Origin of the sequence: [Roseibacterium] beibuensis (assembly GCF_039542305.1) — a bacterium.
Classification (GTDB): domain Bacteria; phylum Pseudomonadota; class Alphaproteobacteria; order Rhodobacterales; family Rhodobacteraceae; genus Roseibacterium; species Roseibacterium beibuensis.
On the sequence record NZ_BAABHW010000005.1, the window covers coordinates 112,462 to 166,728 of the forward strand.

At 66.5% G+C, this 54,267-nt stretch carries 61 protein-coding genes (2 of these 61 cut by a window edge); 31 read left to right on the top strand and 30 right to left on the bottom strand.

Translation table 11 applies throughout. From position 1 onward, the window contains the following. From ABD923_RS15360 to ABD923_RS15370, 3 genes are all read right to left on the bottom strand, one after another. Positions 1-1,245, bottom strand: the 5' portion of a protein-coding gene (locus ABD923_RS15360) for a vWA domain-containing protein (RefSeq protein WP_259552683.1). 15 nt of this gene lie to the left of the window's left edge; only the first 1,245 of its 1,260 coding nucleotides appear in the window; its start codon is at positions 1,243-1,245; its stop codon lies off the left edge, out of view. 63 nt (positions 1,246-1,308) lie between these two features. Continuing rightward, positions 1,309-1,836: a peptidase S1 gene (locus ABD923_RS15365; protein WP_259552680.1), complete on the bottom strand. Its 528-nt coding sequence runs from the start codon at positions 1,834-1,836 to the stop codon at positions 1,309-1,311. 100 nt (positions 1,837-1,936) lie between these two features. Continuing rightward, positions 1,937-2,842, bottom strand: coding sequence for an AAA family ATPase (locus tag ABD923_RS15370; protein WP_259552678.1), 906 nt, complete (start codon positions 2,840-2,842; stop codon positions 1,937-1,939). A 238-nt stretch (positions 2,843-3,080) separates the two neighbouring features. Here ABD923_RS15370 and ABD923_RS15375 point away from each other — a divergent pair, with 238 nt between their 5' ends. Next, positions 3,081-3,995, top strand: coding sequence for a hypothetical protein (locus tag ABD923_RS15375; protein WP_259552676.1), 915 nt, complete (start codon positions 3,081-3,083; stop codon positions 3,993-3,995). On the opposite strand, the gene ureG is transcribed toward ABD923_RS15375, so the two are convergent. The 7 genes from ureG to ureC form a co-directional block, all read right to left on the bottom strand. Next, positions 3,992-4,606 (bottom strand): urease accessory protein UreG, encoded by a 615-nt coding sequence (gene ureG, locus ABD923_RS15380; protein ID WP_259552675.1) that lies wholly within the window; start codon positions 4,604-4,606, stop codon positions 3,992-3,994. The two genes, ABD923_RS15375 and ureG, sit on opposite strands and share 4 nt — an antisense overlap. 45 nt (positions 4,607-4,651) lie before the next feature. After that, positions 4,652-5,299, bottom strand: coding sequence for an urease accessory protein UreF (locus ABD923_RS15385; RefSeq protein ID WP_222187012.1), 648 nt, complete (start codon positions 5,297-5,299; stop codon positions 4,652-4,654). Continuing rightward, a complete protein-coding gene (locus ABD923_RS15390; protein ID WP_222187011.1) occupies positions 5,292-5,585 on the bottom strand; it encodes a YrhK family protein in 294 nt (97 codons plus the stop codon). Before ABD923_RS15390 ends, ABD923_RS15385 begins: the two co-directional genes overlap by 8 nt. A gap of 9 nt (positions 5,586-5,594) precedes the next feature. After that, entirely contained in the window at positions 5,595-6,116 is a 522-nt protein-coding gene (gene ureE, locus ABD923_RS15395) for an urease accessory protein UreE (protein ID WP_259552660.1), read from the bottom strand. Then, positions 6,113-6,703, bottom strand: coding sequence for a hypothetical protein (locus ABD923_RS15400; protein WP_259552658.1), 591 nt, complete (start codon positions 6,701-6,703; stop codon positions 6,113-6,115). The genes ureE and ABD923_RS15400 overlap by 4 nt, the downstream gene beginning before the upstream one ends. Positions 6,704-7,015: 312 nt before the next feature. After that, positions 7,016-7,228: a DUF1127 domain-containing protein gene (locus tag ABD923_RS15405; protein WP_259552657.1), complete on the bottom strand. Its 213-nt coding sequence runs from the start codon at positions 7,226-7,228 to the stop codon at positions 7,016-7,018. Positions 7,229-7,549: 321 nt separating this feature from the next. Beyond that, on the bottom strand, positions 7,550-9,259 hold the full coding sequence (ureC, locus tag ABD923_RS15410; RefSeq protein ID WP_259552655.1) for an urease subunit alpha: 1,710 nt from the start codon (positions 9,257-9,259) through the stop codon (positions 7,550-7,552). Between the two features lie 107 nt (positions 9,260-9,366). On the opposite strand from ureC, the gene ABD923_RS15415 reads away from it, so the two are divergent. Continuing rightward, positions 9,367-9,507, top strand: coding sequence for a hypothetical protein (locus tag ABD923_RS15415; protein WP_259552653.1), 141 nt, complete (start codon positions 9,367-9,369; stop codon positions 9,505-9,507). Between the two features lie 212 nt (positions 9,508-9,719). On the opposite strand, the gene ABD923_RS15420 is transcribed toward ABD923_RS15415, so the two are convergent. The 5 genes from ABD923_RS15420 to ABD923_RS15440 form a co-directional block, all read right to left on the bottom strand. Next, the gene (locus ABD923_RS15420) at positions 9,720-10,115 is read right to left on the bottom strand and encodes a carboxymuconolactone decarboxylase family protein (RefSeq protein WP_259552650.1); all 396 of its coding nucleotides are present in this window, start codon (positions 10,113-10,115) and stop codon (positions 9,720-9,722) included. Position 10,116: 1 nt separating this feature from the next. Beyond that, a complete protein-coding gene (locus tag ABD923_RS15425) occupies positions 10,117-10,947 on the bottom strand; it encodes a cyclase family protein (RefSeq protein ID WP_259552628.1) in 831 nt (276 codons plus the stop codon). Between the two features lie 79 nt (positions 10,948-11,026). Beyond that, positions 11,027-11,332 (bottom strand): urease subunit beta, encoded by a 306-nt coding sequence (locus tag ABD923_RS15430; protein WP_222187003.1) that lies wholly within the window; start codon positions 11,330-11,332, stop codon positions 11,027-11,029. 73 nt (positions 11,333-11,405) lie between these two features. Beyond that, a complete protein-coding gene (locus ABD923_RS15435) occupies positions 11,406-11,708 on the bottom strand; it encodes an urease subunit gamma (protein WP_222187002.1) in 303 nt (100 codons plus the stop codon). Between the two features lie 25 nt (positions 11,709-11,733). Then, positions 11,734-12,576 carry an urease accessory protein UreD gene (locus ABD923_RS15440; RefSeq protein ID WP_345229524.1) on the bottom strand — a complete coding sequence of 281 codons (843 nt, stop codon included), beginning with the start codon at positions 12,574-12,576 and terminating at the stop codon, positions 11,734-11,736. A gap of 169 nt (positions 12,577-12,745) precedes the next feature. Between ABD923_RS15440 and pyrC the strand changes: the two genes are divergently transcribed. The 12 genes from pyrC (at position 12,746) to ABD923_RS15500 (ending at position 22,795) form a co-directional block, all read left to right on the top strand. Next, complete coding sequence (gene pyrC / locus ABD923_RS15445; RefSeq protein WP_259552588.1) at positions 12,746-13,789, top strand: dihydroorotase; 1,044 nt, start codon at positions 12,746-12,748, stop codon at positions 13,787-13,789. 41 nt (positions 13,790-13,830) lie between these two features. Continuing rightward, positions 13,831-14,511 carry an orotate phosphoribosyltransferase gene (locus ABD923_RS15450; RefSeq protein ID WP_259552586.1) on the top strand — a complete coding sequence of 227 codons (681 nt, stop codon included), beginning with the start codon at positions 13,831-13,833 and terminating at the stop codon, positions 14,509-14,511. Between the two features lie 237 nt (positions 14,512-14,748). After that, positions 14,749-16,260 (top strand): replicative DNA helicase, encoded by a 1,512-nt coding sequence (locus ABD923_RS15455; RefSeq protein ID WP_259552578.1) that lies wholly within the window; start codon positions 14,749-14,751, stop codon positions 16,258-16,260. Between the two features lie 147 nt (positions 16,261-16,407). Continuing rightward, positions 16,408-17,451: an alanine racemase gene (gene alr, locus ABD923_RS15460; RefSeq protein WP_259552572.1), complete on the top strand. Its 1,044-nt coding sequence runs from the start codon at positions 16,408-16,410 to the stop codon at positions 17,449-17,451. Next, positions 17,451-18,245: an MlaE family ABC transporter permease gene (locus ABD923_RS15465; RefSeq protein ID WP_259552566.1), complete on the top strand. Its 795-nt coding sequence runs from the start codon at positions 17,451-17,453 to the stop codon at positions 18,243-18,245. Before alr ends, ABD923_RS15465 begins: the two co-directional genes overlap by 1 nt. Continuing rightward, a complete protein-coding gene (locus tag ABD923_RS15470; protein ID WP_259552565.1) occupies positions 18,242-18,988 on the top strand; it encodes an ABC transporter ATP-binding protein in 747 nt (248 codons plus the stop codon). Before ABD923_RS15465 ends, ABD923_RS15470 begins: the two co-directional genes overlap by 4 nt. A gap of 4 nt (positions 18,989-18,992) precedes the next feature. Next, on the top strand, positions 18,993-19,403 hold the full coding sequence (locus ABD923_RS15475) for a hypothetical protein (protein ID WP_259552562.1): 411 nt from the start codon (positions 18,993-18,995) through the stop codon (positions 19,401-19,403). A 25-nt stretch (positions 19,404-19,428) separates the two neighbouring features. Then, positions 19,429-19,863 (top strand): hypothetical protein, encoded by a 435-nt coding sequence (locus ABD923_RS15480; RefSeq protein ID WP_259552560.1) that lies wholly within the window; start codon positions 19,429-19,431, stop codon positions 19,861-19,863. 43 nt (positions 19,864-19,906) lie between these two features. Further along, positions 19,907-20,353 carry a paraquat-inducible protein A gene (locus tag ABD923_RS15485; RefSeq protein WP_259552558.1) on the top strand — a complete coding sequence of 149 codons (447 nt, stop codon included), beginning with the start codon at positions 19,907-19,909 and terminating at the stop codon, positions 20,351-20,353. A 58-nt stretch (positions 20,354-20,411) separates the two neighbouring features. Then, complete coding sequence (locus tag ABD923_RS15490; RefSeq protein WP_259552553.1) at positions 20,412-20,783, top strand: hypothetical protein; 372 nt, start codon at positions 20,412-20,414, stop codon at positions 20,781-20,783. A 42-nt stretch (positions 20,784-20,825) separates the two neighbouring features. Further along, positions 20,826-22,193, top strand: a complete 1,368-nt coding sequence (gene radA, locus ABD923_RS15495; RefSeq protein ID WP_259552551.1) for a DNA repair protein RadA — start codon at positions 20,826-20,828, stop codon at positions 22,191-22,193. A 38-nt stretch (positions 22,194-22,231) separates the two neighbouring features. Beyond that, positions 22,232-22,795, top strand: a complete 564-nt coding sequence (locus ABD923_RS15500) for a CvpA family protein (RefSeq protein ID WP_259552547.1) — start codon at positions 22,232-22,234, stop codon at positions 22,793-22,795. Between the two features lie 3 nt (positions 22,796-22,798). Here the strand turns inward: ABD923_RS15500 and ABD923_RS15505 are convergent, their stop codons facing one another. After that, positions 22,799-23,125, bottom strand: a complete 327-nt coding sequence (locus tag ABD923_RS15505) for a hypothetical protein (protein WP_259552545.1) — start codon at positions 23,123-23,125, stop codon at positions 22,799-22,801. A gap of 320 nt (positions 23,126-23,445) precedes the next feature. Here ABD923_RS15505 and purF point away from each other — a divergent pair, with 320 nt between their 5' ends. Next, a complete protein-coding gene (purF, locus tag ABD923_RS15510; RefSeq protein ID WP_259552543.1) occupies positions 23,446-24,927 on the top strand; it encodes an amidophosphoribosyltransferase in 1,482 nt (493 codons plus the stop codon). A 352-nt stretch (positions 24,928-25,279) separates the two neighbouring features. Here purF and ABD923_RS15515 read toward each other — a convergent pair whose 3' ends face one another. Then, positions 25,280-25,876 (bottom strand): biotin transporter BioY, encoded by a 597-nt coding sequence (locus ABD923_RS15515; RefSeq protein WP_259552542.1) that lies wholly within the window; start codon positions 25,874-25,876, stop codon positions 25,280-25,282. A 155-nt stretch (positions 25,877-26,031) separates the two neighbouring features. Between ABD923_RS15515 and ABD923_RS15520 the strand changes: the two genes are divergently transcribed. Next, entirely contained in the window at positions 26,032-26,694 is a 663-nt protein-coding gene (locus ABD923_RS15520; RefSeq protein ID WP_259552533.1) for an SDR family NAD(P)-dependent oxidoreductase, read from the top strand. 76 nt (positions 26,695-26,770) lie between these two features. Here the strand turns inward: ABD923_RS15520 and ABD923_RS15525 are convergent, their stop codons facing one another. Next, the gene (locus ABD923_RS15525) at positions 26,771-27,184 is read right to left on the bottom strand and encodes a cell division protein ZapA (RefSeq protein WP_222186984.1); all 414 of its coding nucleotides are present in this window, start codon (positions 27,182-27,184) and stop codon (positions 26,771-26,773) included. 1 nt (position 27,185) lies between these two features. Further along, positions 27,186-28,142 (bottom strand): coiled-coil domain-containing protein, encoded by a 957-nt coding sequence (locus ABD923_RS15530; protein WP_259552529.1) that lies wholly within the window; start codon positions 28,140-28,142, stop codon positions 27,186-27,188. A gap of 317 nt (positions 28,143-28,459) precedes the next feature. Between ABD923_RS15530 and tkt the strand changes: the two genes are divergently transcribed. Next, entirely contained in the window at positions 28,460-30,484 is a 2,025-nt protein-coding gene (tkt, locus tag ABD923_RS15535; RefSeq protein WP_259552527.1) for a transketolase, read from the top strand. Positions 30,485-30,617: 133 nt separating this feature from the next. Here tkt and ABD923_RS15540 read toward each other — a convergent pair whose 3' ends face one another. The 3 genes from ABD923_RS15540 to ABD923_RS15550 form a co-directional block, all read right to left on the bottom strand. Then, entirely contained in the window at positions 30,618-31,004 is a 387-nt protein-coding gene (locus ABD923_RS15540; RefSeq protein ID WP_259552525.1) for a type II toxin-antitoxin system death-on-curing family toxin, read from the bottom strand. Beyond that, a complete protein-coding gene (locus tag ABD923_RS15545) occupies positions 31,001-31,225 on the bottom strand; it encodes an AbrB/MazE/SpoVT family DNA-binding domain-containing protein (RefSeq protein ID WP_259552523.1) in 225 nt (74 codons plus the stop codon). Before ABD923_RS15545 ends, ABD923_RS15540 begins: the two co-directional genes overlap by 4 nt. A gap of 103 nt (positions 31,226-31,328) precedes the next feature. Next, the gene (locus tag ABD923_RS15550; RefSeq protein ID WP_259552521.1) at positions 31,329-32,300 is read right to left on the bottom strand and encodes a DUF808 domain-containing protein; all 972 of its coding nucleotides are present in this window, start codon (positions 32,298-32,300) and stop codon (positions 31,329-31,331) included. A 245-nt stretch (positions 32,301-32,545) separates the two neighbouring features. Between ABD923_RS15550 and gap (ABD923_RS15555) the strand changes: the two genes are divergently transcribed. From gap (ABD923_RS15555) to ABD923_RS15585, 7 genes are all read left to right on the top strand, one after another. After that, positions 32,546-33,550, top strand: a complete 1,005-nt coding sequence (gene gap / locus ABD923_RS15555; RefSeq protein WP_259552518.1) for a type I glyceraldehyde-3-phosphate dehydrogenase — start codon at positions 32,546-32,548, stop codon at positions 33,548-33,550. Between the two features lie 207 nt (positions 33,551-33,757). Next, on the top strand, positions 33,758-33,964 hold the full coding sequence (locus ABD923_RS15560; protein WP_259552502.1) for a hypothetical protein: 207 nt from the start codon (positions 33,758-33,760) through the stop codon (positions 33,962-33,964). A 23-nt stretch (positions 33,965-33,987) separates the two neighbouring features. Then, positions 33,988-34,131, top strand: a complete 144-nt coding sequence (locus ABD923_RS15565; RefSeq protein ID WP_222186978.1) for a hypothetical protein — start codon at positions 33,988-33,990, stop codon at positions 34,129-34,131. A 121-nt stretch (positions 34,132-34,252) separates the two neighbouring features. Continuing rightward, a complete protein-coding gene (gene gap, locus ABD923_RS15570; RefSeq protein ID WP_259552500.1) occupies positions 34,253-35,254 on the top strand; it encodes a type I glyceraldehyde-3-phosphate dehydrogenase in 1,002 nt (333 codons plus the stop codon). Positions 35,255-35,393: 139 nt separating this feature from the next. Further along, positions 35,394-36,575: a phosphoglycerate kinase gene (locus ABD923_RS15575; RefSeq protein ID WP_259552495.1), complete on the top strand. Its 1,182-nt coding sequence runs from the start codon at positions 35,394-35,396 to the stop codon at positions 36,573-36,575. 63 nt (positions 36,576-36,638) lie between these two features. After that, entirely contained in the window at positions 36,639-38,246 is a 1,608-nt protein-coding gene (locus ABD923_RS15580) for a hypothetical protein (protein ID WP_259552493.1), read from the top strand. A gap of 100 nt (positions 38,247-38,346) precedes the next feature. Continuing rightward, the gene (locus tag ABD923_RS15585; protein WP_259552491.1) at positions 38,347-39,237 is read left to right on the top strand and encodes a fructose bisphosphate aldolase; all 891 of its coding nucleotides are present in this window, start codon (positions 38,347-38,349) and stop codon (positions 39,235-39,237) included. A gap of 68 nt (positions 39,238-39,305) precedes the next feature. Here the strand turns inward: ABD923_RS15585 and ABD923_RS15590 are convergent, their stop codons facing one another. Together ABD923_RS15590 and ABD923_RS15595 are read right to left on the bottom strand one after the other, a co-directional pair. After that, positions 39,306-39,788: a bacterioferritin gene (locus ABD923_RS15590; protein WP_259552485.1), complete on the bottom strand. Its 483-nt coding sequence runs from the start codon at positions 39,786-39,788 to the stop codon at positions 39,306-39,308. A gap of 87 nt (positions 39,789-39,875) precedes the next feature. Further along, complete coding sequence (locus ABD923_RS15595; RefSeq protein ID WP_259552480.1) at positions 39,876-41,477, bottom strand: acyl-CoA dehydrogenase family protein; 1,602 nt, start codon at positions 41,475-41,477, stop codon at positions 39,876-39,878. A 138-nt stretch (positions 41,478-41,615) separates the two neighbouring features. Between ABD923_RS15595 and ABD923_RS15600 the strand changes: the two genes are divergently transcribed. The 5 genes from ABD923_RS15600 to ABD923_RS15620 all read left to right on the top strand — a co-directional run bounded on the left by ABD923_RS15600 (position 41,616) and on the right by ABD923_RS15620 (position 46,265). Next, on the top strand, positions 41,616-41,906 hold the full coding sequence (locus ABD923_RS15600) for an FtsB family cell division protein (protein WP_259552471.1): 291 nt from the start codon (positions 41,616-41,618) through the stop codon (positions 41,904-41,906). Positions 41,907-42,069: 163 nt separating this feature from the next. Further along, positions 42,070-43,092 carry a pyruvate dehydrogenase (acetyl-transferring) E1 component subunit alpha gene (gene pdhA, locus ABD923_RS15605; protein WP_222186971.1) on the top strand — a complete coding sequence of 341 codons (1,023 nt, stop codon included), beginning with the start codon at positions 42,070-42,072 and terminating at the stop codon, positions 43,090-43,092. Between the two features lie 18 nt (positions 43,093-43,110). Further along, the gene (locus ABD923_RS15610) at positions 43,111-44,496 is read left to right on the top strand and encodes a pyruvate dehydrogenase complex E1 component subunit beta (RefSeq protein WP_259552465.1); all 1,386 of its coding nucleotides are present in this window, start codon (positions 43,111-43,113) and stop codon (positions 44,494-44,496) included. Positions 44,497-44,508: 12 nt separating this feature from the next. Then, complete coding sequence (locus ABD923_RS15615; RefSeq protein WP_259552455.1) at positions 44,509-45,867, top strand: pyruvate dehydrogenase complex dihydrolipoamide acetyltransferase; 1,359 nt, start codon at positions 44,509-44,511, stop codon at positions 45,865-45,867. Positions 45,868-45,926: 59 nt separating this feature from the next. Beyond that, positions 45,927-46,265, top strand: coding sequence for a carboxymuconolactone decarboxylase family protein (locus tag ABD923_RS15620; protein ID WP_259552453.1), 339 nt, complete (start codon positions 45,927-45,929; stop codon positions 46,263-46,265). A 188-nt stretch (positions 46,266-46,453) separates the two neighbouring features. Here the strand turns inward: ABD923_RS15620 and ABD923_RS15625 are convergent, their stop codons facing one another. After that, positions 46,454-47,047, bottom strand: a complete 594-nt coding sequence (locus ABD923_RS15625) for a pseudouridine synthase (protein ID WP_259552452.1) — start codon at positions 47,045-47,047, stop codon at positions 46,454-46,456. 80 nt (positions 47,048-47,127) lie between these two features. On the opposite strand from ABD923_RS15625, the gene ABD923_RS15630 reads away from it, so the two are divergent. Further along, entirely contained in the window at positions 47,128-47,364 is a 237-nt protein-coding gene (locus tag ABD923_RS15630) for a DUF2798 domain-containing protein (RefSeq protein WP_259552445.1), read from the top strand. Between the two features lie 258 nt (positions 47,365-47,622). Here the strand turns inward: ABD923_RS15630 and ABD923_RS15635 are convergent, their stop codons facing one another. The 3 genes from ABD923_RS15635 to ABD923_RS15645 form a co-directional block, all read right to left on the bottom strand. Next, positions 47,623-48,108, bottom strand: a complete 486-nt coding sequence (locus ABD923_RS15635) for a hypothetical protein (protein WP_259552443.1) — start codon at positions 48,106-48,108, stop codon at positions 47,623-47,625. 26 nt (positions 48,109-48,134) lie between these two features. Continuing rightward, positions 48,135-50,948 (bottom strand): DNA polymerase I, encoded by a 2,814-nt coding sequence (gene polA, locus ABD923_RS15640; RefSeq protein ID WP_259552442.1) that lies wholly within the window; start codon positions 50,946-50,948, stop codon positions 48,135-48,137. An 85-nt stretch (positions 50,949-51,033) separates the two neighbouring features. Then, positions 51,034-51,237 carry a zinc-finger domain-containing protein gene (locus ABD923_RS15645; RefSeq protein WP_222186964.1) on the bottom strand — a complete coding sequence of 68 codons (204 nt, stop codon included), beginning with the start codon at positions 51,235-51,237 and terminating at the stop codon, positions 51,034-51,036. A 104-nt stretch (positions 51,238-51,341) separates the two neighbouring features. Here ABD923_RS15645 and ABD923_RS15650 point away from each other — a divergent pair, with 104 nt between their 5' ends. Further along, a complete protein-coding gene (locus tag ABD923_RS15650) occupies positions 51,342-52,289 on the top strand; it encodes an ABC transporter ATP-binding protein (RefSeq protein WP_259552440.1) in 948 nt (315 codons plus the stop codon). Positions 52,290-52,422: 133 nt separating this feature from the next. On the opposite strand, the gene ABD923_RS15655 is transcribed toward ABD923_RS15650, so the two are convergent. Together ABD923_RS15655 and ABD923_RS15660 are read right to left on the bottom strand one after the other, a co-directional pair. Beyond that, positions 52,423-52,806: a histidine triad nucleotide-binding protein gene (locus ABD923_RS15655; RefSeq protein WP_259552438.1), complete on the bottom strand. Its 384-nt coding sequence runs from the start codon at positions 52,804-52,806 to the stop codon at positions 52,423-52,425. Between the two features lie 13 nt (positions 52,807-52,819). Next, positions 52,820-54,267: the 3' portion of a beta-1,6-N-acetylglucosaminyltransferase gene (locus tag ABD923_RS15660; RefSeq protein ID WP_259552429.1), read on the bottom strand. It continues 127 nt past the right edge of the window; 1,448 of the gene's 1,575 nt are visible here — the last part of the coding sequence; its start codon lies off the right edge, out of view — the gene reads right to left on this strand; it ends in the stop codon at positions 52,820-52,822.

Consider the following 54,267-nt stretch of genomic DNA (forward strand, 5'->3'; position numbering starts at 1 on the left):
CTTCATCAACCGGGCCTTTTCGCCGGTGTCGTCGGGGCGGCAGACCGCCTCGGCCAGGCCGGACAGCGCCGCGATGTTGTGGCCGGCGCGGAAGCTGTCGACATGGGGCAGCATGGCGCGGATGCCGGCGGCCTTGGGCGCGAACCCGTCCCAGCGCAGCAGCGGATTCACCCAGATCAGGCGGCGCGAGGACAGGTGCAACCGCTCCATCGCGGCGGCCAGCCGTTCGGGCTCATCCCGGTCCAGCCCGTCGGTGATCAGCAGCACGACCGCGCCCTGCCCCAGAACCCGGCGCGACCAGTCGCGGTTGAACTCTTCGAGGCAGGACCCGATCCGCGTGCCGCCCTCCCAATCCTGCGCTTCGGCCCCGGCGGCGGCCAGCGCCGCATCGACATCGCGCTGCGCAAGGTGGCGGGTGATGTTCGTCAACCGCGTGCCGAAGGTGAAGGCGTGCACCTTGGCCCAGCCCGCGCCCTTCTGGTTGGCGACCGCGTGCAGGAAATGCAGCACCGCCCGCGAGTAGGACGACATGGAGCCGGAGATATCGCACAGGCAGACCAGCGCGGGCCAGCGGGTGCGCGGATGCTTGGTGTTGAAATCCACGACCTCGCCCCCCCGGCGCAGCGCCCCGCGCATGGTCGCGCGCCAATCGGGGCGGCGGCCGTGATGCGAGGCCTCGGTCCGGCGGCTCTTCAAGGGCTTCACGGCCAGCGTCATGCGGGCGAGCATGCGCTTCGCCTCGGCCATTTCCGACAGCGACATCTGCTCGAAATCGAGGGTTTTCAGCCGTTCCTCGCGGCTCATGGTCAGGGTGGCGTCCACCTCGATCTCGGTGCCCTGGTCCTCGGGCTGGTCGATCTCGGGGGCCTCCTGCGCCACGCCATGCAAAAGGGCCTCGGCGGCGCGTTTCTCGGCGGGTTTCGCGGTGCGTTCCTCGGCCACGCCGCGCACGGCGGGCAGCATCAGCGACATCATGTGTTCGAGGAACCGCGGGTCGCGCCAGTAGAGGCGAAAGAGCTGGTCGAAGGCGTGCCGATGCTCGGGGCGCGAGGTGAAACAGGCCTGAAGCGTGTAATAGAAATCGGCCCGGTCGGTGAAGCCCGCCGCCTCGACCGCGCGGATGGCGTCGGCCACCCGACCCGGCCCTGCGGGCAGGCCGGCGTTGCGCAGCGCCCGCGCGAAATGCGTGATGTTGCGCACCAGTTGCGGACGCTCAGGCAATTCGAGGGGGGCAAGTTCGACCATGGCTGAAAAAGAAAGCCCCCCGCCCTCTGCGTCAAGGGCGGGAGGCCATCTGAGCGTGCCGCATCAGTTGATGGCGTATTCCGTCACGAACAGCACGGCAGGGTTGTTCGACGAGCGCTGGTAGCTGCCGGTCCAGATGTCATACTGCCCGGTCAGCGGCTGGAAGAAGGTGATGGCCGAGTTGAAGCCACGCCCGGGGTAATCGTCATTGTAGTGCCACGACCCGTCGGGCGCGTTGATCAGCAGGACGGTATCGACATTCGACCGTGCCTCGAGCACGAAGGACAACTGCCCCGTCGGCGAGGACCCGCCAGTATTGGGATTTCTGTTGTAAAACAGCCGGAAATCGGGCCGCGTCACCACCCAGCCGGGCCATTGACCGCCCGAGCAGTTGGACAGGCTGACCCGCCCGCCAGCGGTCAGGTTGCGAGAATACGGATCGGGCAGGAAGCCCGCGTTCAGCGTATGCGACCCGAACACCGTGGGATTGTTGTAGCTGGGGCAGCCTTGCGCGCTGGCCGTGTTGGCCGAGACGCCGACGGCGCCAAGCGCCAGCACGAAGGCGGCGGCGATACGAATGAGAAAACGCATGGGGCAGACTCCCTGATCGGATTGATTACGTTAAGTTAACCAACCAGATCACGCCCCTGTCAAAGAAAACCCGCATGGGTTGAACGCCGCACGGTCCCGGTCAGGCCGGTCCGGCCTCGGCGGCGAGATCGTCGAGCAAGCGCTTGGCCTCGGAGCCTTGCAGTTTCTGGATATCGTCCTGGTATTTCAGGATCGCACCCAGCGTGTCGGCGATGACCTCGGGGCTGAGTTCGATCACGTCCAGCGCCAGCAGGCATTTCGCCCAGTCGATGGTCTCGGCGACCCCGGGGCGCTTGAACAGATCCTCGGTGCGCAGGCGCTGCACGAAGCCCACGACCTGCCGCGACAACGCCTCGGAGGCTTCGGGCACGCGCGCGGCAAGGATCGCCAGTTCGCGCTCGATATCGGGGTAATCCACCCAGTGATAGAGGCAGCGGCGCTTGAGCGCGTCATGCACTTCGCGCGTGCGGTTCGAGGTCAGGATGACGATGGGCGGCTCGGGCGCCTTGATCGTGCCCAGTTCGGGAATGGTCACCTGGAAATCCGAGAGAGCCTCCAGCAGGAAGGCCTCGAACGGTTCATCGGTGCGGTCCAGCTCGTCGATCAGCAGGACGGGGGGCCCCGCCGGGTCGGGCCGCATGGCCTGCAAAAGCGGGCGTTCGATCAGGTAATCGGCACTGAAAAGTTCCTCGCGCAGCACGTCCTTGTCGGCACTGCCCTCCGCCTCGGCCGAACGGATCGCGACCATTTGCGCGGCGAAGTTCCATTCGTACACGGCGCTCGCGGCGTCCAGACCCTCGTAGCATTGCAGGCGGATCAGGCGGCGGCCGAGGGCGGCGGCGATGGCCTTGGCAATCTCGGTCTTGCCGGTGCCCGCCTCCCCTTCGAGGAACAACGGGCGTCCAAGGGTCAGGCCCAGGTAGACCACGGTCGCCAGCGATCGGCCACAGACATAGCCCTGCTGGCCCAGAACCTCCTGCACCTCGTCGATACTGGATGGCAACATGTCGGATCGTCCTCCCCTTCCGGCCGTGGCGCCCATCAAGGCCGTCGCCCCCGCGCGGGTCAACCCCCGGAGCGGCGGGCCGGATGCCCCGCGTGAACACTGTGTTTCCCAAACGGGCGTCAGTCGCCACGGTCTGCCCAGAATTTGTCAAATGCCCTCCACAGCTTTGCATCAATCGCCCCTCAGAACGGATGCAACGGGCTGGAAGACGGCCCGGCGAGCAGATACTCAGGATGACATGACCCGATTGCAGGACACCAACGAGGCCGACCTCCCCTCACATGGCAGGACCCGCGCTGCGTGGCTGAAGCATTTGAGCGACGTCGGCTCCGGGCACGGTTTTTTCGAACGGGTGGGCGCCGATCACATGGCCCTGTTCGTCGAGGAAAGCGAGACGCTGCTGGTAAGCTTCGACCGGGCCGAGCGGGTCTATGCCGAAACACGGGACGGGATGCCGGCCGGGTTCGAGATGGTCGTGCGGCGCGAATGGTCCTTCCTGTCGATCCTGTCGATGGGCGACACGCGGTTTCGCGACGACGATCTTTCTCTGATGTTCGAAACGCTGCTCGACAATGGCGTTTTCGACACGTTCAAACGCGTCTTCTTCCTCGGCCTTGGCCCGGTCTGTGGGCACGCGGCCTGCTGCTACTCGTCCGCAGCACCCGGCGCGCGCGTGATCGCCAGCCGCCCGGCGGCGCGTGTTGACCAAGGGGCGGGCGGCAACACACGCTTTGCGGACGCATCCGCGCTCCTGTCGGGCTCGGACGCGGCAACGATCCTGTTCGACTCGAAAGAAGCGGGCGCGCCGGAAAATTTCGCGCGCTTCTCGGGGTCGAACGTGGTGCGTGTTGACCTGCCGCATTGCGGCTCGGCGCTGGAAACCATGATCCACGAGGATGACCTGGCCCCGCCGATGTTCCGCGCCCTTGGAAACAACCGTCTCGACGCCGCGCGGGTGCGAGAAATCCTGCGTCCCTCGAAGCGCCGCAACGGGTCCTACCTGATGCGCCTGGCGGAAGCCGCGCTGAATGCCGGACAAACCCGCCGCGCCGCCACCATTGCCCGCTACGCGCTGGACGCCACGGGAGAGCAGCGGTTTCGCACCCTTCTGTCACTGACCGGTGAGCCGATCAAGGACGCGGCGACGGCCTAAAGACCGCCCGCGTCGCGGATGAACGCGACGACCTCATCGACGCCACGCCCGTCCCGAAGGCTCGCCATCACGAAGGGCCGTTCGCCGCGCGCCGCCGCCGCATCGCTTTGCAACAGCTCGGCATCGACGCCCACGTAAGGGGCCAGATCGACCTTGTTCACGATCAGCAGGTCCGACCGGGTGACGCCCGGCCCCTTCTTGCGCGGGATGTCCTGCCCGGCGGCGGTGTCGATGACGTAAAGCGTCAGGTCCGCCAGTTCGGGCGAGAAGGTCGCGGCCAGGTTGTCGCCGCCGGATTCGATCAGGATGACGTCGAGATCGGGGATCTTCTCGCGAAACTCCGCCACGGCGGCAAGGTTGATCGAGGCATCTTCGCGGATCGCGGTATGCGGGCAGCCGCCGGTTTCCACCCCCTTGATGCGCTCTGCGGGAAGCGCCTGCGCGCGCAACAGGAACTCCGCGTCTTCGCTGGTGTAGATGTCGTTGGTGATGACCGCGACCGAGTAGTCGCGCGCCATCGCCCGGCAAAGTTTTTCGGTCAGGGTCGTCTTGCCGGCCCCGACCGGGCCGCCGATGCCCACCCGAAGCGGGCCGTTCACGCTTTTGCTCATTGCCTCATCCTGTCCTTCTTGTCGCTTGCTGTCGCGGTTTCCGGCTCATGTCCGGAAGATCCGCACCTCCAGCCCTTCATGTTCCATCGTGGCCAAGTCCGCGCCGAAGGCCGCCGCGCCGAGATGGTCTTCGACCGCCATCGCATCGAGCCTGGCCAAATCGCCCGCCAGCGCCGCGATACGCGGCTGAAGCGCGGCCTGTATCCGCTGCCCCTCGGCCTGCCCGAGCGGCACGAACCGCACGGCGACCGACACCAGGCTGGCCGCCAAGGCTTGCAGATAGAGCGCGGCGACTACCTCGTGCGGCACGTTCAGAGCGCGTGCGGCCATACCAACGGCAACCGGGTAAGGCCGCGCCACGCCATTCCCGCCGCGCATGGCGGCCACCGTCTCCGCGAAGGCGGCGCCCATGGCGCGGGTTTCTTCCCAGCGTTCGGCGGACCCGGCGAGGGCGCGGGCCAGATCGGCCATCTCGTCCGCATCGCGCCCGGACAGAACGGCCAGCAGGATCAGCGCATCATTGCGCCCTGCCCCGACCTCGATCACCGTCGCGATCCAGTCCCGCGCCGTTTCGCCGTCATGAACCCGACCATGCGTGATCTCGGCCTCAAGCCCGTGGGAATAGGCATAGGCCGACACCGGAAAGGCCGGCGACAACCATTGCGTCAGGCTCAGCAGATCGGTCTCAGTCATCACCCGGCTCCTTGAGGCGCTCGGCCAGCGTCTCGACTTTGCCGAGCCGTGCATAATGCACCTCACGCGCCAGGCGGATGGTGGGCTTTGCCGCGAAGAAGAGCGACCCGATCAGGAAACACCATGTGCCGGGGATCTGCCATGCCTCGGAAAAGAACATGACCGAGCCGATGACAAACAGCGCCGCGGCGGTGAAATCGACGCCCGTATAGGCGATTTCGTAGGCGGCATAGAGGCGCGCCTGTTGCGGGCTGTCATGGCTGCGACCGGAATTGAACAGGCTCATGGGCAGCGGTCAGTGGGCATGGTCGTGGCTATGCGCATGACCATGGTCGTGGTCATGATCATGGTGATGATCGTGGGAATGGCCGTGATCGTGGCCATGGGTGCGGCCATGGCCATAGGCCCCGCCTTCGGGTGTGAAGGGCGCGGTGACAGGTTCCACCCCGGCGCCGAGACGGGCCAGCATGTCCTTCAACACGTGATCGTCGCGGATCAGCAGGTGATCGCCCGCAACCTGGCAGGGCGTGTGGCGGTTGCCGATATGCCAGGCCAAACGCGCCAGGTCGCCCGTGATCTTCAAAAGCGGCTCGGGCGCTGCGACGACCTCGAACAGCGCGCCATCTTCAGCCTCCAGCGCATCGCCCGCGTCGAGGGACAGGGTCTCGGGCAGATCGACCATGAGATGACCGCCCGCCTCGGTGTGCAGCCGCTTGCGGCGCAGGAACCGCGCCTCGTAATCCAGCACGAGGCGGCCTGCGGCCTCTCCGCTCCAGTCTCCTGCGCGGCGCACGCGCCCTGCCTTCGGATCGCTCATTCCATAACCTCCACAGCCGTCGGTGTCAGCGCGGCGAGGACTCTGCCGTCCAGCCGCTGTTCCAGCATCACCGCGAAGCCCAGCGCGGTGAAATAGATGAAATCGGTCTCAAGCCGCTGTCCTGACAGCGTCTGGGACTGGGACAACTCCAGCAGGTCATAGCTGCACTCGCCAAGGACAAGCGGGGCCGCCGCGCGCCATTCATACCGGCTGGGCTCCGGCGGGCGCGTGCCGTCGGTTTCCATCACCTCCCACACCACACCCGGCGCGGGCGGCGGCGCAGTGGCATAGGACGGATCATAGGTGAACGCGATCACCTCGTCAGACCCGTCGTTTTGCAGGCGCAGGGGGTAAATGCCGCGCCCCATCTCGACCGATTGGCCGGGGGTCCCAAGCTCCCACGTGAAGAAGGCGATCAGGGTATCTGGGGCGTCCGTCGCGCGCATGAGCCAGAAGCCGCCATTGTCGAAATCGACCCGGATCCCCGCCGCGAGGTCCGCCGCCGTGGCGCAATCGGCCCGGAGCGGCGATGCAGCGACCGCGGCCAGAAGGGCCGCAGCGGTGGAAATGGCGGGCAGTCGCGACATGGGCCCCCTTGCTGCGCGGATCAAACGTCAAACAGGTTTCGCAACACGATACGGGGGTTATCGGCGCGTGCAATCCCGATCGCGCCGCGTTCTGCGAGTTAACGGGAAGCTTCCGCCAAGAGCGGGGAAGACGTTTCGACGTGTGGCTCGGGGCATGACAGGTCGCGTGCTGTGTCGGGTGCGGCCACTGCGGAAAAAGCGCGCCGGAAGCACCCCGTCAAAAGACGAAAAAAGGGGGATGGGTTTACCCGCCCCCCTTGGAACTCGTCAATGGCACAGGCCCAAGCATGGGCAGCGCAGAAATCGCTTATCTCAAAGCCCGATCAGATCGCGGAAGACGTAGCGCGGGATCGCGTCGCGGCTCAGGCCACGGGCGGCGAGGTCATCGTCGCCCATCGCGTTCAGCCGCTCGATCTGGGTCATGCGCGAGCGCGCGGCTGCCGACATGGACAAGCCAAGCCCGATGCCAGAGAAGAGGCGGGAAAACGGTCTGCGCCCCGCGGGTTGGAAAGAAATATCAGCCATCTGGAACACTCCGTTTGCGTGACGGGCCTGTTCCTCCCTATGGCTTGGAATCTAGGCACTTGCCCCTTTTCTGACCACCGACGGTTGGGCAACCCCGCCATGCGCGCAGGGTATGACAGGAACACTGACCTAGACTCGGGTCATGGCGGCGATACGGGCAAAGGACATCACGTCGCGCTGCGCTCAGACACCCCAGCGCGCGGATCGGATTTCACGACCGCGCGCAAGGCCAGATGCCTTCGAATAGTCCGCCCGCGCTGTCATGGGCAGGCCCGGAGGCTCTGCCGCGCATGTCAGCGCACGACGTTCGTCCATGACCCTTCAGTACATGAAGTAGCGTTGCGCCATCGGCAGGGATTGCGCGGGCTCGCAGGTCAAAAGCTCTCCGTCCGCGCGCACCTCGTAGGTTTCGGGATCGACCTCGACCTTGGGCGTGGCGGAATTGTGGATCAGGTCCGATTTGCGCAGTTTGCGGATGCCTTCCACCGCGACCGTCTCTTTCGCGATTCCGAGGCTGTCACCGATCCCGGCGGCTTGTGCGGCCTGGCTCACGAAGATGACGGACGACCGCTCGACCGCGCGGCCGAAACTGCCGAACATGGGGCGCGAATAGACCGGCTGCGGCGTGGGGATCGAGGCGTTCGGATCACCCATCTGCGCGACGGCAATGGACCCGCCGACCAGCACCATTTCGGGCTTCACGCCGAAAAAGGCCGGGGTCCAGATCACCAGATCCGCGCGTTTGCCCACCTCGATCGAGCCGATCTGCGTGCTCATCCCATGCACGATGGCCGGGTTGATCGTGTATTTCGCGACGTAGCGCTTCACGCGGAAATTGTCGTTGTCCCCTCTTTCCTCGGACAGGCGACCGCGCTGCTTCTTCATCTTGTCGGCGGTCTGCCAGGTGCGGATGATGACCTCGCCCACCCGGCCCATTGCCTGGCTGTCCGATGCCATGACGCTGAACGCGCCCATGTCGTGCAGGATATCCTCGGCCGCAATGGTCTCCTTGCGGATGCGGCTTTCGGCGAAGGCCACATCCTCGGGGATCGCCTTGTCGAGGTGATGGCAGACCATGAGCATGTCGAGATGCTCTTCCAGCGTGTTCACCGTGTAGGGCATGGTCGGGTTGGTCGAAGACGGCAGGATATTCTCGTAGCCCACGACCTTCATGATGTCGGGCGCGTGCCCGCCCCCTGCCCCCTCGGTGTGGAAGGCGTGGATGGTGCGGTCGCCGATGGCGGCCAGCGTGTTCTCGACGAAGCCCGACTCGTTCAACGTGTCGGTGTGGATCATCACCTGCACGTCCATGTCATCGGCCACCGACAGGCAGCAATCGATGGCGCCGGGCGTGGTGCCCCAATCCTCGTGCAGTTTCATGGCGCAGGCGCCCGCGTTCACCATCTCGACCAGCGCCTCGGGCCGCGAGGCGTTGCCCTTGGACGACAGACCGAGGTTCACCGGGAAGGCGTCGAAGCTTTGCAGCATCCGCCCGATATGCCACGGCCCCGGCGTGCAGGTGGTGGCGAGCGTGCCATGCGCCGGGCCGGTGCCGCCGCCCAGCATCGTCGTGACGCCCGAGTGGATCGCGTCGTCGATCTGCTGCGGGCAGATGAAATGGATATGCGCGTCAAACCCGCCGGCGGTGACGATCCGCCCCTCGCCCGCGATGGCCTCGGTTCCCGGTCCGATGATGATATCGACATTCGGCTGGGTGTCGGGGTTGCCCGCCTTGCCAATGGCCGCGATGCGCCCGTCTTTCAGCCCGATATCGGCCTTGTAGATGCCTGTATGGTCCACGATCAGCGCGTTGGTGATGACCGTGTCCACCGCGCCGCCCGCGCGGGTGACCTGGCTTTGGCCCATGCCGTCGCGGATGACCTTGCCGCCGCCGAATTTCACCTCTTCGCCGTAAGTGGTCAGGTCACGCTCGACCTCGATGATCAGGTCGGTATCGGCCAGCCGCACCCTGTCACCCGTGGTGGGGCCATACATGTCGGCATAGGTTGTGCGGGGGATACGGGTGGGCATGTTAGTCCTCGTCGAGAAAATCTGCGTTCAGGAAAATCCCGCCGCAGCTAGCGCTTCTGATGTGATTGATGGGGTGTCGAAGTGGTATCGTCACAGGAGACTTCGGCATGGATCTGCAGGAGCTGCAACTTGAACGTGAAAGGCTCAGGGCGCGAAATTTTCGAACGGTCGTGGTAGCGTCTTGCATTCTTGCCTGCACGTTCATCAAAAAAGTCGATCTGCTGGCGCTGATTGCGCTTTTTCAATGATACCCGATCCCAAAGCTGCGCCCCGAGCGGCATCGACGGGCCGCGGTGCGTCGATCCGACGGTCGAGCGACTGCGCTTTATGTCAGCCAAATCCGCACGCCACTCGAACGGCGCACCAAGCCCAACCAAATCGACGCGCCGGGGGGCGGCCCGTCGATGGCGCGGCGCGCTACGCGCTTGGTTCCGCGCCTGGGTGCGTTGCCCACCCATCCTCACGCCTTGAACACCTCGTCCACCTCGACCTGCATCGCGGTGACCAGACCGTTGGTCTGCATCGCGGTGCCGATCACGGCCAGCAGCTCCATATGCATCGCGTCGCTCATGCCCTTGGCCTTGGCCTGCGCGGTGTGGGAGTGGATGCAATACTGGCAGGCGTTGGCAACCGAGACCGCGACGTAGATCATCTCTTTCGTCAGCGGGTCCAACTCGCCAGGGCCCATCAGCACCTTCAGGCGGTCCCAGATCTCGCGCAGGCGGGCCGGATCATGGGCCATCGCGCGCCAGAAATTGTTGACGTAATCCGTGCCCCTCAGGGCACGGATCTCGGCGAAGACCTCTGCCGCCTCGGGCGACAGCTCCTCATCACTCAGCAGGGGCACGGTTCCCATGTCAGGCCAGCCCCATGATCCGGGCCGGGCCACCGGTGCCGCCGCGCACCTTGGGCGCGCCAACCATCAATGTGCCGCCCGCCGCCGGCATGTTATCCAGGCCCGCAAGGCATTCGATGCCGTAGCGCCCCGCCGGCAGCCACGCGTAATGGGTGGCGAAATCGGCCGAGGGCCCGTGATCGAGCGACAGGGTATCCACCGCGATACAGGCGGCGTTGGTTTCCTCAAGCAGCATCTGCGTCGCCTCGATATGGAACCCCGGAAAATGCAGCGATCCGCCGCGCGCGGCATCGGCGCCCCGGAATTCATCGGTGCCCACCTTGTCGGCCCAGCCCGAATTCATCGCCACGCAGGCGCCATCGGGGATATCGCCGTGCTCGGAAATCCAGGTTGTCAGGTCGTCGGGCGTCACCTGCGTATCGCGGTCCTCGGCCGCACGGGCGCGGATGTCGATCACGCAGAGCGGACAGGCGAGGTTTTCGACCGGGATCTCGGCCACCGATTGCCCGTCAGCCGAGAAATGCAGCGGCGCGTCGATATGGGTGCCGGTATGTTCGTTCACCGTCAGGACATAGAGGTTGTAGCCATCCGCCGCGAAATCGAACTGCTTGTCATAGGAGATGCCGGGCACGCCGCCGAAGGTCGGAAACTCCTCGGACAGCTCATGCGTCATGTCCATCACCGTGCGCGGGGCCTGTGCAAAGGCCTGTTTCGGGGCCACTAGGCCGCCCGCCGCAGCAGCACCGGCCGCCATGGCCGCGCCACCCTTGAAGAAATTGCGGCGCGACAGCATCCGCTCCTTCACCTTGTTCATCACGCAAATATCGCACATGACACGTCTCTCCCTTTGTGGTTGTTGCCGTTCGGTCTTGCCGCCGATCGGGTTTGCCGTCTGTCCCGCCTCGCCGTGATCAAAGCCCTCCCTGCACCTTTTGGTTGAAGCCCCAGACGGCCCGCGCCCCGCCATAGGGAACAAGCTGCACCTCGCGGGTCTGGCCGGGTTCGAACCGCACGGCGGTGCCTGCGGCGATATCGAGGCGCATCCCCCGCGCCGCGTCACGGTCGAAGGACAGCGCGCTGTTGGTTTCCGCGAAATGGTAGTGGCTGCCGACCTGCACCGGTCGGTCGCCCGTGTTGGAGACCTCCAGAACCAGCGCCTCGGCGCCCGCGTTCAACTCGATCTCGCCGGGGGCGGTCATCACTTCACCGGGGATCATGGCATTCTCCTGCAGTCGGGGGTCCGACGCGGGGTCCGGAACATCGTTTCAACTCCTTTGCCCTGTGTCGCGTTCAGCGGATGGGATGGTGGACGGTGACCAGCTTGGTGCCGTCGGGAAACGTGGCCTCGACCTGCACGTCATGGATCATCTCGGGCACGCCCTCCATGCATTGATCGGCGGTGACGACATGGGCCCCGGCCTCCATCAGGTCGGCGACCGAGCGCCCGTCGCGGGCCCCTTCGACCACGAAATCGGTGATCAGCGCGATGGCCTCGGGGTGGTTCAGCTTCACGCCGCGCAACAGGCGGTTGCGCGCCACCATGGCGGCCAGGCTGATCAGCAATTTGTCTTTCTCGCGGGGGGAGAGGTTCATCGCGTTCTTGCGTCCTTCGTCGTCGTCAGATCTGCCAGACCCGTGGCAGGGGCCGGTTGGTGAGAACAGGGATCGCGCGGGCCAGCGCGCGGCGGAGGGGATAGGCCTGGGCGGCCATGAAACGGGCCGTCAGCCGCCCCTCCCAGGCCGAGGCGGCGGCGCGCACGGGACCATCCGTCGGCAAGGCCCCGCGCAGGCGGTCCAGCCGGTCGGTGGCATCGCGCGCCATGAGGGTCAGGGTGGCGAGAGTCGTCGCGCCATTTAGACCGGCAGAGCCCGGGCGCACCAGATCGTCGGCCCCCAGCCGGATCGCTTCGACCATGTCCAGCCGTCCACCGCGCCTCACCTGCCGCCGGTCGCTCAGATGAAGCCGTGTCAGCGTTTCGCCCATGGCCGCGCGCCCCAGAACGAGGGTTTCCAGCAGCACAAGCTCGGCATCCTCGGCCATGTCGACCGTCAGGCGGCGGTCCAGTGCGGCGCCTTCGAACAGGATCAGTTCCTGCGGCAGCCAGTCGAGCACCGCGCCCGCGCCAAGTGCAAGATGCGTGTCGATCCGCCCTACGCCGCCGCTGGCGCGATAGGCCCGTTCCGCTGTCTGGGTGGTGCCGGTGGCCGTCGCCCCTGCCCCGATCTCCAGAGTGTAAGACAGGCGATCGCCCCCGGTGATCCCGCCCGCCGTGTTGAGGAAAACGACCTCCGGGGCGCGGCCATGCATGCGCGGCAGCATCGCCTTGGCCGAGCCGGCCTGCGCCAGGTCCTTCACCCCGGCGCGCGGGCCTTCGCCCAGCCGAACCATGGCACGGCCATGCACACGCTGATGGCGCGTCTGGGGGGCTACGGCTGCGGCGGGTTGGGCGAGATCGAACATCTTGGGCCCGAGCCTAGGCCCGCCGCTTTGCGCAAGGCAAGCACGGCATCGGGTCATTCGCCACCCATACGCGCAATTGCCCAAGAAACGGGCAACTGGCCTATGCGCCCGCCCCCTGTGGCGACACGCGCGCTTTGCACGACCGCCCCGCATGGTGTAGCGCATCGCCATGACCCAAAGCCTGACCATCCGCCGCCCCGACGATTGGCACCTCCATCTGCGCGACGGCGCGATGATGGAAGGCGTCCTGCCCGAAACGGCCCGCCATTTCGGCCGCGCCATCATCATGCCCAACCTCGTGCCGCCGGTGGTCACGGGCGACGACGCCCGCGCCTATCGCGACCGCATCCTGGCCGCGCTGCCCGCCAGCATGACGTTCGAGCCGTTGATGACGCTCTACCTGACCGAGGCGACCGACCCCGCCGACGTCGCCGCCGCCCATGCCGAGGGGCTGGTGCACGCGGTCAAGCTCTACCCGGCCGGGGCCACCACGAATTCCGCCTCTGGCGTGCGCGATTTCGACAAGGTCATGGGCGTGCTGGAGAAAATGGCCGAGATCGGCCTGCCGCTCTGCATCCATGGCGAGGTGACGACACCCGAGGTGGATATCTTCGACCGCGAGCAGGTGTTCCTCGAAACCGTGCTGGAGCCGCTGCGCCAACGCGTGCCCGGGTTGAAGGTGACGCTGGAACACATCACCACCAGTCACGGCATCGACTATGTCGCGGGCGCGGATGGCGATATCGCGGGCACGATCACGACGCATCACCTGATGATCAACCGCAACCACATCCTCGTGGGCGGGATCAAACCGCATTACTACTGCCTGCCAGTTGCCAAGCGCGCGACCCACCAGGCGGCGCTGCGCAAGGCGGCGACTTCGGGCAATCCGCGCTTTTTCCTGGGAACCGACAGCGCGCCCCATGCCGACCCGGCCAAGGAATCGGCCTGCGGCTGCGCGGGGTGCTTCACGGCAACCAACACGCTGTCCTGCCTTGCCCATGTCTTCGAGGAGGAAGGCGCCCTCGACAAGCTGGAAGGCTTCGCATCGCTTTTCGGGCCGGTGCGCTACGGCCTCGCCCCGAACGAGGGCACCGTGACGCTGGAAAAACGCGACACGCCGGTGGACACCCCCGCCAAGATCGACACCGGCGCGGGCCCCGTGACCGTCTTCGACCCGGGCCACCCGCTCCACTGGCACGTGATCGCCTAAGCCTTCACCTTTCTTTCACATACGCAAACCGGATGGCCGCCATGATCCCCACCACCTATCCCGATGATGCGCAGATGGCGCAGATGGCCGCGCGCATGCTGCTCGATATCCGCGCGGTGCATTTCAACACCGATGAGCTCTTCACCCATGCCAGCGGCAAACAGGCGCCCACCTATATCGACTGCCGCAAGCTGATCTCCTATCCGCGCATCCGCTCCACGCTGATGGACTTCCTGACCTGCAAGGTCATGCGCGCCGCCGGGCTGGAGGCGTTCGACAATATCGCCGGTGGCGAAACCGCGGGCATCCCCTTTGCCGCGCTGGTGGCCGAGCGCATGGCGCTGCCCATGTCCTATGTGCGCAAGAAGCCCAAGGGCTACGGCCGCGCCGCCCAGATCGAGGGCGAGATGCGCGAGGGCGAGCGCGTGCTGCTGGTCGAGGACCTGACGACCGATGGCGGCTCCAAGCTGAAATTCGTGGACGCGATCCGGACAGCGGGCGCGGAATGCGCCCATACCGCCGTGATCTTCTATTACGGGGTCTTCCCGGAAACCGAGGCGCGGCTGGCCGAACACGGGGTCTCGCTGCATTGGCTGACCACATGGGCCGATGTCATCGCCGAGGCCCGCCGTGGCGGGGATTTCACCGAAGACACCCTGTCCGACGTGGAGCGATTCCTGTCCGATCCCGAGGGTTGGCGCGCAGAGCGCGGGCTGACCTGAGACCGGACGCGCTTTTATCGCGGAAGGCGTGGCGAATCCGACACGTCAGGGTCACCTGACAGCGATATATTGCGGCTTTTGACGGTATGGCCACGTTATGTTGTGGCCGCGCCGAAGGTTGCGCGATAGCCTGAGTTACCCACAGCTTATCCAGATTGACCGGCCCGCACCGTGCGAGTCTATACCCGTGGCTCACATCGCCGCGTTTGCAGACCGGGCGATCAGAGGGGGAATGGCATGACCACATTGGTACCGGTTCCGACCGGCGGTCAGGACGAGGCCAGCGCAGGGAACGACTCGCCGCCGCTGCCGCATAACATCGAGGCCGAGCAACAGCTTCTGGGCGCGATCCTGAGCGCCAATGACGTGCTCGACCGGGTCGACGACCTTGTGAAGCCCGAGCATTTCTTCGATCCGGTGCATCGCGAGATCTTCACCATGGCGGCGGGCCGCATCGCCAAGGGCCTCGCCACGGACGCCACCACGCTCAAGAATTTCGCCTCCGATATCGTCGGCCTGAAAGAGCTTGGCGGCGCGGAATACCTCGTGAAGCTCCAGCTTGCGGCCATCGCGACCTCGGCGGCGCGCGACTATGCGCAACTGATCCATGATCTTGCCGTGCGGCGCGAGCTGATCGCGCTTGGCGCCAATATCTCGGAACGCGCGCGCGCCATGCGTGACGACATCAGCCCCGATGAGCAGATCGTCGAGGCCGAAAGCGACCTCTTCAAACTCGCCTCCTCGGGCACGACCAATCGCGGCTTCCAGTCCTTCCTGCGCGCGCTGCACGACGCGGTGCAAATGGCCAATGCCGCCCATAACCGGCAGGGGCAGTTGGCCGGGGTCTCGACCGGGTTGACCGATCTCGACCGGATGCTTGGCGGCTTGCACGAATCCGACCTTCTGATCCTCGCCGGACGTCCTTCGATGGGGAAAACCTCGTTGGCGACCAACATCGCCTATAACGTCGCCAAGGCGTGGAAGCAGGGGCAGAAGGAAGACGGCAGTCACGGCACCATCGAGGGCGGTGTCGTGGGCTTTTTCAGCCTTGAGATGTCCTCGGCCCAGCTGGCGCAGCGGATCCTGTCCGAGGCGGCCGAGATCCCCTCGGAACTGATCCGGAAGGGCGACCTGACCGAGGAAGAATTTCAACGATATCTGAGGGCTGCGGGCGAACTTGAACGTTGTCCGCTTTACATCGACGACACGCCCGCCCTGCCCATCGGACAGGTCGCCGCCCGCGCGCGGCGCCTGAAACGCTCGCCCCAGGGGCTCGACCTGCTGGTGATCGACTACCTGCAGCTTCTGCGCGGCTCGGCCAACAACCGCGACAACCGCGTGAACGAGATTTCCGAGATCACCCAGGGCCTCAAGGCCATCGCCAAGGAATTGAACATTCCCGTCATCGCCCTGTCGCAGCTCTCGCGACAGGTGGAACAGCGCGAGGACAAACGCCCGCAGCTCAGCGACCTGCGTGAATCCGGCTCGATCGAACAGGACGCGGACGTGGTGATGTTCGTCTACCGGGGCGAGTACTACAAGGAACGCGAGAAGCCGGGCGAAGAGAACCTCGAAGCCATGACCAAGTGGCAGCAGGACATGGAGCAGCTCCATGGCAAGGCCGAGGTCATCATCGGCAAGCAGCGCCACGGCCCGGTCGGCTCGGTCGAGCTCAGCTTCGATGGCCGCTACACGCGCTTCGGCAACCTCGTCAAACCCTGGCAGCAGGGCAGCGGCGACGGGTTCTGACCCGCCCCATCTTTATCCTTCAAATATGCAACGGTGCGGCACGCACCGGCACGGCAAGGGGGTCAAGACCCCTTGTCGTGCGCCAAGTCGCGCGTGCGCGGCGCAATGCGCCTTGACCCGGGCGCGTGCAGGTCCGAGACAGGCAAAATGGGAACGGGAACGCTTCATATCGATCTCGACGCGCTCGCCGCGAACTGGCGCACGCTCGATGCACGCACGGGCTGCGAAACGGCGGCGGTGGTCAAGGCCGACGGCTACGGCCTCGGCGTGGCCTCTGCGGCCAAGGCCTTGGCGCAGGCCGGCGCGCGGCGCTTTTTCGTCGCCACCGCCGAGGAGGGCGCAACCCTGCGCAAAGCCTTGGGCGACGGCCCCGAGATCAACGTCTTTTCCGGCCACATGGCGACGGACACGGACCCGATCCGCGACGCCCGCCTGACGCCCATGCTGAACGACGCAGTCCAACTCGCCCGTCACCGCGCCGCGCTGCCCGACGCACCTTACGGCATCCAACTCGACAGCGGGATGAACCGGCTTGGGATGGAGCCCGCCGACTGGGCCGCCCTGCGCGCCGAGGCCGAGGCGGGGCCCCTGACCCTGGTGATGAGCCACCTCGCCTGCGCGGATGAGCCCGACCACCCGCATAACACCGAGCAACTGCGCCAGTTCACCGAGATGACGGCGGGCGTCACCGTGCCCCGCTCCCTCTCGGCGACGGGCGGCATCCTGCTTGGCCCCGCGTATCACTTCGACCTGACCCGCCCCGGCATCGGCCTCTATGGCGGCCTGCCATTTGCAGAGGCCGCCCCCGTGGTGCGCCTGTCGCTCCCCGTGATCCAGCTGCGCGAGGTCGCCCCGGGCGAGCATGTCGGCTATGGCTGCACCTTCACCGCCACGCGCCCGACGCGGATCGCCACGCTTTCAGCCGGTTACGCCGACGGGCTGATCCGCGCCATGTCGGGCAAGGCGCGCCTGTTCGCGGGCGACACGCCCTGCCCGCTCGCAGGCCGCGTGTCGATGGACCTGCTGACCGTCGACGTGACCGATCTGCCCGAGATCCCCGAGGTGCTCGATATCCTTTGCCCGGCGCAGACGGTGGACGACCTGGCCGAGGCGGCTGGCACCATCGGCTACGAGATCCTGACCTCGCTCGGGCCCCGCTATGCCCGCCGCTACACGGGCCGCGCGGCCTGATGGGGGGCGGCCCCGCCCTTCTCGCGCCGCTGGCCGTGCTTGGTCGGGCGACCCTGACGCTTCTGGCCGGCACCGGGCGGCTGACCCTTTTCATTCTGCAGATCCTGCGCCACGCCCTGACGCCGCCCTGGTATTTGCGCGAGTTGGGCCAGCAACTGCTGCATATCGGCTGGCTGTCGCTGCCGGTCGTGGGCCTGACCGCGCTCTTTACCGGGGGGGCGCTGGCGCTCCAGATCTACGCGGGCGGCTCGCGGTTCAACGCGGAGTCGGTCGTCCCCTCGATCGTGGCCATCGGCATGACGCGCGAGCTTGGCCCCGTCCTTGGCGGGCTGATGGTGGCGGGCCGGGTCGCGGCGGCCATCGCAGCCGAGATCGGCACGATGAAGGTGACCGAACAGATCGACGCGCTGACCACGCTCAGCACGAACCCGATAAAATACCTCGCCGTGCCGCGGGTGCTGGCCGCCACCCTGACCCTGCCGGTCCTGGTGGCCGTGGGCGACAGCATCGGAATTTTCGGCGGCTTCCTCGTGGGCACCACGCGGCTGGGGTTCGACGCGGCCACCTATCTCGACAACACCGCCGATTACCTCGAGTTGTGGGACGTGATCTCGGGCCTGATCAAGGGCGCGGCCTTCGGGTTCATCGTGGCCGTGATGGGCTGCTATCACGGCATGGGATCGGGGCGCGGTGCGCGCGGCGTGGGCCGGGCGACGACCAAGGCGGTCGTCTCGGCCTCGATCCTGATCCTCGGGGCGAACTACCTGCTGACGGAGGTGTTCTTCCGGGCATGATCGCGATCACCGACCTTGAAAAATCCTTCGGCCCAAAGGCCGTGCTGCGCGGCATCACGCTGGAGGTGCCCAAGGGCGAAAGCCTTGTCGTGATCGGCGGCTCGGGCACGGGTAAATCCGTCCTGCTGAAATGCATCCTCGGGCTGGTGCGGCCTGATGCCGGCAGCATCACGCTGAACGGGCAGGACGTGACCGGCACGGGGCGCGAGGCGTTTCTCGCGCGCTTCGGCATGTTGTTCCAGGGCGGCGCGCTGTTCGACAGCCTGACGGTCTGGCAGAACGTGGCCTTTCGCCTGGTGCGCGGGCCGGATCGCCGCCCGCGCGCCGAGGCGCGTGCCATCGCGGTCGAAAAGCTCGCGCGCGTGGGGCTGGGGGCGGACGTGGCCGATCTTCACCCCGCCGAACTCTCGGGCGGCATGCAGAAGCGCGTGGGCCTTGCCCGCGCCATCGCCGCCGATCCGGAGGTGATCTTCTTCGACGAGCCGACAACCGGCCTCGATCCGATCATGGCGGGCGTGATCAACGACCTGATCCGCGAGATCGTGGCCGAGATGGGCGCGACCACCATCACGATCACCCATGACATGAGCTCGGTCCGGGCCATTGCCGACAAGGTCGCGATGCTGCATGCGGGCAAGATCCGCTGGCACGGGCCCGTGGCCGAGATGGACAGCGCCGAGGACCCGTACCTGCGCCAGTTCATCACCGGCGCCCCCGAGGGGCCAATCGAGACGCTGCGCTAGGGCGATGGGGACGGACGCGCAACGCCTGTCTGACGCGATCTCGGAGCTGTTGCTGACCTTGTGGGCCGCCTCCCTCCTGATCCTGCCGCTATTGGCGCTCTGGCTTGCGCTTGCGCTGAGGTGCGACGCGGCGCGGGGCCACCCGACGGCGCGGGTGCGCTGGATTGTTCTGGCCGCCCTGATGCTGCTGACCCTGCAAGTCCTGCTGTTTCGCGCGCCGCAGCTTTTGCCGGGCCTGTTCTTCGCGCTCCGGGGGCCGGAGATCACGTTCTTCGCCCTACCCCTCTGGATCGGGGTCGAGGCGTGGGGCGCGGCGCTGGCGACCGGCTGGCGGCGCCGATGGCTCTATGCCGCGATTTTCGGCAGCCTGAGCTTTCTGGGCGGTGTATTGGCCCTGGGATACGTCCTGCGATGAGGGCCGAAGGAAGAAGGACCTGACGATGGAGCCGGATATCGACGCCATGCGAGAGGCGGGCTTCGCCCCGCTCGATTTCTCCCCCGCGCTATGGATCGCGGTGCTGGCCGCCGGTGTCCTGATCCGCGCGCTGCCCCTGTGGCTGGTGATCGGTGGCCTGCTCAAGGCGCGGCGCTTTCCGGAGGATCGCCGCCGCCATGTCACCCAGGCGGTTGCGGCGGGTCTGGTCCTGCTCCTGTTCCTGATCGAAGGCTTTGCCATCGGTCTCGTGCCGGAGAGGCTCAGAACATCCGGCACCTGGTCCTTCATCTGGATTTTCGCCGTGGTCTGGAGCCTTCTGACATGGGCGCAAAGCGCACGCGCCAGCCGCCTGCGGCCCCGCTGGGTGGAGGGCATCGCACTGGCGCTCGCCGTCCTTGGCGCGGTTTCCTTGGGTGCGGTCCTGGTGCTGCCGGGCTGAGGGCACCCTTGTGCCGCCCCTGCGCCGGGCGCATGTGAAAGCCATGAACAAGATCCTGATCGGGGCGAACCTGTCGCTCCTCGTCCTGTTTCCGCTGGCCTGGGCCGCGCCTCTGATGCGGGCGGGGTTGCTGCCGCTTTTCGGTCTCACCGAGGTGTCGGTCCTGTCCGGGCTGCGCGCGCTCTGGCAGGGTGGCGAATGGGCGCTGGCCTTGCTGGTGGCGCTGTTCGCGCTGGTGGCGCCGATGGCCAAGACCGTGCTTCTGGCGCTGATCCACCTGTCGCACGCGCCCGCCCGCCTGCTGCCCGCCGTGCAAGTGATGGGCAAGCTCGCAATGGCCGACATTTTCCTGATCGCGGTCTATATCACGCTGGCCAAGGGGCTGACCGTGGGGCGCGTGGAAACGGCGTGGGGCTTGTGGCTCTTCACCGCCTGCGTTCTGGCCTCGCTCACCATTTCCATCCTGACGGCGCGGCGTCTGCGCGGCTGAGGCCCACGCGGCAGCACGCCACGCTGTGCCGGCCCCCTTCCCTGCCTAAATGCGATCCATGGATATCCTCAGCCTTCCCCCCGCCCTTGCCCTGATCCTTGGCACCTATGCCGTGCTGGCCGCGCTGGCCTGGCTGCGCCGGGTCACGGCCGAAAAGGTCGAAGGGCGCCGCAACGGGATCATCCTCAACCTTTTGCGCCGTGCCGCGCCCCCGGTCATCGGGGGGATCATGGTGCTGATCCTCGGGTCGGTCATGGGCGTGATCGGGGCGACCGGCATGGGGTTCCTGCTGATCGCCGGGGGCCTCGCCTTTGGCCTGCATCGCGGGCTTGACGACCTGCGCGCCAATGACAAGCGCGTGCTTCTCTTTCGCGCGGCCATGACGGCGGCGATCTCGATGACGCTGATCTGGCAGGCCGGGCTTTTCTGAGGCGTCTGGTCAAGCGCGCCCGCCTGCGCTAGGCCCATCCAAATGGCCAAACCTGTCACCACCTTCGTCTGTTCCGCCTGCGGCGCGACCCACAAGAAATGGGCCGGGCGCTGCGATGCCTGCGGCGAGTGGAACGCGATCACCGAGGAAGCGCCGCTCAGCCAGGGTCCGGCCGGCAAGGGCCTCGGCGCGGCCAAGGGCGCGCGCGTGGCGCTGTCCGACCTGCGCACCGAAGAGGCCGCCCCGCCGCGCCATTCCAGCCAGATGAACGAGTTGGACCGTGTCCTTGGCGGCGGCCTCGTGCCCGCCTCGGCCACGCTGGTGGGCGGCGATCCGGGCATCGGGAAATCCACCCTGCTGTTGCAGGCGGCGGCCAGTTTCGCCCGCGCGGGCCTCAAGGTGATCTATGTCTCGGGCGAAGAGGCGACGGCGCAAGTGCGGATGCGGGCCCAACGTCTCGGGCTGGCCGACAGCGCGGTGTTGCTGGCCGCCGAGACCAACCTGCGCGACATCCTCACAACGCTCGAGGCCGAGGCCCCCGACCTTGCCATCATCGACTCGGTCCAGACCATGTGGCTCGATACCGTGGACAGCGCGCCGGGGTCGGTCAGCCAGGTCCGCGCCGCGGCGCATGAGTTGACGACCTTCGCCAAGCGGCGCGGCACGGCGGTGATGCTGGTGGGCCATGTCACCAAGGAAGGCCAGATCGCGGGCCCGCGCGTGGTCGAGCACATGGTCGACACCGTGCTTTATTTCGAGGGCGAGCGCGGCCACCAGTTCCGCATCCTGCGCTCGGTCAAGAACCGCTTCGGCCCCGCTGACGAGATCGGCGTGTTCGAGATGACCGGCGCGGGCCTGTCCGAGGTGGCCAACCCCTCCGCCCTGTTCCTGTCGGACCGCGAGAAACCCTCGCCCGGATCGGTGGTCTTTGCCGGGATCGAGGGCACCCGCCCGGTTCTGGTCGAGGTGCAGGCGCTGGTCGCGCCCTCCTCGCTGTCACAGCCGCGCCGCGCGGTCGTGGGCTGGGATGGCGGGCGGCTGTCCATGATCCTCGCCGTGCTGGAGGCGCGGGCGGGCATCACCTTCCAGGGGCTGGACGTCTACCTGAATATCGCGGGCGGCATGCGGATCAACGAACCCGCCGCCGACCTTGCCGTCGCCGCCGCCCTTCTGAGTGCGCGCGAGGATGCCGCCCTGCCCCATGACACCGTGGTTTTCGGCGAGCTCTCGCTGTCGGGGGCGCTGCGGCCCGTGTCGCAGGCGGAAAACAGGTTGAAAGAAGCGATGAAACTTGGTTTTTCCACCGCCATCGCGCCCGCCGGGTGCAAGATTTCGCAAAACAGCGGCGTCACGGTCCAATCCATGGAGGATTTGCCCAGTTTCGTCGGAGAGGTATTCGGGGCAGGTTAGGCCCCGCAAGCCGGGTAAACAGAGAGGCGCGGGTAGCGATGGAAGGTTTCACCATGTTCGACGGGGTCGTGGCGGGCGTGATCGTCGTCTCGGCCATTCTTGCCTATACCCGCGGTTTCGTGCGCGAGGTCATGTCGATCTTCGGCTGGATTGGCGCCGCTGTCGTGGCCTTCATCTTCGCGCCCACCGCCGTTCCGCTGATGAACGAGATCCCCTACCTGGGCGACTTCATCGGCGGCAGCTGCGAGTTGGGCATCATGGCCAGCTTCGCCGCCGTTTTCGCCGTGGCGCTTGTCGTGATCTCGCTTTTCACGCCGGTCTTTTCCTCGGCGATCCAGCAATCGGCCATCGGGGGCGTCGATGCGGGGCTTGGCTTTCTCTTCGGCGTGGCGCGGGGCGTCCTGCTCGTGGTGGTGATCCTGATCGCCTATGACCGCGTTGTGGGCGACGAGCCCATCGCGGCGATCTCCGACAGCCGCTCGGCGCAGGTCTTCGCCTCCATGCAGGGCGATGTCGAGGACCAGATCCCGACCGACGCGCCGGGCTGGATCCTGGAACGCTATGAGCAACTGACCAACACCTGCACGGCCCCTGCCGAATAAGGCTCAGGCGCGCCGTCCGCCCCAGCCGAACCCAATTATCCCCGCGACGACCACGGCGGCCGCGCCCAGCCAGTACAGGTAGAGCCCCGGCATCGCCATCTGTTGCAGCGCCGACCACGCCTGGTTCAGCCCGCCGCGAAAATCGGCCAGCGACAGGCCGAACTCTCCCACCCGGTCCTCGGCCCGCCAGACCTGCCATCCCAGGTAGCCCCAGGGCAGCGCGCCCGCGAAGAAGGTGACGCCGCGATGGGGCGACCCGATCAGCGCCAGTAGCAGGGCCAGCGCCGCCAGCACGAAACTGGCCGCCAGCACCGCCATCTCGCGCGGCATCTCGATGCCGTAATCGGACCACGCCCGTTGCAGGGCATCGAAGGGCTACATCTCCATGCCCAGCCCCAGGTCCAGCCAGGGCAAGGCCCCGCCGGCCAGCATCGCCGCCGCCCCCAGTATCGCCACACCACGCATCGCACATCCTTTCCTCGTCACGCCCGGTCTCAGCCTCGGTCAGGGCAGATCGCCCGTCAAGTTGCCCGAATGTGACGATCCCGTAACAGCGTGGGTGACAGGCGGCGTCTCACGGCGTAGATGAACCCTCGTGGAACGAGCCCTGCGGGAATCGCCCCCGCCCCTGCCAGCACCGGAGCGCACCGATGCCCCAGCCCGAGTTTCCCCGCCACCCGTTCGAACCGGTCGGCGACGACAAACTCCGCGAGGAGTGCGGCGTCTTCGGCGTGATCGGCGTGGCCGATGCCGCCAATTTCGTGGCCCTTGGCCTGCACGCGCTGCAACATCGCGGCCAGGAGGCGGGCGGGATCGTCACCCATGACCCCGAACACGGGTTTTCCTCGGCCCGCCGCTTCGGTCTCGTGCGGGACAATTTCACCTCGCAGAAGATCATGGAAACCCTGCCCGGCGCGATCGGGATCGGCCATGTGCGCTATTCCACCGCCGGCTCCAAGGGCGCCACCCAGATCCGCGATGTGCAGCCTTTCTTCGGCGAGTTCGCCATGGGCGGCGCGGCGATTGCCCATAACGGCAACATCGTGAACGCCGACGAGTTGCGCCGCGAATTGATCGAGCGTGGCTCGATCTTCCAGTCCTCCTCGGACAGCGAATGCATCATCCACCTGATGGCCCGCTCACTGCAGCGCAACATCCCCGAGCGGATGAAGGACGCGCTGCGCCGGGTCGAGGGCGCGTTTTCCGTCGTCGCCATGACCCGCACCAAGCTGATCGGCGTGCGCGACCCGTTGGGCGTGCGCCCGCTGGTTCTGGGGCGCGTCGGCGATGGCTGGGCGCTGTCGTCGGAAACCTGCGCGCTGGACATCATCGGCGCCGAATTCGTGCGCGAGATCGAGCCGGGCGAGATGGTCGTCATCAGCCCCGAGAACGGCGTCGAAAGCTTCAAACCGTTCGAGCCCAGGCGCGGGCGCTTCTGCATCTTCGAACATGTCTATTTCTCGCGCCCCGACAGCATCCTCGGCGGGCGGTCCGTCTATGACACCCGCCGCCAGATCGGCGTGGAACTCGCGCGCGAGGCCCCGGTCGAGGCCGATCTCGTCTGCCCCGTGCCCGACAGCGGGACGCCTGCCGCCATCGGCTACAGCCAGGAAAGCGGCATCCCCTACGCCATGGGGATCATCCGCAACCAGTACATGGGCCGCACCTTCATCGAACCGACCGAGCAGATCCGCAACATGGGCGTGCGGCTCAAGCTCAACGTCAACCGGGCTCTGATCAAGGGCAAGCGGGTGATCCTCGTCGATGACAGCGTGGTGCGCGGCACGACCAGCCGCAAGATCAAGGAGATGATCCTCGATGCCGGCGCGGCCGAGGTGCATTTCCGCATCGCCTCGCCGCCGACCGCGTGGCCCTGTTTCTACGGCGTCGACACGCCCGAGCGCGAGAAACTGCTGGCCGCGACCATGTCCGAAGAGGAAATGCGCAGCCATCTCGGGGTGGCCTCGCTCAGGTTCATCACGCTCGACGGTCTCTACCGCGCCGTCGGCGTGGCCGAGGGGCGCGATCCCAAGACCCCGCGCTACTGCGACGCGTGTTTCTCCGGCGACTACCCGGTCAAGCCGACCGACATGATGGCCCGCGGTTTCGAACTGGCTGAACCGGCCGAATAAGCGCCGCGAGTCGGCGGGCGGGTCAAGGATCGCGCGCAGCGCGACCGCGCCGCAGGGCGCGGCTTGTCCTTGAGGCGCGCGGCGACTCGCCCCCCAAGATCGGGCTGGCCTGTTTGCCTGGCAGATCCGCCAGCAAACGGCCTCTCAACAGCTTTGCCCCCTTCTGCGCCCCGCCCCGCGGTCCTCCATTCCAGGCGCAACCGCGCGCGGACCCGGCCCGAAGGGTCGGCCCGCGCGCCACGCCCAAACCGTGAAGGACTGGCGAAGCCATTCCTGAACGGGCGGGAGCGCTCCGGCCAAAAGAAAACGCCGCCCCCGAAGGGACGGCGCTCTCCAAACTCTCTGTCGTGGGTCAGGCGCGCTTCAGCGCCTTCCAGCCACCGGACACGATCAGCGCCACGATCACGGCCTTGACGACGTCGCCCAGCAGGAAGGGCGCGACGAAGGCCCCCCACACGCCAGCCGCCGACAGCCCGGCCCAGCCCGCGTCGATCCCGGCCAGCGCGGCCAGGCCCAGCGGCCATGCGGTGCCGGGGACGTAGAGCAGCGCCGAAAGCACCAGCGCCACCAGCGTGGTCGAGACCACACCGCGCGCCCAGCCGCGCTCTGCCGCGTAGCCCGCGCCCCAGGCCAGGCCGACGAAGCCGATCAGGAAGCCCGCGGTCGGACCGGCCAAGGCCACGCCGTTCAACCCATTCGCAAAGACCGGCAGGCCTGCTGCGCCCTCGGCCAGGTAGGCCAGAAGCGTCACGGCCCCCAGACGCGAGCCGAAGGTGAACCCCACCGTCAGGATCGCCAGCGTTTGCAGCGTCATCGGCACGGGGAAGAACGGCACGCTGATCTGTGCGGCCAGCGCGATGAAAAGCGTGCCCAGCACGACCGCGGCGATCTTGCGGGCAAGGCCCATATCGCCCAGCGTGGCATGAAGAAGTGTGGTGTCGCGGCCCATCGGCGCCTCCCGTTCAGGTTGTCGTCCCAAAATTCCTAGTATTCCGTATCCCCGCCCCCTCGTGCGCTGTCAAGCCGAAGCCGCGCCGCCGGCGCCTTGCGACGCGCGGGCGCAGGGCCTTGCATCCCCGGCACCAAGGGGGCAGATCGCAGAGCATGAACAAGATACTTGATGGCAGGATTGCCCTTGTCACCGGGGCCTCGCGCGGGATCGGCGCGGCCTCGGCAGAGTGGCTCGCCGAACACGGCGCGCATGTTGTGGCTGTGGCCCGCACCGTCGGCGGGCTCGAGGATCTGGACGACCGGATCAAGGCAAAGGGCGGACAGGCGACGCTTGCACCGATCGACCTGACCGATGACGACGCGATCGCGCATCTGTGCCGCTCGATCTACGACCGCTGGGGCAAGGCCGATATCTGGGTCCACGCCGCGATCCACGCCAGCCCGCTGACCCCCGCGCCGCATTACCAACTCAAGGACCTGGAGGCCGATATCGGCACCAACATCCGCGGCCTGGCCCGCCTGATCGCGATGGTCGAGCCGTTGATCGCACCCTCCGACGCGCCGCAGGCCGTGTTCTTCGACGATGATTGGGAAGAGAAATACGGCGGCGCCTACGGCATGTCCAAGGCCGCGCAGCGCGCCCTTGTGCAATGCTGGAAGGCCGAAACCGCCAAGCATGGGCCGAAGGTGCACCTGCTCCGGCCCGAACCGATGCCGACCGCCACGCGCGCGCGCTTCTACCCCGGCGAGAACCGGGACGCGCTGACCCATCCAAGCGTCGAGGCCGAGCGCCTGTTGCGCCCGCTCTTCGCCTGATCGCGACCGCGTCTTGCACGGCAAAACGCCGCCCCAGGCCGGGGCGGCGTTTTTCATCGGTCCGGGGCAGAACCGCTCAGCCCTGCTTGCTCTCGACTTCGTCGGCCAGGGCCTCGGCCCGCGCCGCAAGCTCGGCCAAACCGTCGGTGACGCTATCGGGCAACTCGGTGCGCGGCCCGGCCTCCTGCAATTCGGCGATGCGCCTTGCGCGGTCGGCCAGCCGTTCCTCGGCCGAGCGCAGCGCCTTTTCCTGTGCGCCGACCTTGGCCTGCGTTTCCCTCAACTCGTCCTCCAGCGCGGCGGTCTTGTCCGCCAGCATCAGACCCGCCATCAGCAGCATACGGTCCGACGGCATGCGCCCGATCTGGCCCAGCACGACCGTGGCCTCCGTGTCCAGCATCTTGGCGGCCGCGCGCAGATAGGGCTCCTCGCCCTCCTGGCAGGCGACGGTGAAGGTCCGGCCACCGATCTCGATTTCAACCTCGGGCATCTCAGGCCTCCTCGGCTTGCGGGCCGGGCGCATCCCCGCCCTGCGCGTCCAGTTCGGCGATGATACGGGCCATCTCGGCGGCATCGGCGCGGCGCGCCTCTTTCAACGCGTCCAGTTCCACGGTCAACCCGTGATGGATGGCCGCTGGATCGAGCGGCTGGTCCCCGCGCTGCTTGTCCAATTCCTCGGCGAGGGCTTCGGTCCGGGCTCGCAGCCGCCGCAGTTCGGCGCGCAATTCAAGGTTCCGCGCATCGGGGGCCATATCCGACGCCTCTGACAGCTCGTCCGCCAGGTCCTGCGCCGCGTCGCGTTCATCGCGCAACTGCGTACGTTCGTCGCTCAGGCGCTTCACCCGGCGGTTCAGGATCGAGATTTCCTTGTCCTTCTCGGCAAGCCGGGCGGCGACATCTTCGCCGGACACCGGCACTGCGGCCTCAGGCGTCGCAGGATTGCCGCCGTCGGCCTGCCGTGCCTCGGCCAGGGCCTGTTCCAGCTCGGCCAGTCGCGCGCCCATGTCGTCGCGTGCGCGCGTCGCCTGCGCCAACTTCTCGGCAAGACGCGTGGCCTCGGCGCGTGCGGTCTCCGCCGCCTCGATGGCCACGGCGAGCTCCGTCGCCAGCCGCTCGGCCTCGCCCGTTTCGGCTTCCACGCTCCGCGCCGTCTCAGCCTGCGCGGCCTCCGCTGCACTCAGCGCATCCTGCGCCTCGCTCAGCCGCGTCTCGAGGGCGGCAACGCGCTCGGTCAACTCGCTTGCCTGCGCCTCGGCCTCGGCCTGCGCGGCCTCTGCCGCCGCGATGCGGGCGGCGGTCGCCTCGTCCGGCGATGCATCCGGCGGCGGCGGCGCGGTCGGGGCACCAGCGGTCGAGATCTGCGCAACCCCGCCCGCGATACGGTCGAGCGCGCGTGCAAGCCGCGCTTCCAGCGTGCTCAGTTTTTCGAATTCGGCACTGTCGCCCATGATCCGGTGTGACCCCCGTCCTGCCTGCATTCTCCGGGCTGTCCCCCTGCCACGCCCTACGGATGCGATGAAGGATCTGACGCCCACCGCGGGGTGCCTCGCCCCGCACTGCAAACGAATCGTAAATGGCCCCGATTTGCAAGGTATTCCGCGCAAAACGGGGCGGAACAGGCGCTGGACCGCCCTTGCGATGCGTCGCGCGGGCGCGCCAGCCGCATCGCGCCTTGCCTTTCATCCCGCCTCTGCTATCACCCGCGCCAAACAAAACAGACCCGGCGCAGGCCCGCTGCCGCCGTCCCGTCAAAGGAATGCCACCCATGGACATCGCCGCCCTCGCCCAGAAAAACCCCGCGCATTGGCGCCGCGCCGCCGCGATCCGCACACTGACGCTCGACGCCGTCGCCGCCGCCAATTCGGGCCATTCCGGCATGCCAATGGGTATGGCGGATGTCGCGACCGTGCTGTTCGAAAAGCACATGAGCTTCGACGTGACTTCGCCCGACTGGCCCAACCGCGACCGCTTCATCCTGTCGGCGGGCCATGGCTCGATGCTGATCTACTCGCTCATGTATCTCATGGGCTCCGAGGACATGACGCTGGAGCAGGTGAAGAATTTCCGCCAGCTGGGCAGCATCACCGCCGGTCACCCCGAATACGGCCATGTGACGGGGGTCGAGACCACCACCGGCCCCTTGGGTCAGGGCATCACCAATGCCGTGGGCTTTGCCATGGCCGAGGAATTCCTGCGCGCCAAGTGGGGCAAGAAGATCATCGACCACTACACCTACTGCATCGCCGGCGACGGCTGCCTGATGGAAGGCATCAGCCACGAGGCCATTGGTTTGGCCGGACGGCAGGAACTGTCGCGCCTGATCGTGTTCTGGGACAACAACAACATCACCATCGACGGCACGGTCGACATGTCGGACCGCACCGACCAGGTGGCGCGCTTCAAGGCGGCCGGCTGGGACGTGTTCGAGGTCGACGGCCATGACCCCGAGGCGATCGACGCCGCCATCACCGAGGCCAAGGCCACTCCGCGCCCCGCGATGATCGCCTGCAAGACGCATATCGCGCTTGGCTCCTCGGCGCAGGACACGTCGAAAGGACACGGCGCGCTGACCGATGCGCAGCTGATCGCGGACGCGAAAAAGGCCTATGGCTGGGACAACGCGCCCTTCGAGATCCCCGCCGACCTCAAGGCCGAGTGGGAGGCCATCGGAACCCGTGGCCGCGAGACCCGCGAGGAATGGGAAACCCGCTTCGCCCTGATGTCCGAGGGCAAGCAGAAGGAATTCACCCGCGCCTTCGCCGGCGACATGCCCAAGAAGCTGACCGCGACGATCAAGGCCCTGAAAAAGCAGATCTCGGAAACCCAGCCCAAGGTCGCGACCCGCAAGGCCAGCGAAATGGCGCTCGAGGTCATCAACCCGATCCTGCCCGAGACCATGGGCGGCTCGGCGGACCTGACCGGCTCGAACAACACCAAGACGGCCGACCTCGGCGTGTTCACCCCCGAGGATCGCAAGGGCCGCTACGTCTATTACGGCATCCGCGAGCACGGCATGGCGGCGGCGATGAACGGCATGGCGCTGCACGGGGGCGTGCGCCCTTATGGCGGCACCTTCTTCACCTTCACCGACTACGCGCGCCCCGCGATGCGCCTGTCGGCGCTGATGGGGATCAACGTGCAATACGTGATGACCCATGACAGCATCGGCGTGGGCGAAGATGGCCCGACGCACCAGCCGGTCGAACACCTGGCGATGATGCGCGCCACGCCCAACTGCCTGGTGTTCCGCCCCGCCGACGCGGTCGAGGCCGCCGAGGCCTGGGAAGTGGCCCTGTCGCAGAAGACCTGCCCCTCGGTGCACGTCCTGTCGCGGCAGAACCTGCCCACCGTGCGGACCGAGCACAAGACCAAGAACCTGACCGCGCAAGGCGGCTACGTTCTGGCCGAGGCCGAGGGCAAGCGCGAGGCGATCCTGATGGCCACCGGCTCCGAGGTGTCGATTGCGCTGGCCGCCCGCGACCTGTTGCAGGCCGAAGGCATCGGCACGCGCGTCGTCTCCATGCCCTGCTGGGAGTTGTTCGAGGAACAGGACGAGGCCTATCGCCGCCGTGTCCTGCCCGGCGGCCCGGTGCGCGTCGCCATCGAGGCCGCGATCCGCTTTGGCTGGGACCGCTGGCTGTTCGGCGAGCGCGGCAAGCGCGAAAAGTCGGGCTTCATCGGCATGCACGGGTTCGGCGCATCGGCCCCGGCGGGGGATCTCTACACCCATTTCGGCATCACCGCCGAGGCGACCGCCGACAAGGTCAAGGCCCTGCTTGGCAAGGGCTGAGGCCCTGTTCACCTGAAAGAAACGGGGCGCCCGATCGGGCCAGCCCCCGACGATAGATGTTGAAAGCCCCGCTGGAGAACCAGCGGGGCTTTGCAGTTGAGGGTCAGGGTCTCTCGAAGAAATCTTCGAGGCGTCAGATCGGGATCATTCCGTCTGAGAGCCACTTGGCGAACTCAGCCTCGCTGACTTGCCCCGAGGCAAGATCCTCCATCATCTTTACACCTTCGACCGGCGGCGGCCGGAAAGAATAGCCGTTGAGCCGTAAAAACGTGAGCGCCGTCACGAAGGCCGTGCGCTTGTTTCCATCCACGAAGGCATGCGCCTTGGAAATGCCGAAGGCATAGGCCGACGCGATCTCTTCGAGGCCAGCGTCAGCATAAGCGGCGAGGTTCAGTGCCCGGGCGCAGCCCATCTCCAAAAGCGCTTGGTCGCGCATTCCAGGCGCGCCGCCATGGCGGGCTATCTGTCGATCATGAATGGCGAGGACGGCGGCGAGTGGAACCCAAATCGGCTCCGTCATGCGAGAGCCTGAAGGAGATCGCGGTTCTCATCCATGACGATCTCCGCCGCAGCCAAGGCAGTCGCGACCGCAGGATCGTGTGGCGTGATTTTCAGACTACCATCATCGCCGCGCAGGACGAAAAGCGTATCCCCCTCCTTGGCGTCGAGCATCGTCAGCATTTCGGTCGTCAGGGTCATGACGGCGGAGTTGCCGACTTTACGGATCTTGGTTTCAATCATCTCATGGCCCCATTGGATATATCTAGGTATATACGCAGGATGTCGTGAAAAGCAAGCCTTCAACACTTGTGCGTCAGGGGCTGGCCCGATCGGGCGCCCTTTTTCAATGGGCGGTTTCCTTGTCGCCGCCAAGGCCAACGGTCCGAAGGATCGGCGCAAGGACGTAGGCCACCACGGGGATCAGCAGCAGCCCAAGCGCCAGGCCCAGGATGCCGTCGATCACGGCCTTGACCGCCCACATGGCGAAACCGCCCGCGCCCTCGGCCAGATGCGCGGCCTCGTCGATCAGATGCTCGGGCGCGTGCCAGCCCATTTGCGCTGCGCCATGCACGAGGATCGATCCGCCGACCCACAGCATCGCGGCGGTGCCCACGGTCGTCAGCAGCTTCAGGAAGCCCGGCATGCCGCGCACGATCCCGCGCCCGATGGCGCGCCCGAACCCGGTGCGCCCTTCGGAGGCCATGTGAAGCCCCACGTCATCGGCCTTCACGATGATCGCGACCGAGCCGTAGACCGCGACCGTGATCCCCACCCCGGCCACGCCAAGGGCGGCGGCGCGGAACCAGATATTGTCGACCTCCAGCGCCGACAGGATGATGGTCATGATCTCGGCCGACAGGATGAAGTCGGTCTTGATCGCGCCCTTCACCTTCTCCTCTTCGAGATGGGCGGCGTCGGCCGCGACCTTCTTCTCCACCAACTCGTCCACGTCATGGTGTTTGGGCGACAGGATGTGCCAGATCTTTTCGGCGCCCTCGTAGCACAGATACGCGCCCCCCAGCATCAGAAGCGGCGGGATCGCCCAGGGCGCAAAGGCCGACAGCAGCAACGCCAGCGGCAGCAGGATCACCAGCTTGTTGAAGATCGACCCGCGCGCGATTTTCCACACGATCGGCAATTCGCGCTTGGCCTCGAAGCCGTGAACGTATTTCGGGGTCACGGCGGCATCGTCGATCACGGCGCCCGCGGCCTTGGTCCCGGCCTTGGCGGCCTGTCCGATCACATCGTCGATGGAGGTCGCCGCCACCTTGGCAATCGCCGCCACATCGTCCAGCAGCGCCAGAAGTCCGCTCATTCCGCCTCTCCATGGGTCGTTCCGAGGGCGGAGCATAGCGGCCCGCCTTGCCCTGACAACCCGGCCCGATCCGCTGCGGTTCCGGCAATGCCCATGCGAAACCGGCCGGAGTGTTAGCGCAAACCCCCGATGTTTACGCTAACAAGCTGCATAAAATGGATTTTTCTGCCTTCCCCCATTTGGCATGCGCTTGTATGCCACCTTCGAACCCCATTGGATTCCCTACCAAGAGGCGCGCGCGAACAATGACCATCACTCTCGGCATCAACGGTTTCGGACGCATCGGGCGCTGCACACTGGCCCATATCACCGAGGCGGCGCGCAACGATGTGCAAGTGGTCAAGATCAACGCCACCGGCCCGATCGAAACCAACGCCCACCTGCTGAAATACGACAGCGTGCATGGCCGCTTCCCCGGCGAGGTGCGCGTCTCGGGCGACACGATGGACCTTGGGCGCGGGCCGATGCAGGTTTTCTCGACCTATGACCCGCAGGAACTCGATTGGGAGGGCTGCGACGTGGTCCTCGAATGCACGGGAAAGTTCAACGACCGCGACGCCGCCGCCGTCCACCTGGGTCGCGGCGCCAAGCGCGTGCTGGTCTCCGCGCCCGCCAAGAACGCGGACAAGACCATCGTCTACGGCGTGAACCACCGCGAGCTTCTGGACACGCACCATGTCGTGTCGAACGGGTCCTGCACCACGAACTGCCTCGCGCCCCTTGCCAAGGTGCTCAATGACGCCATCGGCATCGAACGCGGCATCATGACGACGATCCACAGCTACACGGGCGACCAGCCCACGCTGGACCGCCGTCACAACGACCTCTACCGCGCGCGCGCAGCAGCCATGGCGATGATCCCCACCTCGACCGGTGCCGCGAAGGCCCTGAAAGAGGTGCTGCCCGAAATGGAAGGCCGCCTCGACGGCACGGCCCTGCGCGTGCCCACGCCGAACGTGTCCGCCGTCGACCTGACCTTCGAGGCGGGCAAGGACGTCACGGTCGAGGACGTGAACGAGATCGTCCGCGAGGCCGCCAACGGCCACATGGGCAGCATTCTGGCCTTCGATCCCGAGCCCAAGGTCTCGATCGACTTCAACCACACGACGCATTCCTCGATCTTCGCACCGGACCAGACCAAGGTTGTTGGCGGGCGCACCGTGCGCGTGCTGGCCTGGTATGACAACGAATGGGGCTTCTCGGCACGGATGGCCGATGTCTCCGCCGCGATGGGCCGCCTGCTGCACTGAGCCGGCTGCCCGCTGACATTCCCGAACGGCCTGCGCCCAGCGCGGGCCGTTTTTCTTTGGCCAAAGGCTTCTCCACGCGCCGCAGGCATTCCGTTTCGCATGAAACCTTCGCGTTTCGATATATTTTAGACGATCAAGGCGTCATGTCGTTGCATCTGCGGCAATTCCCGAGCCGGAAGGGACCCGGTTCATAGGGAGGATTGATCGATGACACCCCTCACCCTGCCCCGCGCGGTCCTGCGCGCCAGCGGGACCGGGGCCGCGCCGCCGCCCCCGCCGTCCAACATCGTGCGGTTCGACTATCCGCGCATGAACGGCGAGTTCATCGATTGGTGCGTGACATGGGCCACGAATTGCGGAATAGGGCTTGGCCCCTTTCGGGCAGCGTGGCAGGGTCTCGGCGAAACGCGCTGACACACGGTTGGAGATGACAGAACATGACCGACAAGGTGGCGCTGTATCTTGCGATCGCCATCCTTGCGGCAGCGGGCGCGGACGCGCTCTTCAACGAGGGGCGCATCCTGTTCATGGTCGCCCAACGGGTGCTGGAACTCCTGCGATGGGCGGCCTTTTGGCGATAGGGTGGTTTCACCGCGCCCCGCGCACTGGTCCCAGCCGTTAGCTGTAACATCGCGATCCGGCACCGGGTCGCACTCACGTCACGGCGGCGCATCCGCCCGCCAACACAGATCGGAGGATATCATGGCAGTCAAAGTGGCCATCAACGGCTTCGGACGCATTGGGCGCAATGTCTTGCGGGCGATCATCGAGTCGGGACGCACCGATATCGAGGTTGTGGCGATCAACGATCTCGGCCCGGTCGAGACAAATGCCCACCTGCTGCGCTTCGACAGCGTGCATGGCCGTTTTCCGGCCGAGGTGACGACGACGGAAACCTCCATCGACGTGGGCCGCGGCCCGATCGAGGTGACGGCGATCCGCAACCCCGCAGAGCTGCCCTGGTCCCATGTCGATATCGTCATGGAATGCACCGGCATCTTCACCGACAAGGACAAGGCCAGCGTGCATCTTGAAAACGGGGCCAGCCGGGTGCTTGTCTCGGCCCCGTCCAAGGGCGCGGACAAGACCATCGTTTACGGCGTGAACCATGACGTGCTGAGCGCCGACGACCTGATCGTGTCGAACGCGTCCTGCACCACCAATTGCCTCGCGCCGGTGGCGCATGTGCTGCACAACGCCATCGGCCTCAAGCGCGGCTTCATGACCACGATCCACAGCTACACGGGCGATCAGCCGACGCTGGACACGATGCACAAGGATCTCTACCGCGCCCGCGCCGCCGCCATGTCGATGATCCCGACCTCGACCGGGGCCGCCAAGGCCGTGGGCCTTGTCCTGCCCGAGTTGGACGGCAAGCTGGACGGCGTGGCGATCCGTGTGCCCACGCCCAACGTCTCGGTCGTCGACCTGACCTTCGAGGCGGCGCGCGACACCTCCATCGAGGAGATCAACCGCGCCATCCACGCCGCCGCCGAAGGCCCGCTGAAGGGCATTCTCGGCGTGACGGACATGAAGCTGGTGTCGATGGACTTCAACCACGACCCGCATTCGTCGATCTTCGCCACCGACCAGACCAAGGTGATGGACGGCAACATGTGCCGCATCCTGACCTGGTATGACAACGAATGGGGCTTCTCGAACCGCATGGCGGACACCGCCGTGGAAATGGGCAAGTACCTCTGAGCCCTCGCGACCCGACCTTGAAGACGCGCGTCCCGCCCACCGGGGCGCGCGTTTTTCCTTGCGTGATAGCGCAAACCTGCCTGACCTTCGGAGCAAGTCGCGCTATCACACCGGCAACGCCAAACCGGAGACGATCTTGATGAGCTGGAAAACCCTCGACGACATGGAACTTGCGGGCCGCATCGTGCTGACCCGGGTGGATATCAACGTGCCGGTCGAGAACGGCGAGGTGACGGATGCCACGCGGATCGAGCGGATCGTGCCCACCGTCCACGACATCCTCGCGGCAGGTGGCAGCCCCGTGCTGCTGGCCCATTTCGGCCGCCCCAAGGGCACGGTGGTGCCCGAGATGTCGCTGCGCCCGCTGGTGCCCGCGCTGGAAAAGGCGTTCGGCCACCCCGTCAGTTTCATCGAGAGGCCGACGCGCGGCGCGCTCGAGTCGCTGCCCGAGGGGGCGATCGCGCTGATCGAGAACACCCGCTTCGCGCCGGGCGAAGAAAAGAACGATCCGGGGATGGCGAAATTCCTCGCCTCCCTGGGCGACGTCTATTGCAACGACGCCTTCTCGGCGGCGCACCGGGCGCATGCTTCGACCGAGGGGGTCGCGCATCTGCTGCCCTCCTGCGCGGGCCGGTTGATGGAGGCCGAGTTGAAGGCGCTGGAGGCCGCCCTCGGCGCGCCGAAGCGGCCCGTTCTGGCCGTTGTCGGCGGGGCCAAGGTTTCGACCAAGCTCGACCTTCTGGCCAACCTCATCTCCAAGGTCGACATGCTGGTGATCGGCGGCGGCATGGCCAATACCTTCCTCGCGGCGCAAGGCCTCGACGTGGGCAAATCGCTGTGTGAACACGACCTCGCAGAGACCGCGCGCGAGATCATGGCCAAGGCGCAGGACACCGGCTGCGAGATCTACCTGCCCTCCGACGTCGTCGTGGCCGAGGAATTCCGCGCCCATGCGCCCAACACCGTCGTCGCCGACACCGCCGTTCCGTCCGATTGCATGATCCTCGATGCCGGGCCCGATAGCGTGGAGCGTATCCTTGGCGCCATCGACCGGGCCGAGACGCTGATCTGGAACGGCCCGCTCGGCGCCTTCGAGATCGCGCCGTTCGACGCCGCCACCAACGCCGCCGCGGCCCATGCTGCTGCGCGCACCGAGGCGGGCGAACTGGTGTCGGTCGCGGGCGGGGGCGACACGGTCGCGGCGCTGAACAAATCTGGCGCGGCGGAACGCTTTACCTATATCTCGACCGCGGGCGGGGCCTTCCTCGAATGGATGGAGGGCAAGACGCTTCCGGGCGTCGCCGCGCTTGAGCAAGGTTAAGGCAGACGCATCCCCGAATCGCGCTACGCTGGGGCCGGTCCTGGTCCAAGGGAGGCCCCATTCATGTTGTCCGTATGTCGATCCCTGCCCCGCGCCGCGTTGATCGCGGCCGGGCTCGCGCTGCCCCTGCCCGCCTTCGCGCAAGAGGGCGACCCGCGCCCCGGTTTCGCGGAAATCCTCGCCCCCGACCGGCTGGCGGGGATCCTGGCCAATTTCGGCATCGCCGCGCTGCGCACCCAGATGGAGGTGGAATACCAGCACCTCTCGACCGACATCCTGCGCGGACAGGTCAGCCTGTCGGGCGTCACGCTGCGCCCGCACCTGCCCTATGACCGCGCGCGGCTCTGCGAGATCACGCTGGACCGGGTGACGATCTCGGCCAGCCCCTTTGCGGCCGTCAGCGACATCTCGGCGGCGCGCATCGGCGCGGTCGGGGCGGCGGCGACGCTGGCCTGCCTGCCAAGCGACACGGCGATGCCCCTGCGCACGATGGGGCTTGGCCAAATGGCCTTCGACCGGGTCGGCGTGGACGTCGAATACGTCACACCGACGGGCGAAATGCTGATCGACGCGACCATGGCGCTGAACGGCGTCGGCGTGCTCGACCTGTCGGCGGCGGGCACCATCCTGCCCCGCCCCGGCGAGGACGGGATGCCCGATGACCCGGCCATCCGGCTGACCCGCGCCGTGCTGAGCTTCCAGGATCGCGGCGGCTGGGACGCGGCGGGCGCGATCATGCCCCCTGCCCTGCGCCAGCCCGACGCGGTGGTGCAACTGGGCACCGAGGGTCTGATCGACCTGCTGACCGAGGGCGGAACCCAGGCCATCGGCGCGGCGGAACGCGACTTCGTCGATGACCTGATGGCCGAGGTTGCGCGGTTCATGCAGGACCCGGGTGAACTCACGCTGGAGGCGGAATTGCCGGCGGGCGGGCTGACCATCGAGCCCGAGGCCTATGCAAAACCCGCGCGGCTGATCTCGCTGCTTGCGCTCGACGCGCGCAGTGCGCCGTCCGCCCGGTCCGCCCTGATCGACACGGCCCTTCTGTCCCGGCTGGGGGCCGAGGACCTGAGCGACGAGGAGCGCCTGACGCTGGGGGCGGCGCTGCTGTCCGGCGAAGGCGTGCCGCGCGCGCCCTCCCGTGCGCTGGACGTGCTGGCGCCGCTGGTGGCATCCGGCGACCCGGCCTATGCGGAGGCGACCTTGCTGTCAGCCCGCGCCATGGCCGACCGCGACCCGGTGCAGGCCTACGCGCTGGCCCTTCAGGCCTCGGGCGCGCCCGGCGTCGTCAGCCTGCTCGACGGGCTGGAGGCGCGGTTGACCACGCCCGAGGTGCTGGACCTGCAGGAGGGCAATGGCTGGACCGCCGAGACGCTGGCCGCGAACCTGCCCGAGGGGGGCGACCCGCGCGCCCTGCGGGATCTGTCGGTTGCCTTCTTCACCGGCATGGACCGGCCCCGCAACTACGCCAACGCCTACCTGCTGGCGATCCTGGCCGAGGCGGCGGGCGATGTCGGCGCGCCGCAGCTTCTGACCGAGATCACCGGCCGGTTCGAGGCCCGCGGCCCCGAGGTGCGGGCCGCCTGGGCCGCGCTTTCCTCCGACATCGAGGCCATCGCGCTCTCCGCGTGGATCGAGGGCGATCTGGCAGGCCGATACCGCGTCGAATGACAAATCCGGCGCATGTTTGCGCCACCATGATTTACAGGCCATCGGCCCCGGCTTAGACCCGGGGTCGATCCCTTATCAACGACCAAGGAGTGCATGACAGATGGCCAGCGACGCGATGAAAGAACAGATGAAAACCGGTCAGGGCTTCATCGCCGCGCTTGACCAGTCGGGCGGCTCCACCCCCAAGGCGCTGCGGCTCTATGGCATCGAGGAAGACGCCTATGCCTCGGAAGACGAGATGTTCGACCTGATCCACGAGATGCGCGCGCGGATCGCGACGGCCCCTGCCTTCAACGGCGAGAAGGTCATCGGCGCGATCCTGTTCGAGATGACGATGGATCGCGAGATCGGCGGCATGCCCTCGGCCACCTATCTGTGGAAAGAGCGCGGCGTCGTCCCCTTCCTCAAGATCGACAAGGGGCTGGAGGACGAGGCCGATGGCGTGCGCCGGATGAAGCCCATCCCCGGCCTTGACGCGCTGCTCGACCGCGCCGTCGCCGCCGGCATCTTCGGCACCAAGGAACGCTCGGTCATCGATGCGGCCAACGCCAAGGGCATCGCCGACGTGGTGGCGCAGCAGTTCAAGCTGGGCGCCGAGGTGCTGGCCAAGGGCCTGGTGCCGATCATCGAACCCGAGGTGACGATCTCGATCCCCGACAAGGAGGCCGCCGAGGAGATCCTGCTGGCCGAGATCCAGAAGAACCTCGACAGCGTGCCGGACGGCCAGCAGGTGATGCTGAAGCTGACCCTGCCGACCCGGGCCAACCTCTACGCCCCGCTGATCGCACATCCCAAGGTGCTGCGCGTCGTGGCGCTGTCGGGCGGCTATGCCCGTGACGAGGCGAATGCGAAACTGGCCGAGAACACCGGCATGATCGCCAGCTTCAGCCGCGCCCTGACCGAAGGCCTCTCGGCGCAGCAGTCCGACGAGGAGTTCAACGCCGCCCTGTCCGACGCCATCGACGCGATCCACGCCGCCTCGATCACCTGAGGCGACGCCTGCGCGCAACGAAAAAGGCCGGGGCATGCCCCGGCCTTTCTGCACTCGGTCACGGCGTGTCAGCCCTCGGCGTCGCCCGAGAAATAGGTCTGGATGAAGGTCGGCTCGCCCATCCGCTCCAGCAGGTCGAGTTGCTGGTCCAGCCAGCCCCAATGCCCTTCCTCGTCCATGACGATGGACTCGAACAGCATCCGGCTGCCGATATCGTTCGCCTCGAACGCCTCTTTCGCGGATTTCGAGTAGAACTCGATCGCCTCTTCCTCGTCCTTGCGGTCGGCCTCGAACATCTCTTTCAGGCTGTTGGCCTTCACCGGCTCGGCCGCGGGCACGACGCGGGGCGTCCCGCCAAGGTAGATGATCCGCTCGATGAACTTGCCGGCATGGCCCAGCTCTTCATGCATCTCCTCGCGCATCTTCGCCGCCAGCTTGTCGAGGCCCCAATCCTCGAGCACATGCGCATGCAGCAGGTATTGCTGCGAGGCGGTGAGTTCCATCGAAAGCGCCTGTTGCAGGGAGGCGATGCTGGATTGGTTGCGGGGCATGAAAACTCTCCTTTTGCGAGATCGCGACTGTCGTCTGCCTCAGACGTAAGGATTGCCTGACAGGCTGCAAGGGGGCGAATTGACCGCTCAGTCACCACCTCCCAGCCGGGCGATCAGGGGCACCGGGTCGATCCCCGGCAGGCTGCCCGCGACATGGCCGCGGCTGTGGTCGAGGCGGCTGGCGACAAAGGCGTCGGCCACGGGATGCGGCGCATGGCGGATCAGGACCGCGGCCGTCAGCAGCAGCGCGAGCCGTTCGGCGAAGACCCGCGCCTCGCCTTCCTCGGGCAGACCGGGCCAGCGCGCGGCATGGGCGGACAGCGCCGCGTCATAGCGGGCATCGGCCCCGGTCGCGGCCTTCAATTCGGCCCTCAGCGCCGCGCCCGCGCCCGCGTCGCGGGCCAGCGTGCGCAGGATGTCGAGGCAGATGACATTGCCCGACCCTTCCCAGATCCCGTTCAACGGCGCCTCGCGGTAGAGCATCGGCAGCGGCGTGTCCTCGACATAGCCCATGCCGCCCAGCCCCTCCATCGCCTCGGCGATGACGCGGATCGCCAGCTTGTTGTTGAGGAATTTCGCGAGCGCCACGCCGATCCGCGCGAACCCGGCACGCGCCGGATCGTCGAAGGCGCGGGCAACATGCAGGCCCAGCGCCGTCGCCCCCTCCCAATCCAGGACCAGGTCGGCCAGAAGGCTCCGCATCAGGGGCTGGTCGATCAGCCGCCGCTGAAAGGCGCTGCGATGGCTGACCCAGTGATGCAGGTGATCGAGCGCCGCACGCATCAACCCGGCGGGCGCCATCGCGGTATCCAGCCGCGTGTGATGCACCATGCGGATGATCGCCGGCACGCCGCGCCCCTCCTCGCCCACAAGCTGCGCCCACGCGCCGTGCAACTCGATCTCGGCGGAGGCATTGGCCCTGTTGCCCAGCTTGTCCTTCAGCCGCATCAGGTGGATGGGGTTCCGCGTGCCATCCTCCAGCCAGCGCGGCACGAGGAAACAGGACAGGCCCCCGGGCGCCTGCGCCAGCATCAGGAAGCCGTCCGACATGGGCGCGGAACAGAACCACTTATGCCCGGTCAGGCGATAGGCCCCGTCGGCGGGCGCGGCGCGCGTGGCGTTGGCCCGCACGTCCGATCCGCCCTGTTTCTCGGTCATCGCCATGCCCAGCGTCGCGGCCCGTTTCCGCGACAGCGGCGCGACCGACGGGTCATAGGCGGCGGCGGTCAGCTTGGGCACCCAGTCGCAGGCCAGGCCCGGCGCGCCCTCGGCCAGGGCGGGCACGGCGGCGTAGGTCATCGTCATGGGGCAGCAGGTGCCGGGCTCCACCTGGCTGTGCAGGTAGACCATCGCGGCATGGGCCAAGTGGCTGCCCCCGGTCCACGGACCGCCTGCATATCCCGCCGTCAGGCCAAGCGACATCAGGTGATGGTAGCTTTCCGAGAACCGCACCTCGTCCAGCCGCCGCCCGCCCGCATCGAACTGCACCAGCTCCGGCAGGTGCCGGTTCGCGCGCCGCCCCCACTCCGCCACCTCCCCCCGACCGAGGGCCGCGCCATGGGCGGCGGGCGTGGCCTCCTCTCCCATGTGATCGCGCAGCACCGGGTCGTCCGCCCACAGGTCGCGGTCGCCGCGCGCCGGCGGCTGGTTCGTCACATCATGTCCGGTCAGGTCGGTCCTTGGGCCCATGCGCGTTCTCCCCTTGCCGCCTCAGGATAGCCGCGCGACCACGGCCGCGTCAGGGGGGATTCCCATTTGATTCGGAATGTGCGAGTCTCTGCCCCGAGCCACCCGACAGAGGCGGCCATCCGAGGCAGAAAGAATCCGATGCTGCGTTCCATCTCACCCACCGGGCTGATCCTGCCCGCGCTTCTGATCGTGGGGGCGTATTTCACCTTCACCGCGGTGCAGGGGAACCACGGGCTGTTTCGCCGTATCCAGATCGAGGCCGAGGTGGACCGCCTGTCGCTGGAGTTTGCCCGGCTGGAGGCCGAAACCGAGCGGATGGAAATCCTGACCCGGCGGCTGTCGGACGATTACCTCGATCTCGACCTTCTGGACGAGCGTGTCCGCGCCGTTCTGGGCTACGCCCGGCCCGACGAGTTGATCCTGCCCTGACCGTCCGGCCCCGCGCCTGACTTTGCGTCATTCGCGCGGCGCATGGCGGCCCTGCACCGCTTTCACACCGTTGCGTCACCATGGGGGGTGCAATCGCGCGCGGCCTTTGCTAAGGATAGTTCAACGTTAAACTATTCCCGCCCAGAGGGAGGAGCCGAGGCCCATGGCGACCCGGAAAACAGCCGCAAAATCAACGTCCAAACCCAATGTCTCGGCCGATGAGCTCAAGACCTATTACCGCGAAATGCTGCTGATCCGGCGATTCGAGGAAAAGGCCGGCCAGCTTTACGGCATGGGCCTGATCGGGGGCTTCTGCCACCTCTATATCGGACAGGAGGCCGTCGTCGTCGGGCTTGAGGCCGCGGCAGAGGACGGCGACAAGCGCGTCACCTCCTATCGCGACCACGGTCACATGCTGGCCTGCGGCATGGACCCCAAGGGGGTCATGGCCGAGTTGACGGGCCGCGAGGGCGGCTATTCCAAGGGCAAGGGCGGCTCGATGCACATGTTCTCGAAAGAGAAGCATTTCTACGGCGGCCACGGCATCGTCGGCGCACAGGTGCCGATCGGCGCCGGCCTCGCCTTTTCGGACATGTATAAGGGCAATGACCGCGTGACCTTCGCCTATTTCGGCGACGGCGCGGCCAACCAGGGCCAGGTGGCCGAGACCTACAACATGGCCGAGCTTTGGGACCTGCCGGTCATCTTCGTGATCGAGAACAACCAGTACGCCATGGGCACCTCGACCGCCCGTGCGTCGAAATCCCCCAACCTCTGGAAGCGGGGCGAGGCCTACGGCATCCAGGGCGAGGAAGTCGATGGCATGGACGTGCTGGCCGTGAAGGCCGCCGGCGAAAAGGCCGTCGCCCACTGCCGCGCGGGCAAGGGCCCCTACATCCTCGAAGTGAAGACCTACCGCTACCGCGGCCACTCCATGTCGGACCCGGCCAAGTACCGGACCCGCGAGGAGGTGCAGGAAATGCGCGAGAAGCGCGACGCCATCGAGCATGTGCGCCAGCTTCTCTTGCAGGGCGATCACGCAACCGAAGACGACCTCAAGGCGATCGACAAGGAGATCAAGGAGATCGTCAACGAATCCGCCGAATTCTCGAAAGAAAGCCCCGAGCCCGCGCTCGAGGAGCTTTGGACCGACATCTACGCCGACGCGGCGCCGCAGAACGCCTGAGCGGGGGAGAACAAAAAGATGGCAACCGAAATCCTGATGCCCGCGCTGTCGCCGACCATGGAGGAAGGCACGCTCGCCAAATGGCTGGTGAAAGAGGGCGATACCGTTTCCGCCGGTGACATCCTTGCGGAAATCGAAACCGACAAGGCCACGATGGAATTCGAGGCCGTGGACGAAGGCGTGATCGGCAAGATCCTCGTCCCAGAGGGGACCGAGGGCGTGAAGGTCAACACCGCCATCGCCATCATCGGCGAAGAGGGTGAGGATATCAGCGACGCTTCTGCCGCCCCGGCCCAGAGCACCGCCGTGCCCACCGCGCTGGAAGGTGAGGAAGGCAAGCAGGCCGCCTCGTCGCCCGCGACCCCGGCGCAGGCTGCCGCGCCCATGGCCGACACCAGCCCCGACTGGCCGGCAGATGCCGAGATGAAAAAGCAGACCGTGCGCGAGGCGCTGCGCGACGCCATGGCCGAAGAGATGCGCCGCGACGACACCGTCTTCGTCATGGGCGAGGAAGTGGCCGAGTACCAGGGCGCCTACAAGGTGACGCAGGGCCTGCTGGACGAGTTCGGGTCCAAGCGCGTCATCGACACGCCGATCACCGAGCATGGCTTTGCCGGTCTCGGCGTCGGCGCGGCCTTTGGCGGTCTGCGTCCCATCGTCGAGTTCATGACCTTCAACTTCGCCATGCAGGCGATCGACCAGATCATCAACTCGGCGGCCAAGACGCTCTACATGTCCGGCGGGCAGATGGGCGCGCCCATGGTGTTCCGCGGCCCCAACGGCGCCGCGGCGCGCGTCGGAGCCCAGCACAGCCAGGATTACGCCGCGTGGTATTCGCACATTCCCGGCCTCAAGGTGGTGCAGCCCTATTCTGCCGCCGACGCCAAGGGGCTGCTGAAAACCGCGATCCGCGACCCCAACCCGGTCATCTTCCTCGAAAACGAGATCCTGTACGGACGCTCCTTCGACGTGCCGCAGGTCGATGACCTGACCATTCCCTTCGGCAAGGCACGCATCTGGCGCGAGGGGTCCGACGTAACCATCGTCAGCTTCGGCATCGGCATGACCTATGCGCTCGAAGCCGCCGACCAACTGGCCAAGGACGGCATCGAGGCCGAGGTGATCAACCTGCGCACCCTGCGCCCCATCGACTATGACACGGTCATCGCCTCGGTGATGAAGACCAACCGCTGCGTCACCGTCGAAGAGGGCTTCCCGGTCTGCTCCATCGGCAACCATATCGCGGCCTATGTGATGCAGAACGCCTTCGACTACCTCGATGCGCCGGTTCTGAACTGCACGGGCAAGGACGTGCCGATGCCCTATGCCGCGAACCTCGAAAAGCACGCCCTGACCTCGGTCCCCGAGGTGATCGAGGCCGTGCGCGCCGTGACCTATCGCTGAGGAGAGCCGGACATGCCTACAGAGATCCTGATGCCCGCCCTCTCCCCCACGATGGAGGAAGGCACGCTCGCCAAATGGCTGGTGAAAGAGGGGGACACCGTGTCCGCCGGCGATATCCTGGCCGAGATCGAAACCGACAAGGCCACGATGGAATTCGAGGCCGTGGACGAAGGCACCATTGGCAAGATCCTCGTCGCCGAAGGCAGCGAAGGGGTGAAGGTCAACAGCCCCATCGCCGTTCTTCTAGAAGAAGGTGAAAGCGCCGACGACATTGGCGATGCCGATGCCGCCGCGTCGTCAGCGCCACAGGCGTCTGACGCGGGCAAGGAGGCGGCCGCCACCGGCGGCTCCGACGCGCCCGCCGCCCCCGCTGCTGCTGCCGCAGCCGCCGCCACCCCGGCGCCCGCCGCGCCCACGGGCGGCGACGGAACCCGCATCTTCGCCTCGCCGCTGGCACGCCGCATCGCCGCCGACAAGGGGCTCGACCTCGCCCAGATCAAGGGCTCCGGCCCGCGTGGGCGTATCGTCAAGGCCGATGTGGAAAACGCCCAACCCGGCGCCGCCCCTGCCCCGGCGCAAGCCGCCGCGTCCGAGGCCCCTGCTGCTGCATCGAAACCCGCCGCTGCGGCGATGCCCACCGGCCCCGATGCCGCGCAGGTCATCAAGATGTACGAGGGCCGCGACTACGAAGAGGTCAAGCTCGACGGGATGCGCCGCACGGTCGCCTCGCGCCTGACCGAGGCCAAGCAGACCATCCCGCATTTCTACCTGCGCCGCGACATCAAGCTCGACGCGCTGCTCAAGTTCCGCAGCCAGCTCAACAAGCAGCTGGAAGCGCGCGGCGTGAAGCTGTCGGTCAACGACTTCATCATCAAGGCCTGTGCCCTGGCCCTGCAAGCCGTTCCGGCGGCCAATGCCGTTTGGGCCGGTGACCGGATGCTGAAGCTCAAGCCCTCGGATGTCGCCGTGGCCGTGGCGGTCGATGGCGGCCTCTTCACCCCGGTCCTGAAAGATGCCGAGATGAAGTCGCTCTCGGCGCTTTCGGCCGAGATGAAGGATCTCGCCACCCGTGCCCGCGACCGCAAGCTGGCGCCCCATGAATATGTCGGAGGCTCCTTCGCGATCTCGAACCTCGGCATGTTCGGCGTCGACAATTTCGACGCGGTCATCAACCCGCCGCATGGCGCGATCCTCGCCGTCGGCGCCGGCGTGAAGAAACCCGTCGTGGGCGCGGATGGCGAACTGGCCGTGGCCACCGTCATGTCCGTGACCCTCTCGGTCGATCACCGGGTCATCGACGGCGCGCTCGGGGCGGAATTGCTGCAACAAATCGTGGACAACCTCGAGAACCCCATGGTCATGTTGGCCTGAGGGCGGGGTCATGCTGGCCCCCTCCTGACCAACCCGGAACCATGAGGGGGTGCAGGCCCATGAACTGGAACGATGTCGTGGCCGAGGGCCAGGTTCATATCGAGGATTACTGCGGCAAGCAGCAAGAGGCCGCGAACGGGTTTTTCGCGTTGCATGAGGCGACGCTGAAACCCGGCGCGCTCGACACCAAGCACAAGGAACTGATGGCGCTGGCCATCGGGATCGCCAAGCAATGTGTCGATTGCATCGGCTTTCACACCAAGGCCGCGAAAGAGGCCGGGGCCAGCCGGTCCGAGATCGAGGAAACCGTTTCGGTCTGCGTCATGATGGGCGGCGGACCGTCGCTGATGTACGGCACCAAGGCGCTGGAAGCCTACGACCAGATGGACGGCGCGTAAGGCCCCTGCCCGGCCGTGCAAGATTATTCGAAATGCAGGGCTGATTTGCACACGCGTGGGTTGACAGTAAGGGCCGATCCGGGGCCATCTACTATCTTGGATACAACGGTACGCGGCCCTGCCGGAGGAGACAGGGACGCGACCGGAAGGGGCAGAGCCGCACCAGGCCTGCCCCTTCTTTAATTCTTCTACATGATCTTGTCCGGCATCACGTCGCGCCATGCGCCGGGGGCCAGCCCCTCCAGCGTGATGTCGCCCACCGACCAGCGGACCAGGCGCAGCACCGGCAGGCCGACATGCGCACACATGCGCCGCACTTGCCGGTTCTTTCCCTCGGTGATGGTCAGGCGCAGCCACGCATCGGGCACGGACTTGCGGAACCGCACCGGCGGGTCGCGCGGCCAGAGCCAAGCGGGCTCGGCCACCTGCTCGACCAGCGCGGGGCGGGTCAGCCCGTCCTTCAATTCGACCCCCGCGCGCAGGGCCTCCAGCGCCGCGTTGTCCGGCACACCCTCGACCATCGCGAAATAGGTCTTGGGCGTGCGGGATCTGGGCGAGGTGATCCGCGCCTGCAACTTGCCGTCATTGGTCAAGAGCAGCAGCCCCTCGCTGTCACGGTCGAGCCGGCCCGCCGGGTACATCCCCGGCATATCCAGATGCGCCGACAGGCCCGGCCAATGCCCGTCCCCCGTGAACTGGCTCAGCACGTCCATCGGCTTGTTGAAGGCGACAAGGCGCGTCGGCCCGGACGGGCGGCGCGGACGGGGACGCGGGCGGCTCATGCACAGGCCCCTGTGCAGGCGCGCTGATTGACGCGGCCAATCAGGTCGCACATTTGCAGCCGAGCACCAAAGGAGCCCGGATGATCCCCCATCGCTATGCCCATATCCTGTTCTCGTTCATCCTGTCCGGCCTGATGTCGGCCATCGTATCGGCCATCGCGACCTTCCGCACCGTCGGCCTCCCGGCCGATTTCGCATCGATCTGGTTCGGGTCCTGGCTGACCTCCTGGTCCATCGCCTTTCCCGCCGTCCTGATCGTGGCCCCCATCGCACGGCGCTTGGTGGCGCTGCTGACGACCAGCCCGCAGCAGGGCTGAGTGCTCTTCCCCCGCAATACTTACATGCCTGTAGCCAGAGTTGTGACGAGTCGTTCCACCTAAGGCGCAAGAATAGGCGTAAAGGCCACTTGAAGCACTTGCGTTAACGTGCCGTAGGAGCGGGTCTCTCGCCAACAGAAAATCGGACTGTGTCAGAGCGCCAATGAACAACGCCGGATGACCCGCCTCTTTGCACTACACTTCGACTTTGCGAATCGTGGCTAGGTCGATTCTTCAGAATTGAGCGCTGACCAACACTCACTTTGACGGCGGCTGCTGTACGACAATCACTTCGCGACGCCCGCCGAGAACAAGCACCGCACCAAACACAAGAAAAATCAGTCCGAGGATCAAACCGATAAAGGAAAATGCGCCGAACGCGGCCGCAACCCCAATACCAGCACCGATGGACGCAGCCGCGGCATCGGTTGAGGACGCCTCCACGGCAATACCCTGCACAGTCTCACCATACGCACGCCCAAGGAGAGGAATGACCAGCAAGGGCATCGCAATAAACACTGCGCCGTCCAAAAGGAAACCGCGCCCCCAGGCGCGCCGACCGGTGGGAGCAAGAAGCACGATCAAGGCCACAAGAGCAGCCCCGCCCAATGCGATTGTTGCGCCCAGTGCTTCGCCGATCCCCGCGCCGAGAGGAGACAAAGCGAAAAAGGTCAGCACCAAAAAGATCAGTGCAGCAAATATCTTCGATATGATGGTCACTTGAATTCCCTCTTTCAGACGCACGGTTCCACTAAAAGGTTAATAGCAAGTTAATGCGCCTCGGCCCAGTTCGCCCCCTGCCCCGCATCGACGACCAGCGGCACGTCGAGATGGACTGCCGGGTGCGCCGCGCCTTCCATCACCTCGCGGGCGCGGTCGATCAGGCTGTCCACGGCCCCCTCGTCCACCTCGAAGATCAGTTCGTCATGCACCTGCAGCAGCATGGTCGCGGGCAGGTCCGCGATGGCGTCATCCATCCGGATCATGGCGCGGCGGATGATGTCGGCCGCTGTCCCCTGGATCGGCGCGTTGATCGCGGCCCGCGCGGCAAAACCGGCGGTCGGCCCCTTGGCCCCGATCTCGGGCGTGTTGATCTTCCGGCCAAAGAGCGTCTGCACGAACTTGTGCTCCTTCGCGAAGCCCTTGGTCGCGTCCATGTAGTCCTTGATGCCGGGGAAGCGTTCGAAATACCGGTCGATGAAGCCCTGCGCCTCGGCCCGCGGGATGCGCAGGTTGCGCGCAAGGCCGAAGCCCGAGATCCCGTAGATCACGCCGAAATTGATCGCCTTGGCCTGCCGCCGCACGTCCGGCGTCATCTCGTCCAGCGGCACGCCGAACATCTCGGACGCGGTCGCGGCGTGAATGTCCTGCCCCTCGCGGAAGGCCTGTTTCAGCGCGTCGATCCCGGCGATATGGGCGAGAATCCGCAGCTCGATCTGCGAATAGTCAAGCGAGACCAGAACCTTGCCCGGCTCGGCGACAAAGGCCTCGCGGATGCGGCGCCCTTCCTCGGAGCGCACGGGAATATTCTGCAGGTTCGGATCGGTCGAGGCCAGCCGCCCCGTATTCGCCCCCGCGATCGAGTAAGAGGTATGCACCCGCCCCGTCTCGGGGTTGATGTGATCCTGCAACGCGTCGGTATAGGTCGATTTCAGCTTGGACAGCTGCCGCCAGTCCAGAACCCGCGCGGGCAGGTCATGCTCGGTCGCCAGGTCCTCCAACACATCGGCCGGGGTGGAATACTTGCCGGTCTTGCCCTTCTTGCCGCCCTCGAGGCCCATCTTCTCGAACAGGATCTCGCCCAGTTGCGCGGGTGAGCCGACGTTGAACCGTTCGCCCGCTAGCTCGTGGATCTCATCCTCCAGCGCGGCCATCTTCTGCGAAAACGCGTTGGACATGCGCGACAGCGTATCGCGGTCCACCTTGATGCCAGACCGTTCCATCCGCGCCAGAACCGGCACCAGCGGACGTTCCAGCGTCTCGTACACGGTCGTCACGTGCGTGCGGTGCAGTTGCGGCTTGAACAGCAGGCCAAGGCGCAGCGTCACGTCCGCATCCTCGGCGGCATAGGGCGCGGCCTTGTCGATCTCGACCCGGTCAAAGGTGATGGCCGATTTCCCCGAGCCGATCAGATCCTTGATCGGGATGCAGTGATGCGACAGGTAGCGCTCGGCCAGCGTGTCCATCCCGTGCCCGTGCAGCCCCGCGTTCATCGCGTAGGACATCAGCATCGTGTCGTCGATGGGCGCGACGTCGATGCCGTAACGCGCCAACACCTTGACATCATACTTGGCATTCTGCGCCAGTTTCATCACCGCGTCGTTTTCCAACAGCGGCTTGAGCATCCCCAGCGCCTGGTCGAGGTCCATCTGCCCCTCGGCCAGCGCATCGTCCGAGAACAGGTCCCCGCCCGCCCCGCCGCCGCGATGCTGCAAGGGGATGTAGCAGGCCTTCCCCGGCTCCACGGCCAGCGAGACACCCACCAGCTCCGCCCGCATCTCGTTGAGCGAGGTCGTTTCCGTGTCGAACGCCACCGTGCCGCGCGCATGGGCGGCGTCGATCCATTCCTGCAACGCCCCGGCGTCGCGGACGATCTCGTAGTCCTCGGGCTTGATGGGTGGAAACTCGGGCGCGCTCTCGGCTTCCTCGCCCGAGGCCGCCCCGCCGGGATCGGTGTCGGGGATGGTCGGCGGCTCGACGCCCATCTCCTCGGCGATGCGGCGGGTCAGCGTGCGGAACTCCATCTGCGACAGGAACTCCAACAGCTTGTCCGCCTCGGGTTCGCGCACCTCCAGATCGTCGAGGGTCTCGTCCAGCGGCACCTGGTCATCCAGCGTGACGAGTTTCTTCGACAGCTCGATCTGGTCGCGCTTCTCGATCAGGGTCTGGCGGCGCTTGGGCTGCTTGATCTGCTCGGCGCTGTCCAGAAGCGTTTCCAGATCGCCGTATTCATTGATCAACAGCGCGGCGGTCTTGATCCCGATCCCCGGCGCGCCGGGGATGTTGTCCACGCTGTCACCGGCCAAGGCCTGCACGTCGATCACACGGTCGGGGCCCACGCCGAACTTGGCCTCGACCCCCTCGGCATCGATGCGGGTGTTCTTCATCGCGTCGAACATCTCGACCCCGCCGCCGACCAGCTGCATCAGGTCCTTGTCCGACGAGATGATGGTCACGCGTCCGCCCGCCTCGCGCGCCTGGCGGGCCAGCGTGGCGATGATGTCATCGGCCTCGAACCCCTCCAACTCGATACAGGCGAGGTTGAAGGCCCGCGTCGCCTCGCGCGTCAGCGGGATCTGCGGGCGCAGATCCTCGGGCATAGCGTCGCGATTGGCCTTGTACTGGTCATAGAGGTCATTGCGAAACGTATGACTGCCCTTGTCGAAGATCACCGCCGCATGGGTCGGCGCATCGGGGCCGGTATTGGCCTCGATCATCTTGTGGATCATGTTGCAAAAGCCCGAGACCGCCCCGATGGGCAGCCCGTCGGATTTCCGCGTCAGCGGCGGCAGCGCGTGATAGGCCCGAAAGATGAAGGCCGACCCGTCCACCAGGTGCAGGTGATGTCCCTTGCCGAATGCCATGATCCCTCCGCGCGCGCCTCTTGCCCCGGTGTCCAAACGTCAGGGCGCGCCCCGCAACCGGGAAGGACCAGCGCCCCGGAAGGTGTCAGGCCTTTTGCCCGTCCTCGCCCAGCACCTTGTCGGCGAAATCGGCATGGACGAACAGCTTGTCGCAATAGCCGCACTCGACAAAGCCCTCGTCGCGATCCAGCGACAGCCAGACACGCGGGTGTCCCAGCGCGCCTTCGCCGCCGTCGCAGGACACGCGCCAGGCGTTCACGATCTCGGTTTCGGGGGCTTTGGGGGTCATGCTCGGTCGTCCTCCTGCTTGTCCCACGCGGGACCGCGCCTTAAGTCGCCAATCGGTATCGCAGCTTGCACGCGGCCCGACAAGGCCCGGAAAGGACCAACCGCATGACCGACACGCCAACCCGGAACGCCATCGAGATCCGCGGCCTGAAAAAGACCTACGCCGCCTCGGGCCGCGCGCCCGCGAAAGACGCGCTCAAGGGCGTCGACCTCGACGTGCCCGCGGGGTCCATCTTCGGCCTGCTGGGGCCGAACGGGGCGGGAAAATCGACGCTGATCAACATCATGGCGGGTCTGGTTCTGAAATCCTCGGGCACGGTGAAGATCTGGGGCTTCGACCAGGACGTGAACCCGCGCCAGTCGCGCGCCGCCATCGGGGTCATGCCGCAAGAGTTGAACCTCGACCCGTTCTTCACCCCGCGCGCCGCGCTCGAAGTGCAGGCAGGCCTCTACGGCGTGCCGAAATCCGAGCGGCGCTCGGACGAAATCCTGGAACTCGTCGGCCTCGAGGACAAGGCCGAGGCCTATGCCCGCACGCTCTCGGGCGGCATGCGCCGCCGGCTCCTCCTCGGCAAGGCGCTGGTCCATGCGCCGCAGATCCTCGTCCTCGACGAACCCACCGCCGGCGTCGATATCGAGCTGCGCCAGATGCTCTGGCAGAATGTCCGCCGCCTCAACGAGACGGGCATGACCATCATCCTGACGACCCATTACCTCGAAGAAGCCGAGGAGATGTGCGACGAGATCGCCATCATCAACCACGGCGAAGTGATCGCGCGCGACCGGACCGAAGACCTGCTGGCCCGGATGGACCGCAAGACGCTCTTGATCTGGCCCGAGGGCGACCCGGACAAGATCGCCCTGCCCGAGGGCGTCACGCTGGAGCGCCGCCGCGACGGCGCGCTGGCCTTCTCCTACCGCACGACCGACACCAAACCGGGCGCCATTCTCGACGCGCTGCGCGCCACCGGCGCCTCGATCCGCGACATCCGCACCGAGGATCCGGACCTCGAAGATGTCTTCGTGGCCCTGACCTCCAGCCGCGCCGCCTGACGGCCCCTTCATCTTGGCTGAAAAACTCCGGGGTCCGGGGCAGCGCCCCGGAACCTGAGCCGTCCCGACCAGGGACGGCGAGGCAAGGACAACGCGGCGTCAGCCGCTCCTTTTCCCTGACGGGCGCGCGGCCTCAGCTTGCGCGGGCCAGCATCCGTCCCAGCGGGCGACCGGCCAGGATATGCAGGTGGTAATGCGGCACCTCCTGCACGCCGTCGACACCCGCGTTCGAAATCACGCGGAACCCGTCGCCGCCGTCTCCCGGGCAGATCCCCGTCTCGGCGCAGATGCGCGCCACGGTGCGGTGGAAATCCACGATCTCCGCCTCCGAGGCCTCGGCACAGAAATGATCGAAGGTGACATAGGCCCCTTTCGGAATCACCAACACATGCACCGGCGCCTGCGGGGCGATGTCGTTGAAGGCCAGCGTGTGCTCGGTCTCCATCACCGTGTCGTTCGGGATCTCGCCACGCAGGATTTTCGCAAAGATGTTCTGATCGTCATAGGCATAGGCCATCGGGGCGCCTCCTTCAGTCGGCAAAGAGATAAGGGGTTTCGGCCAGCGCAAGGCCGGTCTCGGCATCTATGTTGAATACATCCGACAACACGGCGGCATTCGCCTTGGCATCGCGGTCCTCGCGCACGCGCCAGTGGTCGCTGAACTCGGCCTCGCGGATGCGGATGGATTCGTATTGGAACTCGTGGCGCAGCGTCGGCAGCATGCGCTGGATCACGTCCGAGGGCGTGTCGTCGGTGGCCAGGCCGACGCGGCGCGCATGGCCCACGAGGTACTGGTCATCGAAGGTGCATTGCAGCTCCAGCAAGCGCGTCGAGGCCCGGTCGGTCATGAAATCGCGCATCAGGTCGATATTCGCCGGGTCGAGGCAGATCATCAGCCGGTCCGTCTCGTAATAGTCGAAAAGCATGCGCATCAGGGCGCGGCGGTGGCGGTTGCGCTTTTCCAGCGTGCGTTCGATCCCGCCCAGATGCGGCACCGGGCAGGAGGCCTCGTCGAACAGGTACTCCACCCCCGAGATCCCCACACGGTCCTCGGCGGCATGTAGCATGCGCTTGGCCACGTGCCATTTCTTGCACACGATCATCACCAGCTCGCGGTCCGGCCCGAGCGTGCTTTCCCGTTCCCAGAACCGCGTGCCAAAGCGACGGCCGATCCGCCCGCGCCCGGTCAGGAAGGCATGCAGCCTCGGCCCCTCGTCGCTGACTGCGAAATCCGTGCGGCCCGATTCCCACAACATCCCGAGACGCTCTTTCAGATGCGTCGCCTCGGGGCTGATCTTGCGGGCAAACAGGTAGTTCTGGCTGACCAGCAGGTCATACTGGTCGTTGTAGAACGAGACCGGCATGCCGTAATCCGAGAACATCTTGAAGGTCAGCGTGCGGCTCTCGATCTCGCGCTCGGGCACGAGGTGGCGCACCAGGGTCTGGAAGAAAGTCTCATCGGGAATCCAGGTCGTGCGGAAGAACCGCACCACGTCGGGCCGGGCCTTGCAGAATTCCAGAACCGCCTCGATCGTGCGCCGGCGCAGGCACCACCACTGGCTGCCGATCATCACCTGGATGTCGCGCGGGATGCGCCGTTCGAGGCCCAGTCGCTTCTGGATCTCGAACATGGTGTAGAAGCGCCATTTCTGCCTGCGCTCGTTGAACCAGTGCCGATAGACGAGCCGCTCGCGCTTGAACCCCGTCTTGATCCAGTCCGAACTGAAAAAATCGAAGCTTTCGATGTAGTCGCGGTCGGCCGCGTCGAGAAAGCGATGGGCATAGGCCGCCGATTTCACCGACCCGCAATCGCCCGACAGCATGTAGAAATGGCTGGCGCGGGGAAAGGCCTCGACCGCCGCCTCGACCGCGTTCAGCGTGGCCTGCACAAGGCTCCATTCCCCCCAGCCGCACTTGATGCGCTTGGCGAAGGTGACGTTCTTGTTGTCCGACAGCGCCGCGGTAATCTGCGCAAACG

Bases quoted from the DNA above. Each gene is read 5' to 3' on its own strand.
- purF (WP_259552543.1), top strand. From the start codon at position 23,446: ATGCCCCAGCCCGAGTTTCCCCGCCACCCGTTCGAACCGGTCGGCGAC.
- ABD923_RS15415 (WP_259552653.1), top strand. From the start codon at position 9,367: ATGGATCTGCAGGAGCTGCAACTTGAACGTGAAAGGCTCAGGGCGCGA.
- ABD923_RS15430 (WP_222187003.1), bottom strand. From the start codon at position 11,332: ATGATCCCCGGTGAAGTGATGACCGCCCCCGGCGAGATCGAGTTGAAC.
- ABD923_RS15375 (WP_259552676.1), top strand. From the start codon at position 3,081: ATGACCCGATTGCAGGACACCAACGAGGCCGACCTCCCCTCACATGGC.
- ABD923_RS15655 (WP_259552438.1), bottom strand. From the start codon at position 52,806: ATGGCCTATGCCTATGACGATCAGAACATCTTTGCGAAAATCCTGCGT.
- gap (WP_259552518.1), top strand. From the start codon at position 32,546: ATGACCATCACTCTCGGCATCAACGGTTTCGGACGCATCGGGCGCTGC.
- ABD923_RS15455 (WP_259552578.1), top strand. From the start codon at position 14,749: ATGACCACATTGGTACCGGTTCCGACCGGCGGTCAGGACGAGGCCAGC.
- pdhA (WP_222186971.1), top strand. From the start codon at position 42,070: ATGGCGACCCGGAAAACAGCCGCAAAATCAACGTCCAAACCCAATGTC.
- ABD923_RS15595 (WP_259552480.1), bottom strand. From the start codon at position 41,477: ATGGGCCCAAGGACCGACCTGACCGGACATGATGTGACGAACCAGCCG.
- ABD923_RS15480 (WP_259552560.1), top strand. From the start codon at position 19,429: ATGGAGCCGGATATCGACGCCATGCGAGAGGCGGGCTTCGCCCCGCTC.
- ABD923_RS15505 (WP_259552545.1), bottom strand. From the start codon at position 23,125: ATGCCGCGCGAGATGGCGGTGCTGGCGGCCAGTTTCGTGCTGGCGGCG.
- ABD923_RS15515 (WP_259552542.1), bottom strand. From the start codon at position 25,876: ATGGGCCGCGACACCACACTTCTTCATGCCACGCTGGGCGATATGGGC.
- alr (WP_259552572.1), top strand. From the start codon at position 16,408: ATGGGAACGGGAACGCTTCATATCGATCTCGACGCGCTCGCCGCGAAC.
- ABD923_RS15530 (WP_259552529.1), bottom strand. From the start codon at position 28,142: ATGGGCGACAGTGCCGAATTCGAAAAACTGAGCACGCTGGAAGCGCGG.
- ABD923_RS15390 (WP_222187011.1), bottom strand. From the start codon at position 5,585: ATGAGCCTGTTCAATTCCGGTCGCAGCCATGACAGCCCGCAACAGGCG.
- ABD923_RS15435 (WP_222187002.1), bottom strand. From the start codon at position 11,708: ATGAACCTCTCCCCCCGCGAGAAAGACAAATTGCTGATCAGCCTGGCC.
- ABD923_RS15440 (WP_345229524.1), bottom strand. From the start codon at position 12,576: ATGTTCGATCTCGCCCAACCCGCCGCAGCCGTAGCCCCCCAGACGCGC.
- ABD923_RS15565 (WP_222186978.1), top strand. From the start codon at position 33,988: ATGACCGACAAGGTGGCGCTGTATCTTGCGATCGCCATCCTTGCGGCA.
- ABD923_RS15545 (WP_259552523.1), bottom strand. From the start codon at position 31,225: ATGATTGAAACCAAGATCCGTAAAGTCGGCAACTCCGCCGTCATGACC.
- pyrC (WP_259552588.1), top strand. From the start codon at position 12,746: ATGACCCAAAGCCTGACCATCCGCCGCCCCGACGATTGGCACCTCCAT.
- ureC (WP_259552655.1), bottom strand. From the start codon at position 9,259: ATGCCCACCCGTATCCCCCGCACAACCTATGCCGACATGTATGGCCCC.
- radA (WP_259552551.1), top strand. From the start codon at position 20,826: ATGGCCAAACCTGTCACCACCTTCGTCTGTTCCGCCTGCGGCGCGACC.
- ABD923_RS15580 (WP_259552493.1), top strand. From the start codon at position 36,639: ATGTTGTCCGTATGTCGATCCCTGCCCCGCGCCGCGTTGATCGCGGCC.
- ABD923_RS15370 (WP_259552678.1), bottom strand. From the start codon at position 2,842: ATGTTGCCATCCAGTATCGACGAGGTGCAGGAGGTTCTGGGCCAGCAG.
- ABD923_RS15575 (WP_259552495.1), top strand. From the start codon at position 35,394: ATGAGCTGGAAAACCCTCGACGACATGGAACTTGCGGGCCGCATCGTG.
- ABD923_RS15600 (WP_259552471.1), top strand. From the start codon at position 41,616: ATGCTGCGTTCCATCTCACCCACCGGGCTGATCCTGCCCGCGCTTCTG.
- ABD923_RS15470 (WP_259552565.1), top strand. From the start codon at position 18,242: ATGATCGCGATCACCGACCTTGAAAAATCCTTCGGCCCAAAGGCCGTG.
- ABD923_RS15490 (WP_259552553.1), top strand. From the start codon at position 20,412: ATGGATATCCTCAGCCTTCCCCCCGCCCTTGCCCTGATCCTTGGCACC.
- ABD923_RS15650 (WP_259552440.1), top strand. From the start codon at position 51,342: ATGACCGACACGCCAACCCGGAACGCCATCGAGATCCGCGGCCTGAAA.
- ABD923_RS15615 (WP_259552455.1), top strand. From the start codon at position 44,509: ATGCCTACAGAGATCCTGATGCCCGCCCTCTCCCCCACGATGGAGGAA.
- ABD923_RS15540 (WP_259552525.1), bottom strand. From the start codon at position 31,004: ATGACGGAGCCGATTTGGGTTCCACTCGCCGCCGTCCTCGCCATTCAT.
- ABD923_RS15630 (WP_259552445.1), top strand. From the start codon at position 47,128: ATGATCCCCCATCGCTATGCCCATATCCTGTTCTCGTTCATCCTGTCC.
- ABD923_RS15465 (WP_259552566.1), top strand. From the start codon at position 17,451: ATGGGGGGCGGCCCCGCCCTTCTCGCGCCGCTGGCCGTGCTTGGTCGG.
- ABD923_RS15610 (WP_259552465.1), top strand. From the start codon at position 43,111: ATGGCAACCGAAATCCTGATGCCCGCGCTGTCGCCGACCATGGAGGAA.
- gap (WP_259552500.1), top strand. From the start codon at position 34,253: ATGGCAGTCAAAGTGGCCATCAACGGCTTCGGACGCATTGGGCGCAAT.
- ABD923_RS15485 (WP_259552558.1), top strand. From the start codon at position 19,907: ATGAACAAGATCCTGATCGGGGCGAACCTGTCGCTCCTCGTCCTGTTT.
- ureE (WP_259552660.1), bottom strand. From the start codon at position 6,116: ATGAGCGATCCGAAGGCAGGGCGCGTGCGCCGCGCAGGAGACTGGAGC.
- ABD923_RS15525 (WP_222186984.1), bottom strand. From the start codon at position 27,184: ATGCCCGAGGTTGAAATCGAGATCGGTGGCCGGACCTTCACCGTCGCC.
- ABD923_RS15450 (WP_259552586.1), top strand. From the start codon at position 13,831: ATGATCCCCACCACCTATCCCGATGATGCGCAGATGGCGCAGATGGCC.
- ureG (WP_259552675.1), bottom strand. From the start codon at position 4,606: ATGAGCAAAAGCGTGAACGGCCCGCTTCGGGTGGGCATCGGCGGCCCG.
- ABD923_RS15585 (WP_259552491.1), top strand. From the start codon at position 38,347: ATGGCCAGCGACGCGATGAAAGAACAGATGAAAACCGGTCAGGGCTTC.
- ABD923_RS15405 (WP_259552657.1), bottom strand. From the start codon at position 7,228: ATGGCTGATATTTCTTTCCAACCCGCGGGGCGCAGACCGTTTTCCCGC.
- ABD923_RS15645 (WP_222186964.1), bottom strand. From the start codon at position 51,237: ATGACCCCCAAAGCCCCCGAAACCGAGATCGTGAACGCCTGGCGCGTG.
- ABD923_RS15625 (WP_259552452.1), bottom strand. From the start codon at position 47,047: ATGAGCCGCCCGCGTCCCCGTCCGCGCCGCCCGTCCGGGCCGACGCGC.
- ABD923_RS15550 (WP_259552521.1), bottom strand. From the start codon at position 32,300: ATGAGCGGACTTCTGGCGCTGCTGGACGATGTGGCGGCGATTGCCAAG.
- ABD923_RS15365 (WP_259552680.1), bottom strand. From the start codon at position 1,836: ATGCGTTTTCTCATTCGTATCGCCGCCGCCTTCGTGCTGGCGCTTGGC.
- ABD923_RS15475 (WP_259552562.1), top strand. From the start codon at position 18,993: ATGGGGACGGACGCGCAACGCCTGTCTGACGCGATCTCGGAGCTGTTG.
- tkt (WP_259552527.1), top strand. From the start codon at position 28,460: ATGGACATCGCCGCCCTCGCCCAGAAAAACCCCGCGCATTGGCGCCGC.
- ABD923_RS15500 (WP_259552547.1), top strand. From the start codon at position 22,232: ATGGAAGGTTTCACCATGTTCGACGGGGTCGTGGCGGGCGTGATCGTC.
- ABD923_RS15620 (WP_259552453.1), top strand. From the start codon at position 45,927: ATGAACTGGAACGATGTCGTGGCCGAGGGCCAGGTTCATATCGAGGAT.
- ABD923_RS15420 (WP_259552650.1), bottom strand. From the start codon at position 10,115: ATGGGAACCGTGCCCCTGCTGAGTGATGAGGAGCTGTCGCCCGAGGCG.
- ABD923_RS15400 (WP_259552658.1), bottom strand. From the start codon at position 6,703: ATGTCGCGACTGCCCGCCATTTCCACCGCTGCGGCCCTTCTGGCCGCG.
- ABD923_RS15385 (WP_222187012.1), bottom strand. From the start codon at position 5,299: ATGACTGAGACCGATCTGCTGAGCCTGACGCAATGGTTGTCGCCGGCC.
- ABD923_RS15425 (WP_259552628.1), bottom strand. From the start codon at position 10,947: ATGTGCGATATTTGCGTGATGAACAAGGTGAAGGAGCGGATGCTGTCG.
- ABD923_RS15520 (WP_259552533.1), top strand. From the start codon at position 26,032: ATGAACAAGATACTTGATGGCAGGATTGCCCTTGTCACCGGGGCCTCG.
- ABD923_RS15590 (WP_259552485.1), bottom strand. From the start codon at position 39,788: ATGCCCCGCAACCAATCCAGCATCGCCTCCCTGCAACAGGCGCTTTCG.
- ABD923_RS15560 (WP_259552502.1), top strand. From the start codon at position 33,758: ATGACACCCCTCACCCTGCCCCGCGCGGTCCTGCGCGCCAGCGGGACC.
- polA (WP_259552442.1), bottom strand. From the start codon at position 50,948: ATGGCATTCGGCAAGGGACATCACCTGCACCTGGTGGACGGGTCGGCC.